This window comes from Providencia sp. UF-224, assembly GCF_058245955.1.
Window position 1 is genome coordinate 1 of the sequence record NZ_JBSICC010000010.1, and the last position, 57,671, is coordinate 57,671.

A 57,671-nucleotide genomic window follows, 5' to 3' on the forward strand; every position below is an offset into this window, starting at 1 on the left:
AAGCCATAGGTTAATCAATGATCCACCTAGCAACTAACTTATCTGTTTATGGCACTGTAGTTGCGTAAGTGAGGCTGATAAAGATTAGCGGGTAATCTAGTTGTGGGCGCTGTCTTTTTAGCGTGGGTAAGGCCTGAAAATGAAGCGATAAAGCCCCTCGCCAGTTAATGATAAGGCAATTAGTAGTCCACTTAGCAATTAACTTATTTATCTAGGGATCTTTTTATCATTGTTAATCAATGATCCACTCAGCAACTAACTTAGCTGTTTATGGCACTGTAGTCATGTAAGTGAAGTTGGTAAAGATTAGTGGGTGGACTCTGTCTTTATGCCACTTCTTGTTATTGTTAATCAATAATCCACTCAGCAACTAACTTAGCTGTTTATGGCACTGTAGTTGCGTAAGTGAGGTTGATAAAGAATAGTGGTGCTTCGCTTGGTTAACTTTGCCTGTTACTTTTTATGGTTGAAAGAGAATGAGACTAAAAAGCGATAAGTTAATCCATAATTCACTCAGCAATTAACTTGTGTATTTATAGTATTTTTGTAATTTAAACGCACTTGAGAACAAAGAGTGGTACTTCGCTAGGTTTGCCTTTTCGTTACTTCTTGTGGTTGAAGTTGAAAGTGAAGAATACAAAAAGCGATTAATGTATCAATAGTTTACTAAGTAACTCGTTTTTGGGTGTTATCACAGCCCTTATCTCATTTATTTATAAAATTGGTAGTACAACTCTTTCAGTAATACATTTTCCTCTAATTCACCATTAACGATTAATTAGTGCTTTAAGGTATTTAATTCATTTGTTTACGACTCCATATTTTTTTCGCTCTTTCATGCAGGAAATTTTGCTTGCATTGTTGCTATCAATTCCGGCTTTATTGCACTTATGCGCCTCATAATGACCTTTTATACAAACTAGGATGATTGTTTAATTAAGAATCATGTAGATGGATTGGAGCGTGAAGATAAAGCTATCAGACAGGATGTCTAGGCTGGCTGGGACTAACGATAATGATGGTCGCCTGATAGATGATATGGCAGAGCGAAAGAAGCCATTTGCTAAATTTGATAAGCCATAACATGGTGTATTTGGTATACTGAATCACAAGTACAAGTCATAAAGCCTAGAATTTATCATTTTATTGTAAATAATGTAGGAAGTTGAATTTGGCGAAGAGAACTTATTCTGTTCGATATATAGCAGGCCAACCCGCTAAACGCATTCAGCCTATGCCTGTTCATATGCTAGGGGAATCACTCCCAATTGGTTTACCTTTGTTTGCTGCTGGTGAAACGCTGGATGTTGTTATATGGAACATTTATAAACAACAGCGGCCAAATTGGAAAGCAGCGTTAAGCGAGTTAGTTAAAGACCGTAAGTTGATCTTATTGCAAGAAGCTCAGATGTCTCCTGAATTGATTTCTTTTGCTGCTTCCCAGCAGCTTATTGCCGATCAAGTTCCAGCTCTTCCTTTTTCTCCTCACCCATCAGGAGTCATGACCCTCGCAACCTCCCACCCTATTTATTGTTGTCCGTTACGAGAAAAAGAGCCTTTGCTTCGACTAGCTAAATCAGCATTGATTACGGTATATCCCTTGCCCAATGGTAAGCAATTAATGGTAGCAAATGTCCATGCTATCAACTTTAGCTTTGGCGTTGACGTTTATACAAGGCAATTGAATAAGCTTGGTGTTCATATTAGTAAGCATGTTGGGCCTGTTATTCTTGCTGGGGATTTTAATGCATGGAGCCGACAGCGAGTGAATGCATTAAAACGGTTTATTCGTAGTGTTGGACTAAAAGAAATCACTTTTGATGAGGATTTACGGACTAAAGCGTTTGGTAGACCATTAGATTATATCTTTTATCGAGGGCTTAAAGCTATTGATAGTAAAGTGTTAATCACGGATGCCTCTGATCATAACCCGATTATGACTCGATTTGATGTGTCCAGATAATTAAGATTTTCATACCTTATTTTTCGCGGTTTTTACTGTAGATTTTATCCATATCTTTATATGGAGAATATTTCTTTGAAAACGACATTGTTAGTTGTTTTATTATTATCCCTTCCTCAAGTCGCAATTAGTGCTAATTTAGCCTTAGCAAAGCATGCCGAGGAGCTACCCCGTTTAGTTATTTATGATCCTGCATATCGGCAAATAGCCTATCCCAATGGAGATGTTCCTACGAATTATGGTGTCTGCTCTGATGTTGTGATACGAAGTTACCGAAAAATAGGTATCGATCTGCAACAATTAGTTCATGAAGATATGAAAGCTAACTTCAGTAAATATCCAAGCCAACGTATTTGGGGATTGCGTAAAACGGATACCAATATTGATCATCGTAGAGTACCTAATTTAGAAGTGTTTTTTTCACGTAAAGGGACGAATAAACCTATCACTAAGGATACAAAAGATTATGTACCTGGCGATATAGTGACATGGCGATTAGACAATGGAAGACCACACATTGGTGTTGTGACTTCAGTAAAAGCGGCAGATAAAAAAAATTACCTAATTATGCATAACATTGGTTATGGCCAAGTTGCGGAAGATATTTTATTTAAATGGAAAATCATAGGCCATTATTCTTATTGATATTTTTTTTGGAAAAAATGGTTACTGTGATGATAGTTTTTACCCTTAATTTATTCATGGGTATTTATACTTGGATGTGATTAATTTTTCTTGTTGTTTATGAAGTTATATTCAATTAATTCTATTGGTAATTATTAAAAACAAACTATATTTATAAGATATTAATTTATAAATTTAATTAATATCTTGCTATCTATTTTAATTATTTAGTTTGGAGATTTTATGATAAATATAGTGATAGTTGGTGGTGGCACCGGGGGGACAATGTTAGCAAATATATTATCCCGAAAATTAAATAAAGAAATTTTCTCCAAAAAAATAAATATCACGCTAATCACTGATAACCCGATACATTATTACAAACCTGCCTTTATGTATGTTGCATTTAATCTCTTTTTTAAAGAGGAGTTGATGAGAGAGCAAGGATCATTATTACGACCTGAAATACAATTAGAGATTGATAAAATTGAATCATTTGATTTTAATAATAAAGAACTACACTCTAGAAGTGGAAAAAAATATAACTATGATTTTTTAGTTGTCGCCACAGGTTGTGTACCGAGACCAGATAGAATTGAAGGTTTGAAAGAGATAGGAAATCATTTTTATGCTTATGATGCCGCGAGAAAATTAGCGGATCAAATTGCTAAGATTGAAAAAGGGCGTATTTTTATTACTGTTTCATTTCCTGAAACGCCAAATGTTCCTCATCAATGTGGAATAGCACCAATGGAAACAACGTTGATGCTTGATGAATTCTTACGTAAACGACGGGTTCGGGACAATATTGAAATTGTTTATACCTATCCAACAGTTTCTCAGTTACTTAGAAATTGTTTGTTTTTGCAACAACCCGTGTGTGAAGCGATACCTGAAATTTTTAATATTAAAAATATCAAAGCGCAACGTGGTTTTACCTTAGATAAGGTTGACCCAGATAAAAAAATTGCTTATTCGAAAGAAGGCGATGAACAACCGTTTGATATTTTAATTAGCACACCGCCAATTACTGCCGTCGAGGCTGTAGTTAATACGAATTTAAGTGAACATAAAAATGGTGAAGGCTGGTTGCCAACCGATCATGAAACGATGCAAGTATATGGTACAGAAGGCGTTTATGTCATTGGTGATACTGTTGATTTGCCAATAAGTAAAGCAGGGGGAAGCTGCCATAATCAGGCTGCGATAATTGCTGATAATATTTGCGGGGAGCTCACTTATGGATACCCTTCAGCAATTTATGATGGGCGTGTCCAAGCTGTTGCACAGATGGGGCTTAATGCAGGAATGCCATTACAGTATGACTATAAACATGATGTGATCCCGACGCCAGCAACGAAAGTGGGTGGACTATTAAGGAATGGTTTTAATCGCGGAATATATTGGGCTGCTATTCGTGGTTTAGTGTAATAGGGGAATAATCATGTCAAATAATGATCAACAAGCAAAACTTCTTGAATTACTAAATAGCGAACCTGCGAATCATTTAGCAGATAAAATAGCCCCATTATTATATTTACAGCGTTTTGACAATATTGTGGATTTATTATCTTTGGTATCTGACCTCGTGGATATTATGGATACAGGCACAGTAGAGAAATTAGCGAATAGTTTTGAGGATACATTAACGCCTGTATGGGAACTAGGCACAGCTTACAATATGGCAAAGATGGAAGCCAAATATTCAGATAAAACACATAATTTTCGTTCAGTTTATAGTTTATTAAAAGATCCCGATACATTACGTGGAATAAGTACCGTTTTACGAACTTTACAAATTGTTGGTTCTCGATTGAATAAGGCCCAGGAGGGGTAATATTTCGGAGGTGGTATGATTTTAGATAAATTGCATTCTTTTGAAACTCGCATAATACATAATTATTATGATCCTGCTAAAAATTTAGGCTCATTAACTGCACCTATTTACCAGACATCAACTTATGTATTTGAGAGCGTAGAAGAAGGTGCAGCTTGCTTTAGTGGTGAATCAGATGGGTATATTTATACCCGGATCAATAACCCAACATTAAGTTTACTAGAAAAACGCATTGCAGATTTAGAGGGCGGGGAAGCTGGGATTGTATTTTCTTCAGGTATGGGAGCGATAACATCAACACTTTGGACATTACTAAGTCCAGGAGATGAGTTATTGGTCGATATGACCGTCTATGGTTGTACTTATGCCTTCTTTCATCATGGCTTGGCCCGCTTTGGTGTAAAGGTTCGTCATATTGATATGAGTTCACCAGAGAATATCGCTCGTGAGTTAACGGATAAAACACGCATTATATTTTTTGAATCACCAGCGAACCCAAATATGCGTTTGGTAGATATTAAGGCTGTGAGTGATATTGTTCATCAATATCAACAAACTCATCAACAGGAAATATTCACGATAGTGGATAATACCTATTGCACGCCCTATATACAAAGACCATTAGAGTTAGGGGCTGATATTGTTATTCATTCATTGACCAAATACATGAATGGTCATGGTGATGTGATGGCAGGCGCTGTGCTCACAACAGAAGCTTTAGCGAAACAAATCAGGCTGGTAGGTCTAAAAGATATGACAGGGGCTTGCTTATCCCCTCATGATGCGAATCTTGTATTACGAGGAATGAAAACGCTACCTGTCAGAATGGAACGCATTGTAGAAAGTACGCAAATAGTGGCTGAATACTTAGAATCACATCCTCATGTTGCTCAAGTTATGTATCCTGGATTGCCCAGTTTTGCTCAATATGAACTGGCTCAAAAGCAAATGAGATTATCGGGGGGAATGATAGCGTTTGAGCTTAAGGGCGGGTTAGACGCCGGTAAGCAATTTTTGAACCGTTTAAATTTGTTTGCTCGAGCAGTTAGCTTGGGGGATTGTGAGTCTTTGGCTCAGCATCCAGCGAGTATGACGCACTCAACGTATACGGCAGAAGAACGCCAACAATACGGTATTAGTGATGGATTAATTCGCTTATCTATCGGGTTAGAAAGCCCAAGAGATTTAATTGAAGACCTTAAACAGGCATTAGCATAATGAAAAAAGCCCAATATCATTAATGGTATTGGGCTTTTGGCTATCTGACCTAGAAACTATTTGGTTTGAAATTTACGCATAATAAAAAATGTTACGCTGAGTATAGCAACCCACGCAAACCCAACCAACAGTGCCACTTGTGTATCTTTAAAGAAGCCCAGTAATGCAATAACGAACACCATAAAGGCGATAGTGATTGCAGGCCCGACAGGCCAAAATGGCACAGGGAATTTCAGCTTTTTAACCTCTTCTTTACTCATTTGGCGGCGCATCGCGACTTGGGAGAGCAAGATCATCAGCCAAACCCAGACCGTTGCAAATGTTGCAATTGAGGCAATGATAACGAAAATTTTCTCAGGTAATAGGTAGTTGAGATAAACGCCAAGTAACATCACCACTGACATCACGAGAACGGTTACCCATGGCACACCATTTTTCGTTAGCTTGGTAAAGACTTGCGGCGCTTGTTTGTCTTGTGCCATGCCGTACATCATGCGGCCCGCACCAAAAATATCGCTGTTAATTGCAGAAATTGCCGCAGTGATGACAACAACGTTTAAGATATTTGCAGCAGATGAAATATTTAAACTGGAGAAAATTTGCACAAATGGGCTACCATTTTGACCAATTTGGTTCCATGGATAGATACACATCAGGATAAATAATGTTAGTCCATAGAATAATAAGATACGAAGAGGCACCGCATTAATCGCTTTCGGTATGGTTTTTTCTGGGTTTTGCGCTTCACTGGCGGTGATCCCAATGACCTCAATCCCACCGAATGCGAACATAACAATGGCAAGGGAGGCAATCACCCCTGAAATACCATTTGGCATAAACCCGCCATGCTCCCATAAGTTTTGGATACCCACTGCATGGTCTGTTTCTTGGCCAAAGCCGTAAAACATCAAGAAGGTTCCGCCAATAATCATCGCAATAATGGCAGACACTTTAATGATGGATAGCCAAAACTCCATTTCGCCGAAGATTTTGACGTGACATAAATTCAGGGCACCGATAAATAGCACGATACTTAACACCCATATCCATTGGTCAACGTCTGGGAACCAAAAGCCCATATACATCCCAAAAGCGGTGATATCTGCTAAGCAAACAACCAGCATTTCAAAGACATAGTTCCAACCCGTTAAAAAGCCTGCTAGGGGACCCATATAATGGCTGGCGTAGTGAGAGAAAGAACCAGGGACAGGATGATGCACGGCCATTTCGCCCAAAGCGCGCATGACCATAAATACGGCAGCACCGCCAACCATATAGGCCAGCAGAACGGCGGGACCCGCAGCTTGAATTGCGGATGCGGAACCATAGAATAAACCAGTCCCAATCGCCGACCCTAAAGCCATAAAGCGAATGTGCCTGACACTCAGTCCCTTTCTGAGTTGGTTTGTTTGACTACTTTGCATGTCTTTTCCTGTCTTTTCTTAGGAGATATCGTTCCGAATGTAGTTTCGGTATTGTTTATTAAGTTGGACGTACATTATTGAACCCAAGGTGGCTACATTATCACAAACTCACTTGTTCGTGAGATAGATATCTGCAATATAATGTCCACTTAGTTAACTAATTTAGGAGTGATATGAAATACCCAATTAATGAAATCTTCCAAACATTGCAGGGAGAGGGGGTTTTTACAGGTGTTCCAGCAGTTTTTATTCGTTTACAAGGCTGCCCAGTAGGGTGTAGCTGGTGCGATACCAAACAAACGTGGGAAAAAGAACAAGACAAACAAACCACCTTAGGCGATATTGCATTAAAGACGCTTGATTCAGATACATGGGCAATGGCCGATAGCGATGCATTGATTCAACTAATGAAAGCAAAGGGATTTACCGCAAAACATATTGTTATTACAGGGGGAGAACCTTGTATTTATGATTTAACACCACTGACGGCGTCATTAGAACAAAGTGGTTATCAATGCCAAATTGAAACCAGCGGGACTTATCCCATTCATTGCTCAGAAAAAACCTGGGTAACAGTTTCACCAAAAGTGGGCATGAAAGGCGGGCTTGAGGTTTTGGCTCAGGCAGTAAACCGAGCAAATGAGGTGAAACATCCGGTTGCCCGGGAAAAAGATATTGAGGCACTCGATGCTATTTTAGCCTTGCGTACATCAGACAACCTACCAATCGTTGCGTTGCAACCGATCAGCCAAAAAGTGGCCGCCACAAAATTGTGTATTGAAACTTGTATTCAACGCAATTGGCGTTTATCAATTCAAACTCATAAGTATTTGAATATTCAATAACTGATACCCCAGTCATAAAAATGAGATGGCTGGGGCAAAATAGACCTAAATAATTATATTATTTAAGCTTCCCCGCGATAAACACAACCTGCAGTACAGGTTTCCTTCACCGTGACCGCGCTGAGTAATGGTAAACGCGGCTTAGTTTGTTGCCAAATCCACTGCGCTAAAACTTCACTGGTTGGGTTCTCTAAGCCTTCAATATCATTCAGATAATGGTGATCTAGCTGTTCCCAAATCGGTTTAAATATCCCTTTGACCTCAGAAAAATCAATGATCCAGCCACTGTGCGCATCGACTTCACCAGTAATTTCCAAACGCACCATGAAAGAATGCCCATGAAGGCGCCCACACTTATGTCCCTCTGGAACATGGGGTAATTTGTGTGCAGCTTCAAAGGTGAAATCTTTATAGATAGTTGTGCTCATTAGTGGCTCCTTAATGTTAATAAACAGCGTATTGTACTGTATTTTTTGAACAGATTGTCGTTATTTGCCAAATTATAGTTAACCTGTTTTATCAATATGATCCATCGGGTAATTCATTTAGGCTTTTTAGTTATGATTTATGGCTATCGTTTCTTATCCCGTTATTGACGGTTGTTATAACCTAATCGTATACCCTGCATATTGGAGGTAACACGGCATTTTTTGCTTTGTTACCTGAATTCTTTAGGGGAACGATTGAGCGATAGGTTGTCGATCTTTTCCGAGTGAGTGGTTGCACTAATTAGCCCACTTCACTCGCTTGTGAGAAAAATTCAAAGATGAGCGACATTGGGGTTACAGGATAATGACAAAAAAACAGCCGCCATTAGCATTGCTGCCAATATCAACTGAGCAATTAACGCGTCTACAAACTGCAGTCGACGACTTTTCATCTCACCAGCTCGCGTGGCTGTCGGGATATTTGTGGGGAATGGTAAACCAAACAGCAACCACAGATGTGTCTGTGAGTGCCCCTGTTGCACCTGAAGAAACCGTGACGATTATTTCTGCATCCCAAACGGGGAATGCCCGCCGTTTATCGGAACAGCTTAGAGAGCGTTTAGTTGGCGAAAAAATTAATGTCAATTTAGTGAATGCAGGCGACTATAAATTTAAGCAAATTAACCAAGAAAAACTGTTGGTTATCGTGGCATCGACCCAAGGTGAAGGGGAACCTGCGGAAGAGGCGGTTGCGCTCTACAAATACCTGTTCTCGAAAAAAGCCCCTGATTTATCACAAACAGAATATGCAGTATTTGCGCTGGGCGATTCTTCCTATGAAAAATTTTGCCAAGCGGGGAAAGACTTTGATTCACAACTTGCCTTATTGGGCGCGAAATCATTATTTGAGCGAATTGATGCGGATGTGGAATACCAATCCATTGCCGATGAATGGGTTGAGAACCTAACGAGCGTTTTGAAAGCGCGCGTACCAGCACAAAGTGACAGCCAGCTGTTGTCCGCACAAACGGGTAGCGTGAACGAAATTCACACATCACCGTACAGTAAAACGGCGCCATTAACGGCATCACTGCTCAGTAACCAGAAAATCACTAGCCGAGATTCACAAAAAGACGTGCGGCACATTGAAATTGATTTAGGGGATTCTGGGCTGCGTTATCAACCGGGGGATGCGCTAGGCGTGTGGTTCGATAATGACCCTGCTTTAGTGGATGAGCTGGTGGCATTACTGTGGCTGAAGGGTGATGAAGACGTCTTTATTGGGACTCAACGCCACGCTTTGCGTGATGCGCTGATTTACCAATTAGAGTTAACACAAAATACCCCTGTGATTGTGGAAAAATACGCTCAGCTTTCTAAGGACGATGCACTGTTATCGCTGATCAGTGATAAGCCCGCCATTTTGCATTACGCACAAAATACGCCAATTGTGGACATGGTACGCCAAGTAGCATCTCAGCCAAGTGCACAAGAGTTTATTGATTTGCTGCGCCCATTAACGCCTCGTTTGTACTCTATTTCATCGTCTCAGTCAGAGGCTGAAGATGAGGTTCACGCCACGGTGGGTGTGGTGCGCTATGACATTGATGGCCGCCCTCGCACTGGTGGCGCATCGGGTTTTTTAGCTGACAGACTCAATGAAGGTAATGAGCTACGTATTTTCATTGAACACAATGATAATTTCCGTTTACCTGCAAACCCAGAAACGCCTGTCATTATGATTGGGCCTGGAACAGGTATCGCTCCATTCCGTGCATTTTTACAGCAGCGGGATAACGACGGTGCAACGGGTAAAAACTGGTTATTTTTCGGTAACCCCCATTTTGTTGATGATTTTCTATATCAAGTGGAATGGCAGCGTTATGTGAAAGATGGCTTATTAACGCAAATTTCTTTGGCTTGGTCGCGTGATCAACAACAAAAAGTCTATGTACAGGACAAGTTGCGCGAGCAAGGGGAAGCGGTGTGGCAATGGCTGCAAGAAGGCGCGCATATTTACGTCTGTGGCGATGCAAACCGAATGGCGAAAGATGTTGAACAGGCTTTATTGGATATCATCGGTCAGTACGGCAACATGGACGCTGAAGCCGCCGATGAATTTTTAAGTGAGCTGCGCGTAATGCGCCGTTATCAGAGGGATGTTTATTAATGAGCAATGAACAACAACAAAAACCCTTAATCGTCGAAGGCAAATTGGCCGATAGCGAACGTATGAAGCAAGACAGTAACTATTTGCGCGGAACCATTAAGGAAGACTTGAAAAATGGTTTAACGGGTGGCTTTGATGGGGACAATTTTTTATTGATCCGCTTCCATGGCATGTACCAACAGGATGACCGCGATATTCGCGCTGAGCGTGCAGAGCAGAAATTAGAGCCTCGCCACGCAATGATGTTACGCTGCCGCTTGCCGGGGGGAATTATCACACCAAAACAATGGCTTGATATTGATAAGTTCGCCTCAGAGCACACGTTATATGGCAGCGTACGCATTACTAATCGGCAAACATTTCAGTTTCACGGCATCCTTAAAGGAGATGTGAAACCTGCCCACCAGATGTTAAGCCATGTCGGATTGGATGCACTCGCCACAGCAAACGATGTTAACCGTAATGTGTTATGTACATCTAACCCTGTGCAATCAGAGCTACATCAGCAAGCTTATGAGTGGGCAAAGAAAATTTCTGAGCATTTATTACCGCGCACCAGTGCTTACGCTGAAATTTGGCTGGATAAAGAAAAAGTGGTGACAACGGATGAAGAGCCAATTTTAGGGCAAACTTACTTACCCCGAAAATTTAAAACCTCGGTGGTGATCCCACCGTTGAATGATGTGGATTTACACGCCAACGACATGAATTTTGTGGCGATTGCCGAACATGGTGAGCTGATTGGCTTCAATGTGTTAGTGGGCGGCGGCTTAGCGATGACTCACGGTGATACCGCAACATTTCCACGCTTAGCCAGCGAGTTTGGTTTTATTCCATTAGATAAAACGCTGGCGGTTGCGGAAGCAATTGTCACCACACAACGTGATTGGGGTAACCGTACTGAACGCAAAAATGCCAAAACTAAGTACACCTTAGAACGTGTTGGCGTCGATACATTTAAAGCGGAAGTTGAAAAGCGCGCAGGTGTGAGTTTTGAGCCGATCCGTCCTTATGAATTTACTGAGCGCGGTGACAAAATTGGGTGGCTCAAAGGGATCGATAATCGTTGGCACTTAACGTTATTTATTGAAAATGGCCGATTGATTGACTTAGAAGATAAACCGCTGAAAACAGGCGTTGCAGAAATTGCGCGTATTCACCAAGGGGATTTTCGCTTAACGGCTAACCAAAATCTTATTGTGGCGGGGGTGCCAGAAAGTGAAAAAGCAACCATAGAAGCTATTGCGAGAGCCCATGGGTTAATGAGCGATGCGATTACACCGCAACGTGAAAACTCCATGGCTTGTGTTTCTTTTCCGACATGCCCTTTGGCGATGGCAGAAGCTGAACGCTTTTTACCTGAGTTTACGACCCATGTTGAAAACATTATGGCGGCACACAATGTAGCGGATGAACATATTGTTTTACGTATCACCGGTTGCCCTAATGGGTGTGGAAGAGCGATGCTAGCGGAAGTTGGGTTAGTCGGTAAAGCGTTAGATAGGTATAACTTACACCTTGGCGGTAATCGCATTGGAACCCGCATTCCTCGCATGTATCGCGAAAATATTAGCAGTGCAGAAATTTTATCCATCCTAGACGAGCTGATTGGTGATTGGGCGAAAAATCGCTTAGCGCAAGAGGGGTTTGGTGATTTCCTGATCCGTACTGCGGTGGTGAAACCGGTACTAAATTCTGCCGTGGATTTCTATGAGGTTAAGGAGGCGGTATGAGCCGACTTCAGCTTTCAGCGTTACAGGGGTTAGATAAAGCGCAGCAAACGACGTATTTATCTGAGTTTAATGCCTTGCTGGAAAATAAGACTGCGCAGCAGCGTATTGAATGGGCGGTAGAACACTTACCGGTGCAATTTGTGTTGTCATCCAGTTTTGGCATTCAAGCGGCGCTCACCTTGCATATGGTGACGCAGGTATTGCCTGACATTCCAGTGATATTGACTGACACGGGGTATCTTTTCCCTGAAACCTATCAATTTATTGAGCAATTGACACAGAGACTCCACCTGAATTTGCAGGTGTATCGCGCTAAACAAACTGCTGCTTGGCAAGAAGCAATCTACGGGCAGCTTTGGAGGCAAGGCCTTGATGGGATTGAACGTTATAACCAATTGAACAAAGTTGAGCCCATGGAAAGAGCCTTAAATGAGTTACAAGCGCAGAGTTGGTTTTCAGGGTTAAGGCGAGAGCAATCCGCAAGCCGTGCAAATTTATCAGTGCTAGGCATCGGCAAAGGGATTTTTAAAATCCTACCTGTAATTGATTGGAATAATAAGCAAGTCTATGAATACCTAACAAAGCATAACTTGCCATACCACCCGCTGTGGGAGCAAGGTTATCTCTCTGTTGGGGATACTCATACCACTCGCAAATGGGAAGCGGGTATGAATGAGGAAGATACGCGTTTTTTTGGCCTGAAGAGGGAGTGTGGGCTTCATGAGAACTAATTACTCGTCATCCTCGTCATAATTCAAGCTGTCGCGTTGTTGGCTACGTGCATTCTCGCTAGTCACATACTTATGTATGCTCCTAGCGACTCATTGACTTGCCGCCTAGCGACAACATGAATTGTTTAGAGTATGGGGTAGTCCTGATTTAAAGCATAGTTTGAGTTTAAAATTTAGATAGTTATAGATTTAATAAAATATTTGTTTAATTACAAAGGGATATTTTTATTTAAAAAATGGATATCTATTATTTTTTATAAATAATTAATAAAAACAAAGTTTAAGTTAAGTTTTGGTCATTTTGCATTTTTTGACCTGATTTCTTGCCTGTTAGTGAAAGTTTGGCTTATTCCTTTCAGTTACAAGTCATATTCTTTTAGCATTTCAAACCTTAACTTTTACGCCATATAGTCAATTTTATGTTTCATATAATTTGTTTGTATAACGATGGGTGAGCAAGATGGATTATTTACCGTTATTTGTCGATGTACGTACGCGCAAAGTGGTGCTAATTGGCGGTGGCGTAGTGGCTGCGCGCAAGGCCGAATTACTCATCAAGGCACAGGCTCTGCTTGTGGTGATCTCCCCGTCGTTATGTCCTCAATTACAAACGCAACACCAGCAAGGTCACTTTGAGTGGTTGACACAAGAGTACCGTTCTTCGTTGCTGGATGATGCTTTTTTAGTGATTGCAGCAACGGATGACGCACTCCTCAATGAAACCGTATTTTACGATGCCAATGAGCGCAAAATTTTTGTCAACGTGGTTGATGACCAGCCGCTGTGCTCGTTTATCGTCCCTTCTATTATCGACCGCTCACCGGTGATTGTGGCGATATCCTCTGGTGGTACGGCCCCAGTGTTGGCGCGCTTACTCAGAGAAAAGCTGGAAACCATGCTGCCATTGTCGTTAGGCAAAATGGCGGAGATTGCAGGGCGCTGGCGTGGGAAAGTCAAAGAGACGCTAAGCAATATGCGAGAAAGAAAGCGTTTTTGGGAAAAAAGTTTCAGTGGGCGTTTTGCTTCCTTAGTGGAAAAAGGGCAGTTAAGCGAAGCAGAACAACAACTTGAGCGTCAACTGTATGAGAAAGATAACCGCGGCGAATTGATTTTAGTTGGTGCAGGTCCTGGTGATGCAGGGCTGCTCACACTTAAAGGGCTACGAGTACTGCAAAGTGCGGAAGTGGTTTTATACGACCATTTGGTGAGCGAGGAGATCCTCGAATTGGTACGCCGTGATGCAGACAAAATTTGCGTAGGTAAGCGGGCGGGGAATCACAGCGTTTCCCAAGAAGAAACTAATGAAATGATCGTGAAATTTGCTCAGCAAGGTAAAAAAGTTGTGCGGCTAAAAGGTGGCGATCCGTTTATTTTTGGGCGTGGCGGCGAAGAGTTGCAAGTTGCTGCAAAAGCGGGGATCCCCTTCCAAGTGGTACCCGGTGTCACCGCTGCAATCGGCGCGACGGCCTATGCAGGTATTCCGCTCACTCATAGAGAGCATTCACAGAGCATCACATTTATTACTGGGCATTGCCGTGAAAATGGTGCGGATCTGGATTGGCAGGCATTGGCGCGTGGTCAGCAAACGCTAGCAATTTACATGGGTACCGTAAAGGCGGCCAATATCAGTGAACAATTGATTAAATTTGGTCGTGCGAGTGACACCCCTGTCGCCGTTGTGGGATGTGGGACACGGCGTGACCAAAAAGTGGTAACGGGCAAATTGCATGATCTCGACGCTCTAGCCAAGCAAGCTCCCGCACCTGCATTGATTGTCATTGGCGAGGTCACTGCATTGCATAACGAACTCGCATGGTTTGGTTCGCAAACAGAAGAAGATATCCGCTGGCGCAGTGCTGTGCTGGAACTGGCTTAATGATGGAGGTTATTGTGAACGAGAAAAAATTGACCCACTTACAGCAATTAGAAGCAGAAAGTATTCATATCATTCGTGAAGTTGCCGCTGAATTTGCGAACCCTGTGATGCTGTATTCCATCGGCAAAGATTCTTCTGTGATGTTGCATTTAGCGCGTAAGGCCTTCTATCCGGGGAAATTACCGTTCCCATTATTGCATGTGGATACCGGGTGGAAATTTCGCGAAATGTATGAGTTTCGCGATGCGACGGCGCAAAAATACGGTTTTGAATTATTGATCCACCGTAACCCTGAAGGGGAAAAGTTGGGGATCAACCCGTTTGTGCATGGTAGTGCAAAGCACACGGATATCATGAAAACCGAAGGCTTGAAGCAAGCGCTCGATAAATACGGTTTTGATGCAGCTTTTGGTGGTGCACGGCGTGACGAAGAAAAATCCCGGGCAAAAGAGCGGATCTACTCATTTAGAGACCGATCTCATCGTTGGGATCCAAAAAACCAACGCCCAGAACTTTGGCACAATTACAACGGGCAGATCAATAAAGGGGAAAGCATTCGTGTATTCCCACTGTCAAATTGGACAGAACTGGATATTTGGCAATATATCTACTTGGAAAATATCGATATTGTTCCGCTATATTTTGCGAAAGAGCGCCCAGTGATCCAGCGAGATGGCACCTTGTTGATGGTAGATGATGACCGCATTGATTTAAAAGTGGGGGAAGTGATCAGCAAGCAGCAAGTGCGTTTTAGAACGTTAGGCTGCTGGCCGTTAACGGGAGCGGTTGAATCCCAAGCTCAGACATTGCCTGAAATCATTGAAGAAATGTTGATTTCGACCACCAGTGAGCGACAAGGTCGGTTGATTGATAGTGACCAGTCAGCATCCATGGAGCTAAAAAAGCGCCAAGGTTATTTTTAATTCGCAAGATTAAGATGGGGAGCAAATGATGGCACAAGTTGTTTATAACGAATCAATCGCGCTGCAAATTGAACAGCAAGGCGGCGTGGAACCTTACTTACTTGCGCAGCAACAAAAAGGGCTTTTACGCTTTCTCACCTGCGGCAATGTGGATGATGGAAAAAGTACATTAATCGGGCGTTTATTGCACGATACCCGCCAAATCTATGAAGATCAGCTCACAACGCTGCAAAGTGATAGTAAGCGACTGGGAACGCAAGGGGAAAAGCTCGATCTCGCCCTGCTGGTGGATGGCCTTGCGGCAGAACGTGAGCAAGGGATCACCATCGATGTGGCGTATCGCTATTTTTCGACAGAGAAACGCAAATTTATTATCGCAGATACCCCCGGACATGAGCAATATACTCGCAATATGGCGACAGGTGCATCAACTTGCTCACTTTCTATTTTGTTGATCGATGCTCGAAAAGGCGTGCAAGAGCAAACGCGTCGCCACAGCTTTATTAGTACATTGCTGGGGATCCGCCATTTGATTGTTGCAGTGAATAAAATGGATCTGGTGGAATACAGTGAAACTGTATTCGACAAAATTAAGCAGGATTACCAACAGTTTGCTACTGAATTACCTGTTGAATTAAATGTATGGTTTGTGCCGATTTCAGCGCTTGATGGCGACAATATCGTTAACCCGAGTGAGCAATTACCTTGGTACCAAGGGGAAACATTACTGTCTATTTTAGAGAATGTGCAGGTTGAGCAAAAGGCCTCCGAGCAAGCGCTGCGTTTCCCTGTGCAGTATGTGAATCGACCCAATTTAGATTTTCGTGGTTATAGCGGCACATTATCGTCAGGGATTGCCCAAGTTGGGCAGGCAGTGAAAGTGCTGCCATCGGGGGCAACGGCCAAAATTAAAGAGATTGTGACATTTTCAGGCTTGCAGGATTTCGCCATACCCGGTGAGGCCATCACGTTGGTGTTGGATGATGAAATCGACATTAGCCGCGGAGATTTAATCGTCGCAGAAAACGAAAACTTGCAAACCACGCAACATGCGTTGATTGATGTGGTGTGGATGGCGGAACAACCTCTTGTTCAAGGCCAGCAATTAGATATTAAAATTGCGGGAAAACGCAGCCGTGGGAAAGTCGAAAACATTCAATACCAAGTGGATGTGAATAATCTCACCCAAAAAGTCGCTACGGAATTGCCGTTAAATGGTATCGGCTTAGTGGAGTTTTCCTTTGATGAACCTTTGTTGTTGGAAAACTACCAACGTAACGCTGACACAGGTGGCATGATTTTTATCGACAGGCTGACAAATGTGACGGTGGGCGCTGGGCTTGTACGAGAGGCACAAGAGCCAGTTTTTGAGGCAACGGGAGAATTTAGCGAATTTGAAATTGAGCTTAACCAGCTGATCCGTCGACATTTTCCTCATTGGGGTGCTCGGGACGTACTGGGTGGAAAATAAACCAATGACTCAAGATAATAATATTGTGTGGCATCAACACGCGGTGACTCGCCCTTTGCGGGAAAGCAATAATGGTCATAAAGGAGCGGTCCTGTGGTTTACAGGGCTATCTGGGTCGGGTAAATCGACACTGGCAGGGGCGGTTGAACACCAGCTGGCTTCAATTGGCGTGAAAACCTATTTATTGGATGGTGATAATATTCGCCACGGGTTATGCCGCGACCTTGGGTTTAGTGAGGCTGACAGGCAAGAAAATATTCGGCGAGTGGGTGAAGTTGCTAAACTGATGGTGGATGCGGGGTTAGTCGTGGCAACCGCGTTTATTTCGCCTTTCCAATCGGATCGACAAAGTGTTCGTGAATTATTCGAACCAAATCAATTTTTAGAGTTATACGTTGATACGCCAGTCGACGTGTGTGAACAACGTGACCCAAAAGGGTTATATCAACAAGCGCGGGAAGGTAAAATTAAGCAGTTTACAGGGATTGATTCCCCTTATGAAATCCCCTTAAGCCCTGAATTACGACTTGATGGGCAGCTACCTATCTCCGATTCTCTTTCTGATATTATTGCCCTATTACTGCGCAATAATATCATTCAAATGGATTATTAATGCCACTTAGCTATCATCTTAAATCCCAGTTTTTTATTTTTGGTGATAAAATAAGGTGATAGTTAAGGGTTACAAATCCGATTTATTCTGACTTTTTAATATAATTTTTTGTCACAGTAGCGCGATTCGCTGAGTTATGGGATGATTAGCACATCATTTCAGGGGGCAAGATGGGTAAATTAACGCTACTATTAATCGCGATATTAGCATGGTTGCAGTATTCCTTATGGTTAGGCAAGAATGGCATACATGATTATGTCCAAGTCAAAGATGATGTTGCCGCGCAGGAAATTGTTAACTCGCGCCTGAAAATGCGTAATGAACAACTATTTGCTGAAATTAATGACCTTAATGATGGTCAAGATGCAATCGAAGAGCGTGCGCGTAGTGAACTCGGTATGATTAAGCCGGGTGAGTCTTTCTATCGCATGGTAAAAGAAAGTAGCAACCAGAAATCAGCTCAATAATATGAATCCTAAAATAATGCGCCCATTTGCCTGATAATTTCTGATGTAAGAACCAAATAATGACAAATCCAAGTGTTGCCCCACAAATTGTTGCACTGATCCCAGCAGCAGGTATCGGCAGTCGTATGAATGCTGATTGCCCTAAGCAGTATTTACCCGTCGCGGGCAAAACGATTATCGAACATACCATTGATGCATTGTTAGCGAATAACACCGTTAATACGGTGGTTATTGCACTTAGCGCCGATGATGATTATTTTCAGCAACTTGATATTGCTAAAGACCCTAGGGTGACCGTCGTCACGGGGGGAAAAGAGCGTGCCGATTCTGTTTTGGCAGGGCTTAACTACCTTAGCTCACAACCTGATTATCATGATTGTTGGGTACTGGTGCATGATGCGGCGAGGCCTTGTCTCCACCAACACGATCTCAACAACATTATTCAACTAGCAACGGAACAAGGTTGCTGTGGCGGTATTCTTGCCGCCCCTGTGCGTGACACCATGAAACGTAGTGTAAAAACATCCGTATTCATCGACCATACCGTCGAACGTGAGTCACTATGGCATGCATTGACGCCCCAATTTTTTCCGTTGGAACTCTTACGGAACTGTCTAAGTAAAGCCTTGAAGGAAAATGCCACGATCACCGATGAAGCCTCAGCACTTGAGTATTGCGGCTACCAACCTGTTCTCGTGGCAGGCCGTGCGGATAACTTAAAAGTGACGCAGCCTGAAGACCTCGCGTTGGCAGAGTTTTATCTTTCAAGAATGAATAACTAAGGAAAAATAATGAGAATCGGACACGGTTTTGACGTACACAAGTTTGGTGGCGAAGGCCCTATCGTAATTGGCGGCGTGCGTATTCCCTACGAGCAAGGTTTACTGGCCCATTCAGATGGTGATGTGGTGTTACATGCATTAACGGATGCGATTTTAGGTGCTGCGGCACTGGGGGATATCGGTAAATTATTCCCTGATACTGACCCTGCATTTAAAGGGGCGGATAGCCGTGTTTTATTAAGGGAAGCCTTTTGCCACGTGCGTGCTAAAGGTTATCGTATTGGTAATATCGATATTACCATTATGGCGCAAGCCCCGAAAATGCTGCCTCATATTCCCCAAATGCGCGTGAATATTGCAGAAGACTTAGAATGTCATATGGATGATGTGAATGCGAAAGCGACAACAACAGAGCAATTAGGCTTTGTCGGTCGTAAAGAAGGCATTGCGTGTGCCGCCGTTGTCCTTTTAGTGAAAGATAATAGTAATGAAAGCAATGAATGTTCAGTACCTGCATGGTAAACCTCTTTCTTCAGGAACATTAAAAAGTACTCCTGAAGATTTTATCGTGAAAGAAGACCTAGGCTTCGAGTTAGATGGCGAAGGCGAGCACGTGATGGTGCGTGTGGAAAAAACAGGCTGTAATACGCTGTTTGTGGCAGAGCAACTTGCCAAATTTGCTAAAATTTCAGCCCGTGTTGTGAGCTATGCCGGTTTAAAAGATAGACATGCGGTGACGGAACAGTGGTTTTGCTTGCAAATGCCAGGTAAAGACACGCCTGATTTCTCAGCGTGGCAATTAGATGGTTGCCGTGTGCTTGCCGTGACGCGACAAAAGCGTAAATTACGTATTGGTTCTCTGAAAGGAAATCAATTTGAAATCACATTGCGTGATATTTCAGATGCCAATGACGTTGAGCAACGCCTGCAAAAAATCGCCACTTCGGGTGTGCCAAACTATTTTGGTGAGCAGCGTTTTGGCCGTGATGGGCAGAATTTGACCCAAGCTTTACGCTGGGCTAACCAAGAAATTCAAGTTCGTGAACGTAATAAGCGTAGTTTTTATCTATCAGCAGCGCGTAGTGCCATGTTTAATCATGTGGCGAGCGAGCGAATTGCTCAAGGGACCACGCAGCAAGCGCTGTTAGGTGATGCACTGCAATTAACGGGGCGGGGCAGCTGGTTTGTAGCAACACAAGAAGAACTTCCATCATTGCAAAGCCGTTTACACACATCAGAGTTGAGTGTCACAGCACCCTTGCCTGGAGATGGTGAGTTAGGTACGCAAGATGACGCGCTGGCATTCGAAACAGCATGTTTAGCAGAATACCAAGCATTTATGCCACTGATGCAGCGCGAACGTGTTTCGCCAGCTCGTCGTGCAATTATTGCTAAACCGCAAGATTTTACATGGCAATGGTTAGATGATTCAACGGTAAAACTGACGTTCTTCTTGAATTCAGGTTGCTTTGCGACCAGCGTTGTACGAGAAATTATTAATCAAAACGGGCAGGATAATGTCGATGCTAAAGATTTTATTGAGTAATGACGATGGCGTAAATGCGCCAGGAATTCAAACTCTTGCGGCAGCGCTGCGCCAATATTATCATGTTCAAGTGATTGCGCCTGACCGCAATCGCAGCGGCGCATCTAATGCACTGACATTAGATAGACCACTAAAAATTCAAACATTAAGTAACGGTGACCTTTCTGTTCAAGAAGGGACACCAACCGACTGCGTATACATCGGTGTAAATAAAGTTGTTCGCCCGCGTCCGGATATTGTCGTGTCGGGGATCAATTGCGGCCCTAATTTGGGGGATGACGTGATTTATTCAGGCACCGTAGCAGCCGCAACGGAAGGACGCCACTTAGGGTTGCCGTCGATTGCGGTTTCGTTAGATGGTGAAGTCCATTATGAAACGGCGGCAAAAGTGACTTGCGACATTCTTGCTATGCTACAAAAGAACCCGTTACGTGCAGGGAATATCCTGAATATCAATGTGCCAGATATCCCTTATGAAGAACTTAAGGGCATCAAAGTCACGCGCTGTGGTAGTCGCCATGCTGCGTCAGAAGTGTATAACCTTGAAGATCCTAAAGGGAATATGCTTTACTGGTTAGGGCCTGTTGGCGAAATTCGCGATGCAGGGCCGGGGACAGATTTTGAAGCTGTCCAAAATGGTTATGTTTCCATTACGCCATTGCAAGTCGACTTAACTGCGTATAAAGCGCATACATTAGTTGAAGAGTGGCTGGAGAAATCAGGAGTGACAGTAAAATGAAAACAGGGCTCATGAAAGAACTCTTGGCACAATTGCGCCAACAGGGAATTCACGATGAGCGCCTATTGGATGCTATTTCACAAGTTCCGCGTGAACGGTTTGTGGATGAAGCGCTCTCACATAAAGCCTACGATAATATCCCGTTACCAATCGGTCACGGGCAAACTATTTCACAGCCGTATATTGTCGCAAAAATGACGGCGTTGCTGTCGTTAACAGCCAATGATAATGTTCTGGAAATTGGCACAGGTTCGGGGTATCAAACGGCAGTATTAGCGCATCTTGCGCACCATGTTTTTTCAGTTGAACGCGTTAAAAGCCTACAATGGACAGCCAAACGTCGGTTAAAACAGCTTGATTTGCACAATGTGTCCACGCGTCATGGTGATGGCTGGGAAGGGTGGCAGTCTAAAGGCCCATTTGATGCAATTATTGTCACCGCAGCACCGACAGAAATCCCGACACTGTTATTAGGGCAGATGAAAGATGGTGGGCGTATGGTATTACCTGTGGGGGATAAAGAACAGTCGCTGAAGTTAATTACTCGACGAGGTAATGACTATCACGCCAATGTCATTGAAAAAGTGCGTTTTGTGCCACTTATTGCGGGTGAGCTACTTTAATTTATTTGCAATGGTATTTCTGAATTATAAAAGTGAATTGATTTTTTATAATGATGTTAAATAAAATGCCATTGCAAAAGTTTTACTAACTCAAATAGCAGTAAAACTATTCCAAATATGATATTTTACCCATCTAAAATTGAATCAATGGCTTAAACTATTAAGTCATAATCTCAAATTGTTATCTTTTTGATATATTTAACTTGTTCACTATTTTGTATTTCTGCTTTAATAAGTGAAATATTTTATGGTAACTCTATTACTGACATAAAACTGAATTGTCGCGTCAGATTTTTCTTCACGGGAGAAGAAGCATGAAAATTGTTAGCCCTATAAGCAGAATTCAATGGGCAGTCATCTTTTCATTTAGCGGAGCGTTATTGGCAGGTTGTTCTACGCCATATCACCCAGCAGCACCTATTTCGAGTGTGAATGATAGCCAATCGCGTCAGCCAGTGGCTCAAAGGACGACATCTACTGCGCCAAGTAACACAGGGATGAGTACGGCAATGCCGTCATCGCGCCCAAATTTATCAAGTAATACTAATAATCAGCCAGTAAATCGTACATCAGCACCAGTGAACACCAGCACTGATGGACGCATTGTTTACAACCGTGATTATGGCAGTATTCCAAAAGGTAGTTATAGCGGAAATAGCTATACCGTTCAGCGTGGTGACACGTTATTTTACATCGCATATATAACCGGTAATGATTTCCGTGAGTTAGCATCGAAAAACAATATTCCTGAACCATACAGCTTAAATGTTGGTCAGGTAATTAATATTGGTAACACAAATGTGAACTCGAACACGCAATTGGCGTCAAATTCATCAAATAGTCATCAGCAACCGGTTGATCTTCGAACAACTAATGAGTATCCTGCAAATAGTGGTGGTCAAACTTCCGGTAAGATGTTGCCGAATAATAGAAAACCTGCAACGCAAGTTTCTACGACAACAACAACGAACACGGCTACCGCACCAACTGCTTCTACGGCAGCAAGTGGCACAAATAATTCGTCAATTAAATGGCGTTGGCCAGCAGAAGGGAAAATGATTGAAGGTTTCTCTGATGCTCAAGGCGGGAACAAAGGGGTGGATATTGCCGGTTCTCGAGGTCAATCTGTGCTCGCTTCTGCGCCAGGAAAAGTCGTTTATGCAGGCAATGCACTGCGTGGATATGGAAATCTAATAATTATAAAACATAACGATGACTACTTGAGTGCTTATGCACACAACGATACGTTGCTTGTGCGCGATCAACAGGATGTTACTGAAGGTCAAAAAATAGCTACGATGGGTAGTACTGGTACAAGTTCAGTTAGACTACACTTTGAAATTCGTTACAAGGGAAAATCAGTAAACCCGTTGCGTTATTTACCGCAACGATAAACTGGGCAGAGTGCTTTGACATTCTGTCCGCATTATCTAGGGTAGGAGTCACTGATGAGCCAAAGTTCGCTGAAAGTTAACGAGTTATATAATGACCTTGACGAAAGCAATTTAGACGACGCTTTTGATGAGAGTCAGTTTAAAGAAGAAGATCTGGTTTCTGAACAGGAAGAAGAAATGGATTTACTCCAGAACACGAGTCAACGTGTTCTGGATGCTACCCAAATCTATCTAAGTGAAATTGGATTTTCACCACTCCTCACCGCTGAGGAAGAAGTTTTCTATGCTAGACGTGCACTGCGTGGCGATGTCGCTTCGCGTCAGCGCATGATAGAAAGTAATCTTCGCTTAGTTGTGAAAATATCTCGCCGTTATAATAACCGAGGTCTTGCTTTACTCGATCTGATCGAAGAGGGCAATCTTGGGCTGATTCGCGCTGTTGAAAAATTTGATCCAGAAAAAGGATTCCGTTTTTCGACGTATGCGACGTGGTGGATCCGTCAAACGATCGAACGCGCTATTATGAATCAAACCCGAACGATCCGCCTTCCTATTCATATCGTCAAAGAACTCAATATCTACCTTCGTACTGCACGTGAATTAGCCCAGAAGTTGGACCATGAGCCAAGCCCTGAAGAGATCGCTGAGCAGCTAGATAAACCTGTCGAAGACGTCAGCCGCATGTTGCGTTTAAATGAACGCATTACATCTGTTGATACTCCAATTGCAGGGGACTCAGAGAAATCTTTGCTTGAGGTATTGTCTGATGATAATGATTCAGGTCCAGAAAATACAATTCAAGACAACGACTTAAAAGATAATATCGTTAAGTGGTTATATGAATTGAACCCAAAACAAAGGGAGGTTTTAGCACGACGTTTTGGGCTTTTAGGTTATGAAGCAGAAACTCTTGAAGAGGTTGGGCGCGAAATTGGGCTCACTCGTGAACGAGTTCGTCAGATTCAGGTGGAAGGTTTAAGGCGATTAAAAGATATTTTACATGGTGAAGAGCTGACTTTAGAGTCGCTATTCAATATGTAGAGTGTTAATGAGATAAAAGATAAATAAAAATCCCTATAAGTGAAAGTTTATAGGGATTTTTTTATTGGCTAGAAATAGTGTTAATTAATTGGGACACCGCTATGAAATTTAAAATCATCATCAGGCGTTGAAATTAATTCAGCTTCAATAATTCCAAAATAATTAACCCGATCAGTAATATCTTGTTTACTAATTAACTGAGCTAACTGCAAATAGTCTTGGTAGTGGCGAGCTTCAGAGCGTAATAATGAAATATAAAAATTAGCCAGCTGTTCATCTAAATAAGGCGCTAACTTTGCAAACCGTTCACAAGAACGCGCTTCAATATAAGCCCCAATAATCAGTTTATCGACTAACGTTTTAGGATCATGTGGGTCAATATGACTAAATAAGCCTTTTGCATAGCGCCCCGCCGTGATGCCATCATAAGGAATATTGCGCTCGTGCATGATTTCCAATACTTGGTAAAAGTGATGTAGCTCTTCTTTGATTAGCAGCACCATTTTATCAATCAAATCTTGGCTGTAAGGTGATTGCTTACGTGCCAGTATCTGTTTGGATATTTGGTTTTTATTTCTTAAGGTGTGAACATCCCCAATCCTATCGTAAGCAAAGGTCTCATAAGGCTTAAACCACTCAAGTAATGTGGCGGCACTATCTTTATCCACGGCATATTTGCGGATCAAAAACAGGGCACTTTGCGCGGCTTTTAACTCACACAATAAGTGGTCTTTAAGGATAATCGGCAAGTTTTCAGGTTGACTGGCTTTTTGCACCCATTCATCCGGGGTTTCGCACTGTAAAAATTGCCGAATTGGCGCAAGTAGCGCCGCATACTCATCCATGTTAGCTATCCATATCCTTTAAACGATACAGCCAATCAAGGGCTTGGCGTGGCGTTAGTTTGTCGGGATCAATGCCTTCTAATGCGACCAATACTGGGGATGGCTCAGCTTCTTCAGCCGTTAAGAAGCTCAGTTGTGCGCTATCTACATGGCTGGAGTTAGCATTGTTGGAGATAACCTCTAACTCTTTTAGCTTTTGCTTTGCACGCTTAATCACGTCTTTTGGCACACCGGCTAATGAGGCAACCGCAAGACCATAACTCTTGCTTGCTGCACCTTCTTGAACATTGTGCATAAAGGCGATGGTATCACCATGCTCAATGGCATCGAGATGGATATTCACAGCACCTTCCAGTTTTTCAGGTAAGGTTGTCAATTCAAAATAATGGGTCGCGAACAATGTCATTGCTTTGATTTTATTGACTAAATTTTCAGCGCACGCCCATGCAAGGGAAAGCCCATCATATGTTGAGGTGCCGCGACCGATTTCATCCATTAACACTAAGCTATGTTCGGTCGCATTGTGTAGAATGTTAGCCGTTTCAGTCATTTCCACCATGAATGTTGAACGACCAGAAGCAAGGTCATCCGAGGCACCGACACGGGTAAAAATACGGTCAATCGGGCCAATAACTGCTTTGCTAGCAGGCACAAAGCTACCGATGTAGGCAAGTAGCGTGATCAGCGCAGTTTGCCGCATGTAGGTACTTTTACCGCCCATATTTGGCCCCGTGATGATCAACAAACGACGCTGTGGGGATAATGAAAGTGGGTTGGAGATAAATGGCTCACTGAGCACTTGCTCAACTACTGGGTGGCGGCCTTCGGTAATTTGAATACCTGCTTTTTCAGTGAGTTGCGGGCAAGCATAGCCTAGTGTTTCTGCACGCTCAGCAAGGTTGGTTAAGACATCAAGCTCTGATAATGCCTCTGCACTGGTTTGCAGTGCAGCAAGATGTGGAAGCAGCATATCAAACAGTTCGTCATACAATGCTTTTTCGATGGCTAATGCTTTTCCTTTAGAGGTCAGAACTTTATCTTCATACTCTTTGAGCTCAGGGATGATATAGCGCTCAGCATTTTTTAAGGTTTGGCGACGTACATAGTGGATTGGTGTTAAGTGGCTTTGGCCACGGCTGACTTGAATGTAATAACCATGAACCGCGTTATAACCCACTTTTAGGGTATCGATACCCAGCTTTTCACGCTCACGAATTTCTAAGCGATCAAGGTAATCTGTAGCGCCATCAGCCAATGCACGCCACTCATCAAGCTCACTATTGTAGCCTGGCGCAATTACACCGCCATCACGCACTAATACGGGGGGCGCATCAATAATCGCGGTTTCCAGCAAACTTTGTAGCTCATCGAATTGGCCAATTCGACTTTGCAGTTCTGCTAAATAAGGGCTGCTGGACTGGCTAAGGATCTGATGAATGTCGCTATATTGTTGAAATGCATGGCGCATGCGAGTTAAGTCACGTGGTCGGGCAGAGCGCAGTGCAAGGCGGGCAAGAACCCGCTCTAAGTCACCAATTTGGCGCAGAAATGGTTGTAATTCAAAACCTTGTTCCTGCAAAGCGCTGATTGCTTGCTGGCGGTTATTCAATACTTGAATATTGCGCAGTGGGGTATGCAACCAGCGCTTTAACATGCGGCTGCCCATTGGCGTTACGCACATGTCTAAAATAGATGCGAGGGTATTTTCAGTGCCACCTGCGAGGTTTTGGGTGATTTCTAGATTACGACGCGTTGCCGCATCCAAAATAACATTATCATTTTGTTTTTCCATCACAATACTGCGAATATGCGGCAATGAGGTGCGTTGGGTATCTTTGACATATTGCAGTAAACAGCCCGCGGCACGCAGGGCTTTATGGGCATTCTCTACACCAAAACCGATTAAATCTTTAGTGCCAAATTGCAAGCCAAGCTGTTGTTTTGCCGTGTCCAGTTCATATTCCCACAGTGGACGGCGGCGTAAGCCTTTATTGTGCTCAATCAGTGACATACTGGCGAAATCTTCAGGGTACAGAAGCTCCGCAGGGCGGGTACGCTGTAATTCAGCTTGTAGGGCTTCCTCATCAGAAATTTCGCTGATAATAAAGCGGCCAGATGTGATGTCTAATGTGGCAAAACCATAGCCTTGAGCATCTTGCCAGACTGCGGCAAGTAGGTTGTCTTGGCGTTCGTTTAATAATGCTTCATCAGTGATGGTGCCTGGAGTGACAATACGTACCACTTGGCGCTCAACGGGGCCTTTGCTGGTCGCAGGGTCACCAATTTGTTCGCAGATTGCGACAGATTCGCCCATTTGCACGAGTTTAGCAAGGTAGCCCTCGGCCGCATGGTGCGGCACACCCGCCATTGGAATAGGCTGACCCGCTGATTGCCCGCGTTTTGTTAGGGAGATATCCAGTAATTGTGAGGCTTTTTTAGCATCATCAAAGAAGAGTTCGTAAAAATCCCCCATACGGTAAAACAGCAGTATGTCTGAATGTTGTGCTTTTAGTTTTAAATACTGCTGCATCATGGGTGTGTGGGATTCGAAGCTTTGCGTATCAGTCATAGTGTTGTCTGTTCTAACGTATTGAGTTAACGAAGTTCTGTGAGCGAGTTGAACGTTCACGAAAGGGTATAAAATACCACAGATCCCATCAAATGAGAGTAGGCAAACGTGTTACGCATGGATTTCCCTATGGTATTACGCCAAGGTGATAGAGGGCAACTTGAGTTTGGTGATAAAGTGTCTGAAATATTTATGAGAAGAGAAAGAAAAGTCGATGACTAAGAACGAAATCTATGTGGAAATGTTATTTTGGGTGTTACCTCATCTCAGAAATATACAAACTCAAGATAGACAGTTAAGACTAAAAGATATGTCCTGCTATTATGAATCTGAATTGGTTCATAATCTGCCAAATAAATTATTGAATAATGCGTTTACCATGAATGATATTTCATTTTTAAACAATCAAGCTAAGTATTACCACGATAAATGCAATGCGAATATCAGCATTCTTTATAACAGCAATTTATCCTTGATTAAAAAGCTGTTTGAGCTTGTTCCAAACGAATTAAAACCACAACTTGAATGGGCGGAACCATTGTGAGTAAAACCGAGAGGTGAGTAATATGGCGTTTATCGATCTCCCTGATGAAATTGATTTTTTAAGCTTTTTTGAAAGTGAGCCTATTTATCGGGATATTGAAGATGCGGTGACATTTGGCTATGAATTCAAACAGGGGAATATTCGTCTATTATTCTACTTTACGGCCTATGAAGGCTGTGTTTCCTTGATATTAAAGCAAGAAGATAAGGACTTGCTTTCATTATATTTGAGTGAAATAACAAGAATTTCAATTACTGAAGATGAACGCGCATTGATCATTTGGCCAAAAGCAAATAGTGCCGAAAATAATTATTATGTGCAAGTTAGGCCAACAATCCTAATTAACAATAAAGGATATGCTGGATAATAATGTCTGTATTGTTGATTTTGTGAAAAAACGCCCCTTAATTTAAGAGGCGTTTTTGAGTTATTGCATCGATTTTTTCAGCTTTTCAACTTGTTCGGCGGTAACGGGCTTGCCTTGACCACCCCATTCAGCACGTGCCCATGAAAGCAAATCGGCGATTTCTTGAGGGTCCAAATCGTCGGCAAAACTTGGCATGGCGTACATGCGTTGCCCATTAGGGAATGTGGTGGTAGGAATACCCGTTAATACTACGCTAATAAAAGTTTCAGGGCTGTCCATCGCTAAAATGGCATTGCCTTTGAGGGCGGGAATACCATTCGGTACGCCTTCACCCGTAATGCCGTGGCAACCTGCGCAAGTGGACATATACATCAAGCGACCCGTTTCCATTGTTGCGCCAATATCCGCGGTAGGTTGAGGATTGGCTTCAGGTAATGGCGCGGGTGGTGCTTTGGCGCCTAACACCTTTCCTTGTTTATCCGTCATCAAATAAATCGCCATGTCGTCGACATCGCTTTTCTTCATTTGGCTGGTGGAAAAATGTGTCACGGTGCTCATATCGGCAAACGCTGAGCCTTGAGGGGCATTACCTGTCAGTAAAAACTGGCTCAAAGACGCAGTGTCATAGCCATGTTTAGATAACGCTTGTGCAGTGATATCTGGAATTGCCAGACCCGCTTCTTCTCCCCCTTGTAATGAGCGAGAAAATTCGACGCCCATCATCAGGTTGCGTGGTGAATGGCAGGCACCGCAGTGGGCAAGACCCTCCACGATATATGCACCTCGGTTCCATTGCTCAGAGCGCTGTGGGTCATGTGGCGCATTTTGTTTCGGGAAATTAAGCAGCGTCCAAAAGTTCATAAACGGGCGAACAGGTAAAACAAATACGCCTGTATTCTCTTTGTTGGGTACGGCCATTGGCGGCAAGGTCATCACATAGGCATACAACGCATCAATATCTTCTGAAGTCGTCATATGCGTGAAAACAAACGGCATGGCAGGGTAGAGGTTACCCCTCTCTTTGCCAATGCCATCTTTAAGCGCACGATGAAAATCGGCACGGGTATAGTTACCAATACCAAATTGTTTATCAGGAGTGATATTGGTGGAATAAATGGTACCAAAAGGTGTCCCGATAGCACGTCCGCCCGCAGCAAGTGGCCCTTCGGGTAATGAGTGGCAGCCAAAGCAATCTCCTGCCGTTGCGAGCTCTTGCCCACGAGGTATTAACCTTGCCACTTCTTCTGAGGTAAGCGGTTTATCTAAGCCAGGGCCAATACTGGAAGTACGAAATGCACCAAACAGGATTGCCAGCATCAGCACAAGAAAGAGCCCGATGATGATATAGAGCATTTTACGTATGGAGCGAGATTTAGCCATCGTCGTTCTCCCTAATCAATCACGCAGCCGGGAGTGTCGAGGGCGACTTTTCTCACAGCTTCGTAGTAACGCACATACCCAGTGCAGCGGCAAATATGTTCATTTAGCGCCTCTTCAATGGCCTGTTCAAGGTCAGCCCGTTTAACTGGATTTTTCTTGAGCTTATCGAGGAACACGGTAGCGCCTGTCACAAAACCTGGGGCACAGTAGCCGCATTGGAACGAAAAGTTTTCGATAAAGGCTTGTTGGATCGGGGTTAATTCAACCACTTTACCTTGCTCATCCAGCTTTGCTTGTCCTTCGATAGTGACAATGTTTTTGTTATTAAAATAGTGCGCGCCAAAAATACAGGTACGGCTTTCAACGGTGGTGCCATCGGGCTGAATTTCCATGATGGTGCAAGCGTGGCAAATACCTTGCCCACAACCAAAGTGAGTCCCTGTCAGGTCGAGGTATTCATGAAGGAACTCAATCATTGGCATCCCAACAGGGACGTCAATAGGGCCAATTTTTTGACCATTGATAGTCAGAGTTAATGGCTTGCGCTCAATAATCGGAACGGCATTGGTGATATTCATGAGAGGGCCTTTTTAATTTTATCTACCGTAATTGGGAATTCATAAAAACGTTTCCCCGTCGCGTGGGTGAGTGCGTTGCTGGTGGCAGGCAGGATAGGGATCATCCCCAGTTCTGCCATGCCTTTTGGCGGCGAAGTTTCAGACAGTGGTGGCAAATAATCGATAGTTTGCTGCCAAACTGCCACATCTTTTGCACGAGGTAAAACATAACGGTTAAAGTTCCACGTTCCGTTACCTGGGCCATCTTCATACAGCGGTAATTCTTCCATCAATGCATGTCCGATACCCATTGCCGTACCACCTTGAATTTGCCCAGAAACCAGCTCAGGGACGATCATGGTACCGGGGTCCATAATCATATGATGGCGCATTACATCCACTTCCCCCGTCATGGTGTTGACGTTGAGCTCAACCAAGCAACACGCAGGAGTGACCGTTGTTGGGTCTGCTTTCGCCCGCTGAGTTGGTGGGTAGTACGCCATTTTACGTTTAATAAAGTGGTAGCCGCCCGTTGTCATTTGTTTCTTCAATGCATCAGGTGCGCCATCACCATAGCGAATGGATATGGCATCAAGAGGCAGGTTTTTTAACCCTACGGTTGGAATATCAAAATCTGCGCGAGCCCATTGCCAACTAGAATAACCATGTACCGCAACCCCTGTAATTAGCCCCATTTCATGGGCGCGTTTAGCTAAAATATTGAAGGGAATGGGTTTCATACCACCGCCGCCAATACCCTCGGGGCCAACACGAATATCTGAAAACTCAACATTTAGGCCATTAAATGCACCGCCGCCTGGGCCCTCGCTCCAAATGCTTTTTGCCGCAGGCCATAAGGTATTTTCCAGTAAAAAATGACCCGCTTGGCGCGTTCCGAAACCGATGTAGTAGACGCCACTGGAGGAGCTCATGTCTGGGATCAGGGCGGGGGTCCAATACGGGTCACTTTTGGCGAGTTCATCTTGTTTTTTCTGATCAGCCCAGCTGGTTTTTAACGGTAATTCTGCAAACTCGGTGACGCCAAATTCCACCACATCAGGGGCTTTGCTGAGGGCTTGCCACACCATCACTTGCTGAGCGGTGGTTCCCCCTGTACCGATTTCTTGCATGCAGTGGCGCATGGTCAGTTTGCCATCTGCGTCAAATTCAAGGGAAAGAATAGTGGGAACGCCACTGGAGCCATACACTTGTTGAACTTGTGCAAAGCCAACGCCATACAGTTTTCCGGGATTTTTGGCGTCGTATTCCGCTTTATTTTTCTCACGCTCGACCCAAATTGGGTGTTTTTCGGCGAGGTTTAGCATTTCCACATTGCGTGGGTCTCCGGCAATCACGCCCCCTTGGGTATTTGGGTAACCTTCTAAAATAGCGTTACGGCGACGTAACTCTATTGGGTCGATATTCAGGTTATGAGCGATTTCGTCCACCATCAACTCAGTCACCGCCATGGACTGTAACGAACCAAAGCCCCGCATTGAACCTGCTTCAACCGCAGGTGTTGCCATGGCGAGTGCGGTTAAATCTGATTTAGGGAAATAATAAATCGACTGTGCGCCACGCACCGCAACGTGAGAAACCGCAACGGATAAGTTTTCACGCCCACCGCCATTGCAGTTATACGTGCCTTTTAATACATCGAATTTACCTGTTTTTTTATCGCCAATGATGGTCACATTCATGTCAATAGAATGGCGCTTCATACCCATTTGGAACTGTTCATAACGGTCATTCGCCATACGCACAGGCAGGCCATCTGCATAGAAACTGGCGACTAAGGCATAGAATGGAAAAACCGAATAATCCTTTGAACCATAACCCACCGTTGAGCCTGTTAATAAAACAATGTTTTCAACAGTAAAGTGTTTATTATTTTTGGATAATTCTGCCGCAGCATTGACCACGCCAGCTGGGGATTGTGTTGCTGTCAAAATATGCAGGGTTTTAGTTTCGGCATCATACCATGTGTTGCAGTTATCCGGCTCCATGGCGCAAGGGTCGATGGATTGGGAAAAGCCGTGACGCTCAAGCACAAATTTGTCTGGATTTTGGCGTGCGGCGGCAATTTCTTGTTCAATTTCCCGTGCATAATCCATGGCTCTTTCTTGTTTATCAGGTCGTTGCTCTGCTTGGTGAAGGGCTTGAATAAAGCCACCGCCACGATCTTTGCGGATAACAGGGGGAACCGTGATGGCATGTTTGGGGTCATAAGGGGGCCAAACAGGTGTATTGCCATCAAAACCCCCTTTGATCCCAGAATCTTGGTAAGGGGAGAAAATTGACGGGGAAAGCGGGGTTTCTCCCCCAATTCGCACATAGCGAGCTGCACCATAGTTTGCTGGCGGTTTAGGGCCTGTGACTGCGCCATATTTCACCGTATTTGTCGCAAAGCGCAACATACGCTGTGCCGCACTGTATTTATCAAAGTCTTGGTAAATCAAAATGGCGACAGGGTGGCCAATAATAGGGGCAGTTTCCCCTAACGGAACAAGCACATTGGTACCATAAAACCCTTTGCCCATTCCTGTATCTTGCGGGATATTTAGGCCGTCACGGATCAAGTCTTCTTGCAAGACAACTCTGTCAGGCTGTAGATTTGGCCCTAACATAGAAATATCAATGCCTTCGAACGTTTTCTCTGCATCCGTCGCTTTTAACATAAAGGCATAGCTTTGCTTTTTCGGCCAGCCGGGAATGTCTTTGGCACGGTAGTCGCGGGCGAAATTTTTTCTACCCGTGACTTTTTCGACGCCATCCCAGCGAAAGCGCGCTTTACCATTTTGCCCAATCCAGTCGGTTTTCGGTGAGTCAGAGTCTAACTCAACGGCAAGGGCAAAAGGGAGTTTACCTACCATGACGGTAATGCCTGCGATGGTGCCCAATTTAATAAAATTACGTCTAGAAATATGTCCCGTCATTATGTACTCCCAAATTTTATTATTAGGGGGATTTGCATTAGAGGTAGCAATAAATAATGTATTTGCATCATTAAATGTAAGATTATTTTACTACAAATAAAATAAGTCATATTTAGATGATTAATGTGCGATTACTCAATAAGTTACATAAATAGTATGGGTATCTATAAAGGGTTATGGGAAGTGAGTAAAGGGTTTTATACAAGAAAGTGAATAATCTTGGTAGAGTCATCTTTATTAGATAATTTTAACGAAAACCACTACCTAAAATGATTGTTTTAATTAATGGGATGAAATGATTTTAATTATTTAAAAATAAATCCAATATGTAATTAAATATATAACGATTCTATTTTAGATTTATTATTAATTAATTTAAATGGCAAACCAGACTAATATTATTAGTCTGGTTTTGTGGGAGGTTATTGACGTAATGCTTTAACGTGTTCTGGTGTGATATCGGCAGGTTGCCCACCCCATTCAACACGTAAGAAGTTGACTAACTCGCTGATTTGTTGGTCATTCAGTTTATTTGCAAACCCCGGCATGCTCTGTAGGCTTTGGTTATTCGGAAATGGTTGTTCCGGTAAACCATCCAAAATAGTATTAATCAGATTGGTACTGTCTACATCGCGTAATGTTGAATTGCCTTTCATCGCAACGGCAACATTTGGTTTGCCACTACCATCGTAAGAGTGGCAGCCTGAACAGGTTTCTAAATACACTTGTCGACCTTGTGAGTTACCTTCTCCCATTTTTAATGGCAATGTCGCGGGTGGGTTGTCGCCCATTAGGTAAGTGGCGATTGCGCTATTATCCTCAGGGGTTAAATGCTGCGAACTCAGGTAAATCACAGGGTGCATATCACTATAAGCTGAGCCCTGAGGGGCAATGCCTGTCATGAAAAACTGCTGTAAATCCTGTTTTGTCCAACCTCTTGCGGCGAGTGCTTCTGGCGTAATATCTGGGGCGATAAAGCGGCCTAAAGCACCGCCTTTCATAAAGTTATCCAACTCCATTTCACCCAATGCACCTCTTGGGGTGTGGCACTCGGAGCAGTGTTCCAATACGTTAACTAAATATTTCCCACGTTGCCATTCAGGAGAGCTACCTTGGGAGCTATCTGGAAGCGGCTTGTCATTAAAAAACAGCAGGTTCCAACCAATCATTGCCATGCGCTGGTTGAGTGGGAAAGGTAACGAATTTTCGGGTGGTGCGACATCCACCGCTGGGCGGCTCATCAAATAACTGTAAATTGCATCGGAATCTTCCCGTGTCATGCCCTTATAAGAGGTATATGGCATCGCAGGGTAGAGGTGTTTGCTGGGTGGTGAAATCCCTTGGGTTAGTGCTTTATAAAACTCATCTTTTGTCCAGCGACCAATCCCAAAGTCCGCAGAAGGGGTTAAGTTACTGCTATAGATGGTACCAAAAGGCGTATCAAGGGGAAAGCCGCCCGCAAGTGGTGCGCCGTTAGCGCTGGTATGGCACGCTGCGCAGTCACTGGCAAGCGCTAGGTAACGGCCTCGTTCAATTTCTTGGGGTGTCGAAGTCACCTTTTGCACAGGACCATCTAATGTTCGGCTTTCATACCAGTAAAGCACCGCCCAAACGACAATGACAATCGCCACAAGCCATAAAATGATTTTTTTGATCATTTGATTGCCTCCTTAATAAGCCCAGGAGTAGCGAGAACAACTTCACGCACCGCTTCATAGTAACGAACATAGCCTGTGCAGCGACAAATATGGTTGTTCAGCGCCTGCTTAATGGCTTCTTCTAAGTCTTCCTCTTTGATTGGGTTACGTTGAAGTTCTTCAATAAAAATGGTGGCTGCATTGACAAAACCCGGGGTGCAATAGCCACATTGAAAACTAAAGTTTTCGATAAAGGCTTGTTGTACAGGGGATAATTTTACATCCCCATTTTCTTCTTTTGTCGCCGCGCCCTCGATGGTACGAATGCTTTTGTTGTTAAAGAAGTGAGCGCCGGTGATGCAGGTACGAACTTCTTCACTGGTGCCAGATGGGTGGTCTAAGATCACCACGCAGGCGTGGCAGATGCCTTGACCGCAGCCTAAACGTGAACCCGTTAAATCGACGTATTCGTGAAGGAAATCAATCATCATGAGGCCTTCAGGTACATCCATTGGTCCATAAGATTGGCCGTTAATGGTTAAGGTCAGTGGAAGGAAATTTAAACTCATGATAATACCTCTTGAATATCTGTAGCACGCACAGGGAGGTGCAAGAAATGGTGGCCAGTTGCATCGGCGATAGCATTGACGATAGATGAAACCACTGGGATCATCACTACCTCAGCAACCCCTTTTGGAGGATCGGTGTCTGAGAGTCCCGGTAGGATTTCACTGGTCTGCTGCCAAACTGCAACGTCACTGGCGAGCGGAAGATGGTAACGGTTGAAGTTCCATGTTCCATTGCCGGGTCCGTCTTCATACAGAGGTAAATATTCATGAAGGGCATGGCCGATACCCATAGCGAGCCCGCCTTGGATTTGCCCTGAAACCAATTGTGGAACGATTAAATTACCGCATTCCACAACGGTGTGGTGGTCAAGTAATTCAACCTGCCCAGTGGCTTTATTAATGGACAATTCTGTGACAGTCGCCACCGCACTGTAGTAGGTTACACCTGCGTTATTTCTTTGTGTATCAGGGTAATAGGCTTTTTCACGATGGCAGACTTGGTAATCCTTTTCAGCAAAACGCAACGCGAGCCCATCGACGGGTAAGCGGCGCATTTCGCCTTGAATGCTAAAATCGGCTTCAGCCCATTGCCAGCGATTAAATACGTGGCTAACCACACCAGTCACACCACCCATTTCAAAGGTGCGATCGATTAATCGCTGTAAGCTCAGCACTTCTAGCCCATCGGCCGTTAGCCCCTCGGCAACCCAACGTGCATCTTCGCGGCGCACAACTAATGGTGCCGCTTGTCCTCCGCCAATGCCTTCTTGCCAAATTGACATTGCGGCAGGCCACAACCCATGTTCGAATACGAGTCGTGCCGCTTCTTCGGTACTGTGGGTAAAGTAGTATGCGGAGTTACTGGCACTTGACGGTGAGCAATAATTTGGCGTCCAGAGTGGGTTTTGCGCTAAGCGGTCTTGTTCTTCCTGTGCCATGGCAAACGGGTTACCCGTTGATACCATAGGTAAAATCGACCAATCAGCTACAGAAAAGTGAGCAAGTTCAGCGGGTTTTCCAAGCCATTTTGCGCACACAACGGCTTGAGAGGTTGACATGCCCGTCCCCATTTCAGCCCCACTGTGGTAGATGGCAATTTTGCCTTCTCGCGTTAGCTCTACACGAGCAAATGACGATTCCGCGCCTGTCCCAAAGTCTTTTTGCACACAGGAAATCCCTGTACCAAAAAATTTCCCACTATTTTTGGCTTCGTAATCGGCTTTGCGTTTGGCCCTTTCGGTCCACATCGGGTGAGCTGCGCAGCGCGTTAATACTTCATCGGCACGAATAGCGCCGCCCGGGATTGCCCCTTGGGTATTTTTCATCCCTGATTTGATTAGATTGTTTAGGCGAAATTCAATGGGGTCAGCCTTGAGCAGCTTCGCCGCTTCTTCCATTAACATATCGGTAGCAGCCATGGCTTGCAGCGTGCCATAGCCTCGTGCCGAGCCTGCATCGACTGCCCGTGATGCAATACCAACCGCAGATAGGTCACTACGAGGGATATAATAAATGGCCTGCGCACCTGTGGCACCCACCATGACAACGGATGGCGTAAAGTTACAGCGCCCACCACCATCACCAATAAATGAGGCATTGAGCGCTTCAATTTTATGGGTTTTCTTGTTGACGGCTAATGTGTAATCCATGTCGAAGGCATGGCGTTTGATACTGGATTGGAATTGCTCATAGCGGTCATTGGCCAGACGAATAGGTACGCCATCGCCATATAGTGTTGCCATGGCGCCATAATAAGGGAATGGGGCATGGTCTTTTGAACCATAACCCACTGTAAAACAAGGATGTAGGAATATTTGCTTAATTGGGAACGTTGATTTAGCCAGCATTTCAGGCAACGATGCCGCCACTTCTTGTGGTGACTGAGTTGGGATCACAAGGTGGAATGATTGCGTTTTTGCATCATACCAGCCATTGGCATTGTCGGGCTCTAGAGCCGCGGTATCAATGGATTGGGTCGTATATTTACGTTTAATCACCAACCAATCTTCTGGTGGGTTTTCCAGCTGTTTTGCCAGCTCGTCAGCAAACAACATGCCTTCTTCATCCAGTTTTCCACCTTCACGGCCTTCAGGCCATACAGGGAGGTGTTTTTTCATCCCAATCGGTGAGATAGGCATGTCTTTCATACTGGAATAAATATCTGGGTCGTAAGGATTTTCACTTCCAATACGTACCCCACGGTAGGTGCCCCAAGGGTCGCGCTCTAATGGCCCAGTAAATGCGCCATATTGAATAATATCATCGTGGAATTTAAGTGTTTCTTTGGCAAAACGGAATTTGGCAAAGTCATGGTAAATGAGCAGTGCCACAGCTTGGCCTAAATAGGCAGGGGTTTTTCCTTCGGGAAGAAGCAAGTCTTCTCCGTAAAACTCAGGGAAAGCCACACCGTCTTTTTCTAAGTCACTTGCCGTCACAATACGGTCTGGCATCAAGCCATCGCTGAGCCTATCGAGGTTAAAACCTTGGTAAATTTTGTCCGCTTGCGTCACTCTGAGTAAAAATGCGTGACCTTGTTGTTTTGGCCAGTGAGGGATATCTCGTGCTCGGATGTCTCTGGCGAAAACTTTTTCACCTTGCACTTTAGAAAAGGCATCAATGCGAAATTTGATTCGCTTATCAACGGGGTTCCAGTCTGGGGACTGGAGAATTTTTTCCTCAAATAGCACATCAAAAGCGCGGCTATATAAAGGGGCGAGATACACTGAAATTCCAGCAACAACGGCACATTTAAGAAAGTGTCTGCGGGAGAGTCCAACATTGCTTTTGCTCATAATAAACCCTTACACTTATTATATTATATCTATATTGTTGTATTTATCATTACTCTGAAAAGTATTACATACTGATTCAAATATTGTCTAAATGTGAATGGATTTCAAGCAAGGATAAATAAAAGCTTGTTATCTTATTGAATATCCTTTATTTATTAGAACATAAATAAATATACTGATGAATAATAAAAATTATGAATATTGGCATATTAATATTAGCAGCTGGTCATAGTCGGCGTTTTAAAAATGCGGGTGGAAAAGGGAGTAAGTTAAACTACTCTTTAGGAAATCAAACTGTATTTGAAAAAACACTATTAAATTCAATAGGAAGTGGGCTTCCTGTTCATGTGGTAACACGTTTTGATAATGAAATTGTTATTCACAATTGCTTACAATTTAACGTCTCTTTTTCATTGTTGAATAGTGATGGGTTAGGTGAATCTATTGCGTTGGGTATTAAAAATACATCTTATTTGGATGGTTGGTTAATTCAGTTGGCGGATATGCCCTATATAAGTAGCGAGCTATTTATGAGTGTCGCAAATAATTTAAATCAATATTCATTAGTTAGGCCTGTATATAACGGGCAGCCTGGTCACCCTGTGGGAATATCTGCAAAGTATTATTCGGAGTTAATTCAATTAACCGGTGATGAAGGGGCAAAATCAATATTACGTCACCATTTTGTTTATGAATTAGAGATAAATGATAAAAGTGTTATTAAAGATATTGATTATCCAATAGTTGATAATGAATAGGAGCAAGTATGTTGCGTGAAGATGTTTTTGTTATCTCTCAAGCCCTTTCTTGGATAAAAGAAGAGCCAATTTGGTTATGCACAGTATTGAGTACGTACGGTTCTTCACCTCGTAGTCCAGGCTCGCTCCTTGTTGCAAAGGCTGATGGCCAATATGTTGGGTCATTATCGGGCGGTTGTATTGAAGAGGATTTCATTCAACGAGTCCAAGATGCGAAATACCTACAGGGTAGCCAAGTTGTTCGCTATGGTCGTGGCGGGTTAGAGGCCAAAGTGAATTTACCTTGTGATGGTAGTTTAGATGTTTTAATTGAATATTTACCTAAGAGTGATGAAAGTATTAGCTATCTCACTGAAATACATCAAGCACTATTGGGATATACTGCAATTAATAAAAAAATCACCTTACCCCAACGCGGTGAAATTAGCACAGTCAAGAATCAACAAATTCCAACCCAAATAGAGCGCACTGGTGATGATATCCAATTTTTTATTGCTGCACCGCCACGGTTAATTATTGCAGGGATCTCGAATGTGGGGATTTATTGTGCAAGTTTTGCAGCAACATTAGGGTTTGAAGTGATCATTTGTGAACACCGTGAAGATGAATTAATGCGTTTTGCTGGGCAGCTTTCTGACCAGTTTGACGTCATTAAATTATTTCCAGCCCGTTATCTAGAGTCGCGAAGTTGTACACCCAATACGGCGATTGTCTCTTTAACACATGACCCTCGCATTGATGACTTAACATTAATGGAGGCTGTGAATACTCCAGCATTTTATATTGGCGCTATGGGGTCAAGCCGTACGAGTGCACGCCGCCGTGAACGGTTATTGGGCACGGGGGGAATGTCACTGACGGAAATCGACCGCATTCACGCCCCCATTGGTATTCCCATCGGGAGTAAAACACCGCCTGAAATAGCGTTAGCGATAATGGCGGATATTGTTGCATACAAAAATGGCGTCAAAGGCCAACAAGATAAACAAGATAAATGCCATTTATCGGCAGTAAATCAGTGAGTTATCAGTCGAAATAGGGCGGTAATTTTGTCGCCCTTTACTCAATAATATTCGGCGTTATCGTTGAACTGCCGTCACCATAATTTCTACCAGAACTTGCTCTCGCGCCATATTCGCCTCAACGGCTGCACGTGCAGGGCTATGCTCAACAGGCATCCAGCTTTCCCAAACTGCGTTAAATGCAGCAAAGTCGCGTGGCATATTTTTAATCCATACTTGAGCAGATAAAATGCAGGTTTTATCGCTTTGGCTTGCTGCTAATAATGCATCAATTTTATCAAGAACCTCTTGAGTTTGCTGGGTAATATCGCCTGTTAAATCACTCGGAACTTGGCCAGATAAGTACACAAGGCCACCAAACTCAACACTGTCTGCTAGGCGCGGTTTTGGGTTATTACGTTTAATACTCATGTTTACCTCGTTAATCCTGTAAGAGAAATAGGGGATGTTTGTGCGGTGATCAATTGGCTTAATATCTCGGCACTGCCCGCCGCTAAAGTAAACCCTAAACTCCCATGACCAATATTTAGCCAAAGGTTTTTGTATGCAGTTTTTCCTAATAACGGGGGGCCTTTTGGCGTTGAAGGTCGTAACCCATACCAAGCGGGTGCATCATCCACTTTAGGTAAATGCGGGAATGTTTTTTTTACGATCTCTTTTAAGGCATTCACACGGTTAATACGCAGCCCTGAATCATCATAACCAATATCAACCATAGCTGCGATACGCAGTTGGTCGTTTAATTTGGCATAAACAATTTTATTACCATAATCTGTCACATTAATTTTGGGCACACAATGCTCAGCTTGTGGATATTCAACACTAAGGCTATACCCTTTTAAACCTAACATAGGAACATTAATTCCCAGTGGTTTCAGTAATTCTCGGCTGCCGTTGCCCGCACAAACAATAACCTCATCCGCTTGAATATTTCCCTGGTGAGTGACGATTCCGGTAATGCAATTATCGTGTTGAATAAATGACTTAACACTGTGCTGCAAGCAGAGGGTAAACTGTGGCTGCGTGTGTAAATATTGCAGCAGGTTTTTACAAAACAAATAACAATCTGCACTTTCATCATCGGGGGCATAAATTGCACCAACGAGTTGGGACTGAATATGCTTTAAGGATGGCTCTAACTCAATCACTTCTGCGGAAGTTAAGATTTTTTGAAATTGACTATCAACCGTTTCGCAGGCTTTTTGAAAGCTTTTTTTATCGCGGTGAATAATGAGTTTCCCTGATTTTTCCCAAGCAAAATCAGCGATATCACCTGTTTCTCGCCACATATTCATGATTTTTTGGCTTAATAGTGATAAACGCAAAAGATGTGCGCCATTCACTTTATTGGTTTTGCGGTTACAGGCTAAGGTAAATTGCGCTAGCCATGACCATTGTTGAATTGATGGGGTTATTTTTAGATTAAGTGGGGAGTTATTTTTTCCCATCCAGCGTAGCCCTTGTAAAGGAACTCCCGCATCAGCAAGTGGCGAAACATAGCGGTAACTCAGTTGCCCGCCGTTAGCAAAACTGGTTTGCATACCGACATCTGAATCAGATTCAAGCAATGTGACGGTTTGACCCGCTTTAATTAGCGCGTATGCGGTGCTTAACCCAATCACACCCGCTCCAATAATCACCACATGTTTAGCCATAATATTCCGTAACCCATAATAACGTAGGAATGAATATTTAACGGCGAATAGGTTAACTAAACAATTGAGTTTTCATTACTAGAGTATAACTTTTGGTTAACGACTTTATTCCTTTTTTCTAGAGTTAACGCTAATGTGTTGACGTAATTTTGTGCGGCTTTAGTTAATGGCCTATCAGCACGGTGGAAAACAGAAACGGCTAATCGCAACCCTTCTTTTAACGGATAAATCATCGACTCAGGCAACGTGTGTTCTGCTGAAAAAATATCCGTAATACTGCAACCTAAGCCTGCTTGAACAAACTCGGCAGCCATATGGTAAGTGTGTACGCTGATATTTGATTCAGTAAATTGATGGCGCTTTTGTAGCAGTTGCGATAACGAATCAGAGCCTGGATGGATCCAACGTTCTTGGTCGATATCAACTAAGGAAACGGGTGAGTGTAATGGCGGCTTACTGTCGACGTAGACCAAGGGAATATCGGCAATTGGTAGTACAGTAATACCCCCTTCGATTTCAAGATTAAAGCCGATACCAATGTCTAAATCTTGCTGGGTTAATAATTGCAGAATATCTGTGGTGTGATGTGTCCCAATCGTAAGTTTGATATTGGGGTGTTTTTTAATAAACAGGGCAGTGACTTCAGGCACTAAGTTTAGACCTAGGCTTGGTAAGCAACCTATTGCTAACTTACCTTGCGGATTACGGGATAAATTTTGTGCTAAAATTCTGAGTTTATCTAAATTTTGATAAACTTCTTTTGCCTCTTCAAACAATAAATTCGCTTCATCCGTTGGAATGAGTTTCCCTCTAATTCGTTGAAATAACACCAATCCAAGTTGCTGCTCTGCATGCTTTAACGCTTTACTCGCCGCTGGCTGTGAAATATGAAGAACCTCTGCGGCTCGTGTTAAAGACCCACAAGTCATGACTGCGTAAAAAATATCAAGATGCCGTAATTTCATTCTATGAAACCTACCCTTTTGCCTATCAAAGTATTTTACCGAATTAATCCTATTTAACCCGATGAGGTTGTCATTTTGTGATGAGATGCGAGAAAAGAAGTTTTTAAATGAAGGGAATATTGACGAGAAAGGAAAATGCCAGCTCATATCTTTTGGTTATAAGCTGACACTTTATAAAATAGATTAGGTAAAATAAGTACCTATCTCGATGAATATTTTAATTAAGATACTGTTTGAGATATCCACAATAAATGCACCCACCATTGGCACAACTAAGAACGCTTTATGGGAAGGGCTAAATGCTTTTGTGACGGTTTGCATATTCGCAATTGCAGTCGGCGTTGCTCCCATACCAAACCCACAATGCCCTGCGCTGATAACGACAGCATCATAATCTTTACCCATCATCTTAAAGGTGACAAAGCAGGCGAACAGCACCATAACCACCGTTTGTACGGCAATAATTAATAAAACAGGGCCTGCCATACTGGCTAGCTGGCCGAATTTTAAAGACATTAATGCCATGGCTAAGAATAACGATAGCGCCACACTACCAAGAACATCAACGGTCGGCTCGAACACTTCGTGTTTAAATACATGGGTTAATACATTACGGATGATAATGCCGACAAATAAACACCAAACGAAGGTTGGTAATTGCAGGACGGTATCTTTGAATAAGGCACTAATATAGCCACCAACCACAATACAGATAATCAGCATTGAGATAGTTTCAATGACATTGTTGGCATTGATTTTACGTTTAACACTGGGTTGTTCAAAGGCTTCAACGATAGTTTCTTTTTCTAATTCAGTCGCTTTCGGGATTGTCACTTTTTTCAATAAATGGCGTGCTACTGGGCCACCAATTAACCCGCCTAAGACTAAACCTAATGTGGCACATGCCATTGCTAATTCAACGGCGCCTGTAACACCATACTTGTCGGCTAATATTGGCCCCCAAGCACCTGCGTTGCCATGGCCACCTGTTAAGGTAATTGAACCTGCAATTAAGCCAATAAATGGACTTTCATTAAGCATCACAGCCATACCCATACCGACAGTATTTTGAATAGCAATTAAAATGGTGACGGCAATAGTTAATAATACCAGCGGTTTACCGCCTTTGATTAATCGCGAAAAATCTGAGCTCAACCCAATTGACGAGAAGAAGGTGATCATCAAGATGCTTTGTAAGGATGCATCGAAAGTAAAGGAATACCCTGCCGTTTTATCGACAATCAATAAGATAATCGCCACAATAAAACCACCAACAACAGCTTCAGGAATATGGTTTTTTTGTAAAAAAGGCGTGTATTTAACAACAAACATTCCAATCAATAGCGCTAAACAAGCGACTAATAATGTGTAGCTGGCATCTAAAATCATTATTTTACCTCAAATAAGCTTACCTGAGCTTTTTCTATCGTTATTTAACATTAATGATAAAATAAGCTACTTTGTGCAACCTTTGTTTAACAATGAGTTTTGTTTGGGTATCTATAACCTTTAGTTAACTCTGCGTGGATTGTTAGAATAGAAAGTAATGCGCTTTTGTATGTGCATTTCTTAATAGGAAATAGCGAGAGGTAGCGTGAATAGCAGACTTGCAGAAAAAGCGCTTATTTGAAGGTAGCGATACAACAATAAAATCGTTTTTTTTTCGAGCAAATAGGATGACGCACTATGAAACCAAGTAATTATAAGAAATGTGATGTACAACATAAAAGAAAATGTGCTGTTAAGCGTTGAAAATGAGGTCAATAATCTATTTTTGTTGATTTACCTAAATTTTACTTAGCTTATCGTCAACAGCCCCTTAGTTGAACATATATGATTATCCGATTTTTTAGATGGTAATTTATTGATAGTTAATTTTAAATGGAATAAGTACAAATATAATGACCAAAATTTATTTAATAATTTTGTTTCATGTTCATATTTGGTTTTTTTTACCATCTTATTCAGGCTATCGAATTTGGCTAATTTATTAATGGCTTGTTTTAATACGCTTATTGTTATTAAAAATATTTAAAACACATATAAAAGTAAAATTTACGCGAATATATCGTGAGTCAATTGTTTGCTATGATGGCCATAATTACAATGGGTTAGGTCGTATTCTGACTGTTTTATAATGATGTAATGTACAACTTTAAACAGCTTTTAAACTTAAACTTTCTTTTTTATTAGATAATTTTAATATTGTTTTATGGAGTGTTTTAAATGCAAAAAACGATCCGCCAAGTTACTTTCGATTTATTACGTAAGCTGGATATTACCACCGTTTTTGGGAACCCTGGTTCAACAGAAGAAACATTCTTAAAAGATTTTCCGAGTGATTTTCGATATATCCAAACCTTACAAGAAGCCTCAGCCGTTGCTGCCGCCGATGGCTACGCACAGGGAATGCGTAAAGTTGCCATGGTGAATGTGCATACCTCTGCAGGTTTAAGCAATGCGATGAGTAATATTTTGACCGCATATATGAACCGCACGCCATTAATCATCACTGCGGGAAACCAAACGCGGGAAATGTTATTGATGGAGCCTTGGCTAACGAATATAGAACCTGAAACTTTACCAAAACCATGGGTAAAATGGAGCTACCAGCCTGTGCGCGCAGAAGATGTCCCAGCGGCCTTTATGCGCGCTTATGCTATGGCACTACAACCGCCAGCGGGCCCCGTATTTTTGTCAATCCCACTGGATGATTGGGATAAGCCTGCATTGGCACAAGAAGCGGTTGTTCGGTCAGTCCCACAGCGTATCGGTTATGACCCTGCTCGATTACAAGAGTTTGCTACTGAGTTATCCAACGCAAAGAACCCAGTGCTGATTTATGGCTCCGCGATTGCTCGGGGTGAAGGGTGGGATATAGGCATTAAACTTGCTGAAAAATTAAATGCCCCTGTGTGGGCAGCGCCTGCTTCTGAGCGTCCGCCATTCCCTGAGACGCACCCTTTATATGCTGGTGGGCTGCCGTTTGCGACCAAGCCATTATCTGAAAAACTTGAAGGACATGACTTAGCCATTGTTATTGGTGCCCCAGTATTTAGATATTATCCTTATGTTGCAGGGAGTTATATTCCAGAAGGGTTACGGTTATTGCATATTACGGATGACCCAATCGAAGTCGGTAGAGCCCCGGTTGGTGATAGCTTATTAAGTGATGCGGTGCTTGCGCTTGAAGGGTTAATCAACTTAGTTGCACCGCGTGTCGCATCAAAAAATGTGGTGAAACAACCCCATGGTATGGCGCCACACCCTGCGGCACCAGAACAAACGATCCAGAGCTCAACATTGAGCGCAACACAGTTATTTCGCGCGTTAAGGGAAGTTTCACCTAAAGAAACTGTCTTAGTGGAAGAGTCCCCATCAAACCTTGGAGAACTTCACCGTGAGTGGCCGATTGAATTCCCTGACTCATTTTATACATTTGCAAGTGGTTCATTAGGTTGGAATTTACCGGCAAGTGTAGGGATTGCATTGGCTGAGAGGGACAGTGGGCGTCATCGCCCAGTGATGGCCATTATTGGTGATGGCTCCATGCAGTATTCGATTCAAGGTTTATGGAGTGCGGCGCAGCAGAATTTACCAATTGTATTTATTATTCCAAAGAACAATGAATATGCCATTTTAAAATCCTTTGCGGTATTGGAAGAAACTCCGGGTGTGCCGGGGCTTGATATTCCAAATTTAGATATTGTGGCTTTAGGTAAAGGATACGGTTGTGCTGCGGTAAGAGCAGAAACAGTGGATGACGTGAAAAAAGCGTGTGAAGAGGCGTTTAAGCGTAATGGGCCAACGGTAATTGAAGTTCCTATTTTACCCTCAATTCCACCACTGATTTAATATTAGTGATTTTATTAAATAGCTCCTCGTTAGGGGCTATTTTTTTGCACGTTATTGTGTGTTTTGATGCTCTTTAAGTGCCATTAAAACGCCGTTTGCTCGATGTTTAAAGAATTAAAGACGAAATTATTTATACTGCATCACTGTTTGATTAATGAGGGAATAAAAATATGGAAAAAAAATCAATTAACCCTGCAACTGTCTTTAATTCTTTGCAGTATGGCTTTAGCCAAGCAATAGAAACAACCGGAACTCGCCAATTATTTTTATCGGGCCAAGTGGGCGTAAATGCTAATCAAGAAACGGTGTCTGGGGGAATTTATGAGCAAACGGTTCAGTCACTGGTGAATATCGAACATGTACTGCGTGAGGCAGGGGGCGATTTATCCAATGTGGTTGTTTTGCGTATTTACATCAAGGATGGGGCGAATAGCCACGAAGAACAATTAGACATCGCTAAGGCATTAAAAGAAAAATTTGGTGATGCGCCACCCGCTTCTTCATGGATTATCGTTACGGGGCTTTCACTGCCGGAGTGGTTAATCGAAATTGAAGCCCACGCAGTTTTAAATTAACTCAAATAAAATAGAAAAAGCCGATAATTAAATCGGCTTTTATATCTCAAGGTTTATTAGTGTTTAACGAGCGTCGAGAAGTAATAAACTAACGGAACCGCGAGGATCCACAAACTAATTGGAATTTCTTTCCACTGGCCTGCAACTGCTTTAATTAAAATATAAAATAACAGCCCGCCTGCGATACCTGTCCCGAAACTATTGGCAATTAACGTAATCATCACCATCATTAATACAGGCAATCCGTCAGTAAAATTAGCTAAATCGACTTTACGTAACCCACTGAACATATTTAAACCAATTAAAATCAATGCAGGTGCTGTCGCTTGCGCGGGGATCATTAACGCAATTGGGGTAAATAACAGCATCAATAAAAACATAATAGCAGCTGCTAAGGCTGTCATTCCTGTTTTACCGCCTGCTTCTGCGGCAGCAGATGACTCAATTAATGCCGTCGCAGCGGGGATCCCCACCCATGGTCCTAATGCCGCAGCAATGGAGTCGACAATAAACGGGCGGTTAATATTAGGCATGTTACCTTCTTCATCTAATAAACCCGCCTCACCGCCAACGGCCAATGTGGTACCCATTGTGGAAAAGAATTCGGCGGCAAAAAAGACAAATAAGAACGGTAAAAAGGCAATATTCAAGGCACCAATTAAATCCACTTGGCCTAATACTGGGGAAACGGAATGGGGCACGCCAATAAAGCTTTCAGGTAATTTTGTGACACCAAAAGGAATACCTAAAAGGGTGGCAAATAGGATAGCCCACAAAATACCACCGGGGATTTTGCGTGCTTGTAAGGCAATAGCGACAAAAAAGCCTGCCAGTGCGACGAGGGCGCCGGGAGATAAAAAATCCCCTAACATCAACGCATTTGTTTTTGGATTAGCAAGGACTAAGCCTGCATTGCGAAAGCCTAATATCGCGACAAATAAGCCGATTGATGCAGTTAATCCGAGTTTAATTGATTGCGGTACGGAGCGTGTCACAACCTCACGCAAGCCAAACTTAGTGAGCAGGAAAAATAAAATACCGGACCAACAAGCGATACCTAAACCGATTTGCCAATCAATGCCTTCACTGCCTGCAAGGGTGATACCCACTAAGACCGAACCGCCAATTCCCGGGCCGACAATAAAAGGTAAATTGGCATAGAAAGCCATTAATAAGCTCGCGATAACGAAGACAATAATCGTGCCCGTGGTTGCAGCGCCTTTATCCATTCCGCCCGCAGCAAGTAAGCCGGGGATGACGACTAAAAGGTAAGCGGCAGCCAAGAACCCCGTGATCCCCGCTAAACATTCAGTTTTGACTGAACTGCCGCGTTCACGCAAAGCAAAACGTTTTTCAAGCCAATTCCCTGATACTGGCTTATTCATTGAATTGTCAGCCATGAGTTGGCTCTCCTTTTATTATTTTAATTAAGTTATGCATGTTCATTACGGTGGATAACAGCATCAACAATTTGACGCGTTGTGCCATCAGTGAGCCCTAAATCGGTTAAATGCGGCCCTGCATTGCATGCAAGACAAGTGCCTTCAATTGCTTTAAATACACGGTAAGGTGGTTCCCAATCCGCAATTTCGCTGCTCAACTCACGGAGTTGGCGAAATTGTGCAGCAAGCTCGGGGGCTGGGAGGTCAGAGAGCATTCCCGCAATTGGCATCGCAACGTGAGCTAAGACTTTGCCATTTTGCACTAATGCCATACCGCCACCGCTTTCAATTAATAAATTGCATGCGATGGCCATATCTTGCGGGTCACGCCCTAATACAACAAGGTTATGAGAATCATGGGAGTAACTTGTTGCGATGGCACCACGAAGTTCCCCCCAACCTGCAAGGAGCGCGATTTGTGGCTCTGCTTCATGGCGTGCATGGCGGTGTTGGACACGAATAAAACTAAAGTTATCAGGAAGCTGGACAACACCATCATTAATTTTTACGTCAACTTCTCCCCATTGCGTAAAACGGGCGCCTTGAATATGGCGTAAACGTGCTGTACCGTTATTGATGCCATCAATTCTAAGCTTGCAATCATCAGCAGTGATCGGGGAAAGGCGCATTGTTTCACGAGGCGGCAAAACATCACTCGGTGAACTGATCGCGGTGAGTAACTTACCCTTTTCAGCAATTTTTTGGCCAGCGACATACACAGAATGGGCTTTTAATGATTGTAATGAATCAAAAGTCACCAAGTTGGCTTTTCGACCTGCGGCAATTAAACCTAAGTCATTACGTTGTAAACGGATTGCTCCATTCAATGTTGCAAAGCGCAGTGCGTCAGTCGCAGGCATACCGTGTTCAATCAATAAGTTAAGTAGCGCAATAATGCCGCCTTTTTCCAGTAGCATATCAGGTGGAACATCATCCGTGCACACGGTAATCTGTGAAGATAAATGAGGCAGTGATTTTAATGCAGTAACAATGTCGGGTAATAGGTAAGGGTGTGAACCACGAATTTCGAGAGTGAGCCCTGCACGTAATTTTTCGAGGGCATCTTCTGATGAGGTCAGCTCGTGATCGGATGTGACACCCGCTGCAAGGTAAGCTTGTAAATCCGCTCCTTTTAGTCCGCGTGCATGCCCTTCAATCAACTTCCCTGAGCGTAGCCCAGCTTCTAAAATCTCTTCCATCCGTTCACTGCCATGAAGAACACCAAACATGTCCATGACTTCAGCGACGCCATGGACTTCTGGCCAGCTCAACATTGTCGACATCTCCTCACCTTCGAAATCGGCACCTGACATTTCTAATCCGGGAGTGGAAGGCACAGAGGAGGGCGCGGCGACCATCACGTCCAGCGGTAAATTTCGACTGGCACCAATGGCATAGCGCACACCTTCAAGGCCTAATACATTCGCAAGCTCATGGGGATCCCAAAAGACAGTTGTTGTGCCTTGCGTTAAGACAATTTCGGCATAGCGTATCGGTGGTAAATGGGAGCTCTCTAAGTGTACGTGTGTATCAATCAGTCCCGGGGAGATAAAGTAGCCTGATAAATCATGGGTTTCCTTTGCATCTGTGCGTGTTCCCGTTGGGTGAACGCTAGCAATAAGGTTACCCGTGATGCCAATATCCGCAGGGCGAATTTCACCCGTGACCATATCAATGATATTGGCATTGGTGAGTAAAAGGTCAAAAGGAATATCCCCTTTTGCAGATTGAACGACGTGACGTCGGCTTTGCTCTTTTTTGCACATAAGACACCATCTCTACAAGTTATGACAGTTACTTTATGAGCAACGCAAACGTTTGCCAAGATGATAAAATTTATCAGATCATAAGAACAGGTTATAATGTGGTGAATACTTCAGGAATATTTAATCAATTTAATAATAGGCCGCTATGACTGAACCTTGGCAACGCTTGCCTGCGCTCACGCTTAAGCAACTTCAATATTTTGTCACTTTGGCAAAATTACGTCATTTCACGGAAACGGCAAGCCGTTTAGCGGTCAGTCAGCCTGCATTAAGTAGCGCGATACGGCAAATCGAGTCTGTTTTAGGTGGAAAGCTGATTAACCGAACGGCCTCATCCGTTTCTTTAACAGAATTAGGGGCGGCTATTTTGCCCCATGCTCAACAGATATTGAGTGTTTCACATCGTGCATTTAGTGAAATTCAAAAAATTATCGAAGAGGGGGGCGATGGCACATTGCGAATTGGCCTTGTCCCTTCGGTGAGCTCATTGTTGTTTCCTGCGGTGCCTGAATTATTAAGCCAACACTTTCCAAGGCTAAAGATTGAATTTTATGATCAAACCAATGATTCGTTAGTCAATAAATTGGTTAATCATGAAATTGACTTTGGGGTCGGTGTTATTGATAGCTTTGTGCCTCAAGACTTACGTATTTTCCCTCTGCAAGATGACCCATTTGTGGCGGTTATTCATTGTGATGATGCATTGGCTAATAATGAGTTTCACCTACCTTGGAAATTACTTAACGGTCGCGATATTGCCGTTTTTTCAAAAGGAAATATTCAGCGATTGGTGACGGCAACCATTGAAAGTCATCGATTAAAACTGAACCCACGTTACCAAGTGGATTACATTGAAACACTGTACGGTTTAGTACGATCAAAATTAGCAATTGCGATTTTACCCCAACTGTATACAGCTCATTTATGCGATCCTGAACTAAAAGTATTGCAACTTCAACAACCTGAGCTTGCTCGAACTGTCGCTTTAATTCGTAATAATTCAGCGTCAACACCGATGATAGAGTCTATTTTTCAGATACTTTTGACTGCACTTAAGGGCAAAAAAGGGTAACGAAATCGTTATGCTTTTTTATCGAGTGTAACTCTATTGATTATTATAAAAATATGGCTAAGTACTTACCTAAGATTAAAGCATTTATCGTAAAGTATTTTTTATTCATTTAGATTTAAATTATTTAGATAAATAATTTTAAAATGCACTCTAGTAAATACTTACCTGTATAAAAATAACCAATTGATTTTAAATACATTACTAGAATGCTCAGTCTATTGAGAGTATTCAATGAAAACACTATTGAGATCCATCTGCTTAATGGCCACGTTGTTATTTCTTTCGGCATGTGATGACTTAGGGGTTAGTGGAAGTAAAGGTAAATTTCACTACAGCAACCCAAGTACGAGTAATATTTCATTTAAGGTTGATGGGAAAAAATATGAAGTGTTACCCAATGGAAATGGCGTGGTTATACTTTCGAGTGGGGTGCACCATTTAGAAAATGCTCAAGGTGAAATAACGGAGTTTATGGTTTTTGAAAATAACTCTGGAGGGATCCTTAATCCAAATCATTTTGTCTATTACACCTTATCTGAAGTCTATGCTGTAGATGGGAAAGCAGAGCGTTTTAAGCCTGCAAGTTACCCAATCACGATTAATGGCCATGATTTAGAATTGCCTATTCGCAGTACAAATGCTGTAATCATCGATACCAATTTATTTCGCTGTAGTTACCCAATTGGGGAGGACTTTCCTGATTCGATAACACTTTATGATGACAAGTCAGATGGCAATATTAAATCAAAATGTTTTGATCAACTTGAATTAATTAAGTATATGGCGAATGAATATGATCAAAACTTAATGCCTGCAACGTTAGATGATGAAGGTGTTAACTCCATCAATATGATATTTAATTATAATTTACCTAAAGCTGAATTTAATGATAACAATGTACAATTAAAGGCCCAGCAGCTTGTTGAGCTTACCGCACAACTGCAAAATACAGATAATGTAGATATCCATAAAGAACTAAATAAAGCGTTTCATCAGGCAACCATTGAGCTGGTTCATGAGCATGCTTCAAGTGCAGTAAATAATACGGTTGCAGAAAATGTGAAATATAATGATTTTATTCAGGAAGTGAATTTACTTAGGGGTAATGGCATCTGGATAAAAAAGGTGAATTAGATTCTATTGAAGTGTTTTTCTAATTACCTTAAATACTCAAAATTGAGGTAATTAAATTTGTGTGTTTTTAATTCAGAATATGCTTATTCAGTAAGCAGAGTAATCTTATGTGAAATAATGCCGTAAAACGAGACATTGGTAATGGCGATACTTATATTAACTTCACCAAGGAACTCGGCGATGAACCTTACTAAACAGTCTATTTTCACCGTCATATCAGCAGCATTTCTATTGTTTTTTTCTTCGATTTCAACAAGTAAAACGATCGTTGAAACCAAGGCAGATCCTGAAGTGCTAGATTTGGTCTTTATTTTAGATAAAAGCGGCTCAATGTCTGGCTTCGAGTCAGACACTATTGGTGGGTACAATAGTGTACTTGCCGAAAATAAAGATAAAAAATCACAAACATTTATTACAACTATTTTGTTTAATGACAAAACGAGCTTGCTGCATAATCGTGAACCGATTAGCAAAGTGTCTAACTTAACATTGAATGATTACCCTGTAGGTGGTTATACCGCATTATTAGATGCCATTGGCGAGGGTATCGAAAAAATGCGCGAAAATAGAAAAATCACCAAAAATAATAATGTGCTTTTTGTGATTATTACCGATGGTCAAGAAAATAGCAGTCGCAAATATTCATCATCTAAGATTAAAGCCATGATTAAGTCGGCAGAAACAGAAGACCAATGGGACTTTATTTTCTTAGGTGCCAATATTGATGCGATTTCAGAAGCTGAAAATATTGGTATTAAAAGTTCAAACGCAACAGGATATGTACAAGATGGCGAGGGGTACGATAAAGCGTATCGCGCTGTAAATAAAGCAGTCGAAGCGAAGCAAAAAGCTGCACCAATATCAGAGGATTGGAAACAGGAAGTTGAAGCAGATGTGAAGGAACGCAAAAAATAATAAGGTAACCAAGCCTAAAGGGAGCTCGTCAAGGATGAAGTTTCAGGGATGAGTTAGCTAAAGGAAGTAGGCTAACAGAAGATTGGATCAGTAAATGAAAGTGAAGTTGTAGACTAAAATGCCCTTAAGAACAGTTAATGTCTTGAGGGCATTTTTATTGAATAATCAATTAGTTTGCTTGTTTTAATGCATCAAACATTTTATTTGCAATGTTATCTTGTGGAGATTGCATGCCCGGTAAGACAAAATAATATCCCCCGCCAAATGGCTTGATATAGCGCTCAAGAGGTTCGCCATTTAAGCGTTTTTGAGTGTCGATAAAACCTGTTTTCAAGTTACTTTGGTAAGAAACAAAAATTAACCCCATATCCAAAGCACCAGCATCTGTTAGCCCTAAAGAATAACTGTAACTTCGGCGCCTTAATTTAGCAGTATGGCGCTCAGGATTACGAGGCTCGGCACGGCGCATGTGGGAGTCAAATAACACGCGATCACCATGAGGGTCTTTATCAAATGCAGGGTCGTCATGCTCTTGTTTCATACCCATTGGTGCACCTGTAGTTTTATGGCGACCAAAATCATTTTCTTGGTCTTCGAGTGGCGTCCTATCCCAAAACTCAAGGTTAAAACGTATCAAGCGTACGGCCTGATAAGTGCCACCATCACACCATGCAGGTTCTTTACTGCCTGAAACCCAAATTAATTCATTCATCAGCGCGGCATCATCGGCGGAGGCATTCCCTGTACCATCTTTGAAACCAAACAGGTTAATGGGGGTGCTGCGATTATCAATGTCACGAGAGGGCAAGAAGCCATCAATTTTCCAGAGTGGAAAGCTGTAAGGTGAAATATGACGCAAAATGTCTCTTAAGGCATAAATAACACTTTCTTGGCTGTTTGCGCAGATTTGCAACATGATATCGCCACCGCACCACTTTGCTTCTAAGCGATCATTCGGAAAACTGGTCATTTCTACGAGTTGTTTTGGCTTGATTTTGCCCAATCCAAAACGTGAATCAAATAAGCTATCCCCTAAAGCTACAGTGATAGTGAGTGAGTCAGGCTGTAGGTGAGTGCCAAGAATACCGGACTCAGCGGGAGGCATTTTATCATTTTCAGTTGATGGTGCCTGTTGAGGTTGAGTGAGGTAGGCGATGCGCTGTGATAAAAGCGAAAAAACAGTTTGTAGCTCATCTAACTTGGTTGTGGTGATATTGAAAGCAATAAAAGAGGCATTTTTTTGCTCAGGGGTTAATACCCCTGCTTGGTGCTGACCAAGGAAATTTATCGCTTTGTCATAATTTAATTGGCAGTTAGCGATTTGCTCTTTCGCTTTTAACGCCGGGGCTGCGAAAATGGCACTGCCAATTGCCAGTGCTTTTAACGCGGAACGGCGAGATAACCCGTTGGTGGGGTGTTGGCTTCTAAGTTTAGCTTGCATAAATTTATGCCTTAATATTTATAGTAAACATCAACATCTAGCTGGGCTCTTAATGTCGCTAAGATCTCAGCTTGTTGAGTTAATAAGGAATAGAGTGCCATTTTGTCTTTTTGTTGTAATTGGCTGTAAGGTTGATACAGGCCATTTGAAACTTGATAGGCCTGCACAATCTTATTCATTTTTTGGTCATTTTCTTTTATTTGGTCTAAGGTTTTAGGCTCAATAAAGGGGCTGATGACTTCAATGATTTCTTGAGAACCTTTCAGGTTCGCTGCAATATCAGTTAAATCCGACAAACTATAGATATTTTCTTTGCCGTCTAACTTTGTTTCAATGACCATTTCTACAAAATCAGCAGAGGCTTGAACTAATTTAGGAATTTCAATGGTTTCAGTCAAAACACGCTTTTGTAAGTCACGCCCTTTCAATAATAACTCTTCAGCAGGGACAAGCGCTTGCTGGACAGACTTTTGGTCAAATAATTGATATTCAACGAGATGGAAGCCTGTAAAACGGTAATCTTTTTCTTTGTCGAGAAAATAGTCAGCGCGTGGATTAATGGTTCTATCGGTATTACCGAATAACACAATAATCGGGCGGATTGTCTCATAATGCTGGTGGGCCGCAATATAGGCGGTTTGCGCTTTGGCTAAATCACCTTTCTTCAGGGACTGTTGTAACAGGTCTAACTCTGTAACCATTTCAGCCAATTCAGCATTAGCAAAATTCAGATAAGTTTGGATACTCGTTTGGTATTTTTCAGGGGTAGGAATATCCCCTTTAGCGACAATAATTTCATCCCCTGTTTGCACAGGGGAACGTAGCGCCTTACCTTGAACCGTGGTAGGTACAGTAATGGCAAGTATTAAACTAAAAAAAATCCATCTTGTATTATGCCTTAGCGAGCTGTGCATGTTTTTTGCTCCGTGCAAATAGTGGAATAACGATTAGCCAATAAAGGACAAAAGTGATTACACTTAACCAAATAGGCTGAGACCGATATGCGAAGAAGGATGAAATAAAGTTCCCTGCAATGCCTGAATCATCAAGTAAGGCCGTGGTATCCCATGCTGGATAGATTAAAAATTCAGGGATTGAATAATCATATTCAATTAATAAATTTGCGCTTTCCTCGACACCTTTAAGTAGCAAGGATAGAGCCAAAAATAACAGAATAACACCGGTCACTCGGAAGAATATTGCCCATGAAATAAGGCGGTTGGTGAGGAGGAATATATATAATGTTAAGCCTGCGATGGCTATACCCCCGCCTACCTCGATAAAAAATTCAGACGCATTTGCCGATGTTAGCGACATAATGAAGCTGGAGAGGAACACCACGATTTCGCTTCCTTCGCGAGCGATAGCAATGGCGATGATCAGTGCGGCTCCCCACCAATTATGGTGTGCAGCATTGCGGTTAATACCCGACTCTATTTCTGATTTCATCGAGCTGCCGTGTTTGTTCATCCAATATACCATTTGGACGATTAATATACAGGCAAGCAATTCCATGAAAATCATGAATAATGATTGGCCTGTATCATCAAGAACATTAAACACGCCATAGATAAGCAGGGCGAGTAAGATAGAGGTGATAACACCAAGCGCAACACCACCCCATAGAAATTTCATGCCATTACGCGCATCTGGGTGGCGTTTTATCCACGCATAGATAATCCCGATAACCAGTAGTGCCTCAAAACTTTCTCGCCAGACAACAAATAGAACTTGTCCCATATTTAACTCTTCTATTTAGCTACAATTTCGCCTTTAGGGCTAGAAAGATGGAAATCATCAAAGAAGGTATAGGTACCTGGTTTGAGAGGTGCAATGACAACTACAGAGCTGGCTCCCGGCGCTAACACTTTTTCTTTACGCAGTTGGATGCTTTCAAATTCGGCGGGTTCAGTCCCTGTATTGGTAATTTTAATTCTAATGATTGTTTTAGCGGGAACTTCAAGTACTCGCGGAATTAAATCGCCATTTTTCATTTCTAATTCAACGGTGTATTTTTCCGCCGCAAAAACAGATTGAGGTAAGAAAGCACAGGTGAAAACCAATAAAAAGCTCAGTAATATTTTCATTTTGGCTCAAGTCGTCCATTTATCAGCGCAAACAGAAAAGGGGCTTGTAGTGGGTTAGTATTGCCACAAAGCCCTTAACTCACATTAGATAAAACTAGTAGCTTCCTTTACGCCCTACACCTGCGTAGTCAAAGTCCCAAGAAACTTCAAACGGTTGGAACCAAGGTGCAACACCCGTTTCTTTATCAATGTGACGACCAAAGGCAACATCTTTATTATGTGAAGGTGGGTAAATTTTATAGGTCACACGATATTTACCATTACCATCTAACTTGATGTTTTCCCCATAATGAGGACCATCACTAGCTACCATAGGCATGAAAGTGCCTGTTTGAGTTTG

51 protein-coding genes (1 of these 51 running past the window's edge) are annotated in these 57,671 nt (G+C 42.8%); 30 read left to right on the forward strand and 21 right to left on the reverse strand.

Going from position 1 to position 57,671, the window contains the following annotated elements:
* Positions 1–1,171: 1,171 nt before the first annotated feature.
* From AC4IFO_RS11280 to megL, 5 genes are all read left to right on the forward strand, one after another.
* A complete protein-coding gene (locus AC4IFO_RS11280) occupies positions 1,172–1,963 on the forward strand; it encodes an endonuclease/exonuclease/phosphatase family protein (protein ID WP_490734400.1) in 792 nt (263 codons plus the stop codon).
* 60 nt (positions 1,964–2,023) lie between these two features.
* Complete coding sequence (locus AC4IFO_RS11285) at positions 2,024–2,608, forward strand: DUF1287 domain-containing protein (RefSeq protein WP_490734402.1); 585 nt, start codon at positions 2,024–2,026, stop codon at positions 2,606–2,608.
* A 222-nt stretch (positions 2,609–2,830) separates the two neighbouring features.
* On the forward strand, positions 2,831–4,018 hold the full coding sequence (locus AC4IFO_RS11290; RefSeq protein ID WP_490734404.1) for an NAD(P)/FAD-dependent oxidoreductase: 1,188 nt from the start codon (positions 2,831–2,833) through the stop codon (positions 4,016–4,018).
* A 13-nt stretch (positions 4,019–4,031) separates the two neighbouring features.
* Positions 4,032–4,424, forward strand: coding sequence for a helical membrane plugin domain-containing protein (locus tag AC4IFO_RS11295; protein WP_490734406.1), 393 nt, complete (start codon positions 4,032–4,034; stop codon positions 4,422–4,424).
* Between the two features lie 15 nt (positions 4,425–4,439).
* On the forward strand, positions 4,440–5,642 hold the full coding sequence (megL, locus tag AC4IFO_RS11300) for a methionine gamma-lyase (protein WP_490734408.1): 1,203 nt from the start codon (positions 4,440–4,442) through the stop codon (positions 5,640–5,642).
* Between the two features lie 56 nt (positions 5,643–5,698).
* Here the strand turns inward: megL and AC4IFO_RS11305 are convergent, their stop codons facing one another.
* Complete coding sequence (locus tag AC4IFO_RS11305) at positions 5,699–7,066, reverse strand: amino acid permease (RefSeq protein WP_219245965.1); 1,368 nt, start codon at positions 7,064–7,066, stop codon at positions 5,699–5,701.
* A 173-nt stretch (positions 7,067–7,239) separates the two neighbouring features.
* Between AC4IFO_RS11305 and queE the strand changes: the two genes are divergently transcribed.
* Positions 7,240–7,911 (forward strand): 7-carboxy-7-deazaguanine synthase QueE, encoded by a 672-nt coding sequence (gene queE / locus AC4IFO_RS11310; RefSeq protein ID WP_490734411.1) that lies wholly within the window; start codon positions 7,240–7,242, stop codon positions 7,909–7,911.
* Positions 7,912–7,973: 62 nt separating this feature from the next.
* Here the strand turns inward: queE and queD are convergent, their stop codons facing one another.
* The gene (queD, locus tag AC4IFO_RS11315) at positions 7,974–8,339 is read right to left on the reverse strand and encodes a 6-carboxytetrahydropterin synthase QueD (RefSeq protein WP_273840452.1); all 366 of its coding nucleotides are present in this window, start codon (positions 8,337–8,339) and stop codon (positions 7,974–7,976) included.
* 364 nt (positions 8,340–8,703) lie between these two features.
* On the opposite strand from queD, the gene cysJ reads away from it, so the two are divergent.
* The 15 genes from cysJ (at position 8,704) to rpoS (ending at position 24,448) form a co-directional block, all read left to right on the forward strand.
* Entirely contained in the window at positions 8,704–10,509 is a 1,806-nt protein-coding gene (gene cysJ / locus AC4IFO_RS11320) for an NADPH-dependent assimilatory sulfite reductase flavoprotein subunit (protein ID WP_490734413.1), read from the forward strand.
* Complete coding sequence (cysI, locus tag AC4IFO_RS11325; protein ID WP_490734415.1) at positions 10,509–12,242, forward strand: assimilatory sulfite reductase (NADPH) hemoprotein subunit; 1,734 nt, start codon at positions 10,509–10,511, stop codon at positions 12,240–12,242. Before cysJ ends, cysI begins: the two co-directional genes overlap by 1 nt.
* Positions 12,239–12,973 carry a phosphoadenosine phosphosulfate reductase gene (gene cysH, locus AC4IFO_RS11330; protein ID WP_490734417.1) on the forward strand — a complete coding sequence of 245 codons (735 nt, stop codon included), beginning with the start codon at positions 12,239–12,241 and terminating at the stop codon, positions 12,971–12,973. The genes cysI and cysH overlap by 4 nt, the downstream gene beginning before the upstream one ends.
* Before the next feature lie 460 nt (positions 12,974–13,433).
* Positions 13,434–14,849, forward strand: coding sequence for a siroheme synthase CysG (gene cysG, locus AC4IFO_RS11335; RefSeq protein ID WP_490734419.1), 1,416 nt, complete (start codon positions 13,434–13,436; stop codon positions 14,847–14,849).
* Between the two features lie 14 nt (positions 14,850–14,863).
* Positions 14,864–15,772 (forward strand): sulfate adenylyltransferase subunit CysD, encoded by a 909-nt coding sequence (gene cysD, locus AC4IFO_RS11340; protein ID WP_490734421.1) that lies wholly within the window; start codon positions 14,864–14,866, stop codon positions 15,770–15,772.
* A gap of 25 nt (positions 15,773–15,797) precedes the next feature.
* On the forward strand, positions 15,798–17,243 hold the full coding sequence (cysN, locus tag AC4IFO_RS11345) for a sulfate adenylyltransferase subunit CysN (RefSeq protein ID WP_490734423.1): 1,446 nt from the start codon (positions 15,798–15,800) through the stop codon (positions 17,241–17,243).
* Between the two features lie 4 nt (positions 17,244–17,247).
* A complete protein-coding gene (gene cysC, locus AC4IFO_RS11350) occupies positions 17,248–17,856 on the forward strand; it encodes an adenylyl-sulfate kinase (RefSeq protein WP_490734425.1) in 609 nt (202 codons plus the stop codon).
* A gap of 170 nt (positions 17,857–18,026) precedes the next feature.
* Positions 18,027–18,323 carry a cell division protein FtsB gene (ftsB, locus tag AC4IFO_RS11355; protein ID WP_047757167.1) on the forward strand — a complete coding sequence of 99 codons (297 nt, stop codon included), beginning with the start codon at positions 18,027–18,029 and terminating at the stop codon, positions 18,321–18,323.
* A 59-nt stretch (positions 18,324–18,382) separates the two neighbouring features.
* Complete coding sequence (gene ispD / locus AC4IFO_RS11360) at positions 18,383–19,105, forward strand: 2-C-methyl-D-erythritol 4-phosphate cytidylyltransferase (RefSeq protein ID WP_490734428.1); 723 nt, start codon at positions 18,383–18,385, stop codon at positions 19,103–19,105.
* Between the two features lie 9 nt (positions 19,106–19,114).
* Positions 19,115–19,627: a 2-C-methyl-D-erythritol 2,4-cyclodiphosphate synthase gene (ispF, locus tag AC4IFO_RS11365; RefSeq protein WP_206086862.1), complete on the forward strand. Its 513-nt coding sequence runs from the start codon at positions 19,115–19,117 to the stop codon at positions 19,625–19,627.
* A complete protein-coding gene (truD, locus tag AC4IFO_RS11370) occupies positions 19,593–20,651 on the forward strand; it encodes a tRNA pseudouridine(13) synthase TruD (RefSeq protein WP_490734430.1) in 1,059 nt (352 codons plus the stop codon). Before ispF ends, truD begins: the two co-directional genes overlap by 35 nt.
* Entirely contained in the window at positions 20,629–21,390 is a 762-nt protein-coding gene (gene surE / locus AC4IFO_RS11375) for a 5'/3'-nucleotidase SurE (RefSeq protein WP_219246040.1), read from the forward strand. Before truD ends, surE begins: the two co-directional genes overlap by 23 nt.
* Positions 21,387–22,013, forward strand: a complete 627-nt coding sequence (locus tag AC4IFO_RS11380; RefSeq protein ID WP_490734433.1) for a protein-L-isoaspartate(D-aspartate) O-methyltransferase — start codon at positions 21,387–21,389, stop codon at positions 22,011–22,013. The genes surE and AC4IFO_RS11380 overlap by 4 nt, the downstream gene beginning before the upstream one ends.
* A gap of 314 nt (positions 22,014–22,327) precedes the next feature.
* On the forward strand, positions 22,328–23,407 hold the full coding sequence (gene nlpD / locus AC4IFO_RS11385) for a murein hydrolase activator NlpD (protein WP_490734434.1): 1,080 nt from the start codon (positions 22,328–22,330) through the stop codon (positions 23,405–23,407).
* A gap of 54 nt (positions 23,408–23,461) precedes the next feature.
* A complete protein-coding gene (rpoS, locus tag AC4IFO_RS11390) occupies positions 23,462–24,448 on the forward strand; it encodes an RNA polymerase sigma factor RpoS (protein ID WP_273805090.1) in 987 nt (328 codons plus the stop codon).
* Positions 24,449–24,528: 80 nt separating this feature from the next.
* Here the strand turns inward: rpoS and miaE are convergent, their stop codons facing one another.
* Positions 24,529–25,293 carry a tRNA isopentenyl-2-thiomethyl-A-37 hydroxylase MiaE gene (gene miaE / locus AC4IFO_RS11395; protein WP_490734435.1) on the reverse strand — a complete coding sequence of 255 codons (765 nt, stop codon included), beginning with the start codon at positions 25,291–25,293 and terminating at the stop codon, positions 24,529–24,531.
* 1 nt (position 25,294) lies between these two features.
* Positions 25,295–27,862, reverse strand: coding sequence for a DNA mismatch repair protein MutS (gene mutS / locus AC4IFO_RS11400; protein ID WP_490734436.1), 2,568 nt, complete (start codon positions 27,860–27,862; stop codon positions 25,295–25,297).
* A gap of 214 nt (positions 27,863–28,076) precedes the next feature.
* Between mutS and AC4IFO_RS11405 the strand changes: the two genes are divergently transcribed.
* Both AC4IFO_RS11405 and AC4IFO_RS11410 read left to right on the forward strand, forming a co-directional pair.
* Positions 28,077–28,406, forward strand: coding sequence for a zinc ABC transporter substrate-binding protein (locus tag AC4IFO_RS11405; RefSeq protein WP_490734438.1), 330 nt, complete (start codon positions 28,077–28,079; stop codon positions 28,404–28,406).
* Between the two features lie 22 nt (positions 28,407–28,428).
* On the forward strand, positions 28,429–28,773 hold the full coding sequence (locus tag AC4IFO_RS11410; protein WP_490734440.1) for a hypothetical protein: 345 nt from the start codon (positions 28,429–28,431) through the stop codon (positions 28,771–28,773).
* Positions 28,774–28,833: 60 nt separating this feature from the next.
* Here the strand turns inward: AC4IFO_RS11410 and AC4IFO_RS11415 are convergent, their stop codons facing one another.
* The 6 genes from AC4IFO_RS11415 to AC4IFO_RS11440 all read right to left on the reverse strand — a co-directional run bounded on the left by AC4IFO_RS11415 (position 28,834) and on the right by AC4IFO_RS11440 (position 38,644).
* Entirely contained in the window at positions 28,834–30,153 is a 1,320-nt protein-coding gene (locus AC4IFO_RS11415; RefSeq protein ID WP_490734442.1) for a cytochrome c, read from the reverse strand.
* Between the two features lie 11 nt (positions 30,154–30,164).
* A complete protein-coding gene (locus tag AC4IFO_RS11420) occupies positions 30,165–30,731 on the reverse strand; it encodes a (2Fe-2S)-binding protein (protein ID WP_375084058.1) in 567 nt (188 codons plus the stop codon).
* Positions 30,728–33,646: a xanthine dehydrogenase family protein molybdopterin-binding subunit gene (locus AC4IFO_RS11425; RefSeq protein ID WP_490734445.1), complete on the reverse strand. Its 2,919-nt coding sequence runs from the start codon at positions 33,644–33,646 to the stop codon at positions 30,728–30,730. Before AC4IFO_RS11425 ends, AC4IFO_RS11420 begins: the two co-directional genes overlap by 4 nt.
* 422 nt (positions 33,647–34,068) lie before the next feature.
* Complete coding sequence (locus AC4IFO_RS11430; protein WP_490734447.1) at positions 34,069–35,304, reverse strand: c-type cytochrome; 1,236 nt, start codon at positions 35,302–35,304, stop codon at positions 34,069–34,071.
* Positions 35,301–35,852: a (2Fe-2S)-binding protein gene (locus AC4IFO_RS11435; protein WP_353241920.1), complete on the reverse strand. Its 552-nt coding sequence runs from the start codon at positions 35,850–35,852 to the stop codon at positions 35,301–35,303. Before AC4IFO_RS11435 ends, AC4IFO_RS11430 begins: the two co-directional genes overlap by 4 nt.
* On the reverse strand, positions 35,849–38,644 hold the full coding sequence (locus AC4IFO_RS11440; protein ID WP_490734449.1) for a xanthine dehydrogenase family protein molybdopterin-binding subunit: 2,796 nt from the start codon (positions 38,642–38,644) through the stop codon (positions 35,849–35,851). Before AC4IFO_RS11440 ends, AC4IFO_RS11435 begins: the two co-directional genes overlap by 4 nt.
* A gap of 194 nt (positions 38,645–38,838) precedes the next feature.
* On the opposite strand from AC4IFO_RS11440, the gene AC4IFO_RS11445 reads away from it, so the two are divergent.
* Together AC4IFO_RS11445 and AC4IFO_RS11450 are read left to right on the forward strand one after the other, a co-directional pair.
* Entirely contained in the window at positions 38,839–39,402 is a 564-nt protein-coding gene (locus AC4IFO_RS11445; protein WP_490734451.1) for a nucleotidyltransferase family protein, read from the forward strand.
* 8 nt (positions 39,403–39,410) lie between these two features.
* Entirely contained in the window at positions 39,411–40,424 is a 1,014-nt protein-coding gene (locus AC4IFO_RS11450) for an XdhC family protein (RefSeq protein ID WP_490734453.1), read from the forward strand.
* 57 nt (positions 40,425–40,481) lie between these two features.
* On the opposite strand, the gene AC4IFO_RS11455 is transcribed toward AC4IFO_RS11450, so the two are convergent.
* The 4 genes from AC4IFO_RS11455 to gltS form a co-directional block, all read right to left on the reverse strand.
* Positions 40,482–40,835, reverse strand: a complete 354-nt coding sequence (locus AC4IFO_RS11455; protein WP_219246053.1) for a RidA family protein — start codon at positions 40,833–40,835, stop codon at positions 40,482–40,484.
* Between the two features lie 2 nt (positions 40,836–40,837).
* A complete protein-coding gene (locus tag AC4IFO_RS11460) occupies positions 40,838–42,079 on the reverse strand; it encodes a D-amino acid dehydrogenase (protein ID WP_490734455.1) in 1,242 nt (413 codons plus the stop codon).
* A 56-nt stretch (positions 42,080–42,135) separates the two neighbouring features.
* Positions 42,136–43,044, reverse strand: coding sequence for a LysR family transcriptional regulator (locus tag AC4IFO_RS11465; protein ID WP_490734457.1), 909 nt, complete (start codon positions 43,042–43,044; stop codon positions 42,136–42,138).
* A gap of 183 nt (positions 43,045–43,227) precedes the next feature.
* Complete coding sequence (gene gltS, locus AC4IFO_RS11470; protein WP_490734459.1) at positions 43,228–44,433, reverse strand: sodium/glutamate symporter; 1,206 nt, start codon at positions 44,431–44,433, stop codon at positions 43,228–43,230.
* An 837-nt stretch (positions 44,434–45,270) separates the two neighbouring features.
* Between gltS and mdlC the strand changes: the two genes are divergently transcribed.
* Both mdlC and AC4IFO_RS11480 read left to right on the forward strand, forming a co-directional pair.
* Positions 45,271–46,899 (forward strand): benzoylformate decarboxylase, encoded by a 1,629-nt coding sequence (gene mdlC, locus AC4IFO_RS11475; protein WP_490734461.1) that lies wholly within the window; start codon positions 45,271–45,273, stop codon positions 46,897–46,899.
* Positions 46,900–47,069: 170 nt separating this feature from the next.
* A complete protein-coding gene (locus AC4IFO_RS11480; protein WP_490734463.1) occupies positions 47,070–47,474 on the forward strand; it encodes a RidA family protein in 405 nt (134 codons plus the stop codon).
* A gap of 56 nt (positions 47,475–47,530) precedes the next feature.
* Here the strand turns inward: AC4IFO_RS11480 and AC4IFO_RS11485 are convergent, their stop codons facing one another.
* Both AC4IFO_RS11485 and AC4IFO_RS11490 read right to left on the reverse strand, forming a co-directional pair.
* Entirely contained in the window at positions 47,531–48,874 is a 1,344-nt protein-coding gene (locus tag AC4IFO_RS11485) for an NCS2 family permease (protein WP_490734465.1), read from the reverse strand.
* A 32-nt stretch (positions 48,875–48,906) separates the two neighbouring features.
* Positions 48,907–50,682 (reverse strand): adenine deaminase, encoded by a 1,776-nt coding sequence (locus AC4IFO_RS11490; protein WP_490734467.1) that lies wholly within the window; start codon positions 50,680–50,682, stop codon positions 48,907–48,909.
* Between the two features lie 145 nt (positions 50,683–50,827).
* Here AC4IFO_RS11490 and AC4IFO_RS11495 point away from each other — a divergent pair, with 145 nt between their 5' ends.
* The 3 genes from AC4IFO_RS11495 to AC4IFO_RS11505 all read left to right on the forward strand — a co-directional run bounded on the left by AC4IFO_RS11495 (position 50,828) and on the right by AC4IFO_RS11505 (position 53,803).
* Positions 50,828–51,754 carry a LysR family transcriptional regulator gene (locus AC4IFO_RS11495; protein WP_490734469.1) on the forward strand — a complete coding sequence of 309 codons (927 nt, stop codon included), beginning with the start codon at positions 50,828–50,830 and terminating at the stop codon, positions 51,752–51,754.
* Between the two features lie 231 nt (positions 51,755–51,985).
* Complete coding sequence (locus AC4IFO_RS11500; protein WP_490734471.1) at positions 51,986–52,888, forward strand: hypothetical protein; 903 nt, start codon at positions 51,986–51,988, stop codon at positions 52,886–52,888.
* Positions 52,889–53,068: 180 nt separating this feature from the next.
* Complete coding sequence (locus AC4IFO_RS11505; RefSeq protein ID WP_490734474.1) at positions 53,069–53,803, forward strand: vWA domain-containing protein; 735 nt, start codon at positions 53,069–53,071, stop codon at positions 53,801–53,803.
* Between the two features lie 169 nt (positions 53,804–53,972).
* Here the strand turns inward: AC4IFO_RS11505 and efeB are convergent, their stop codons facing one another.
* The 5 genes from efeB to AC4IFO_RS11530 all read right to left on the reverse strand — a co-directional run.
* Positions 53,973–55,244: an iron uptake transporter deferrochelatase/peroxidase subunit gene (gene efeB, locus AC4IFO_RS11510; protein WP_490734476.1), complete on the reverse strand. Its 1,272-nt coding sequence runs from the start codon at positions 55,242–55,244 to the stop codon at positions 53,973–53,975.
* A gap of 11 nt (positions 55,245–55,255) precedes the next feature.
* Positions 55,256–56,158, reverse strand: a complete 903-nt coding sequence (locus tag AC4IFO_RS11515; RefSeq protein ID WP_490734478.1) for an EfeM/EfeO family lipoprotein — start codon at positions 56,156–56,158, stop codon at positions 55,256–55,258.
* Positions 56,136–56,984: an FTR1 family iron permease gene (locus tag AC4IFO_RS11520; protein WP_490734480.1), complete on the reverse strand. Its 849-nt coding sequence runs from the start codon at positions 56,982–56,984 to the stop codon at positions 56,136–56,138. Before AC4IFO_RS11520 ends, AC4IFO_RS11515 begins: the two co-directional genes overlap by 23 nt.
* An 11-nt stretch (positions 56,985–56,995) precedes the next feature.
* Positions 56,996–57,331 (reverse strand): cupredoxin domain-containing protein, encoded by a 336-nt coding sequence (locus AC4IFO_RS11525; RefSeq protein ID WP_490734482.1) that lies wholly within the window; start codon positions 57,329–57,331, stop codon positions 56,996–56,998.
* A 94-nt stretch (positions 57,332–57,425) separates the two neighbouring features.
* A protein-coding gene (locus tag AC4IFO_RS11530; RefSeq protein ID WP_490734484.1) for an iron transporter crosses the window boundary here: on the reverse strand, positions 57,426–57,671 show its 3' end. It continues 312 nt past the right edge of the window; only the last 246 of its 558 coding nucleotides appear in the window; the start codon falls outside the window, past its right edge; it ends in the stop codon at positions 57,426–57,428.

What these genes read in the sequence shown, in the direction of transcription:
- AC4IFO_RS11285 (WP_490734402.1), top strand. Translation starts at nt 2,024, where the DNA reads ATGGAGAATATTTCTTTGAAAACGACATTGTTAGTTGTTTTATTATTA.
- AC4IFO_RS11290 (WP_490734404.1), top strand. Translation starts at nt 2,831, where the DNA reads ATGATAAATATAGTGATAGTTGGTGGTGGCACCGGGGGGACAATGTTA.
- AC4IFO_RS11295 (WP_490734406.1), top strand. Translation starts at nt 4,032, where the DNA reads ATGTCAAATAATGATCAACAAGCAAAACTTCTTGAATTACTAAATAGC.
- megL (WP_490734408.1), top strand. Translation starts at nt 4,440, where the DNA reads ATGATTTTAGATAAATTGCATTCTTTTGAAACTCGCATAATACATAAT.
- AC4IFO_RS11305 (WP_219245965.1), bottom strand. Translation starts at nt 7,066, where the DNA reads ATGCAAAGTAGTCAAACAAACCAACTCAGAAAGGGACTGAGTGTCAGG.
- queE (WP_490734411.1), top strand. Translation starts at nt 7,240, where the DNA reads ATGAAATACCCAATTAATGAAATCTTCCAAACATTGCAGGGAGAGGGG.
- queD (WP_273840452.1), bottom strand. Translation starts at nt 8,339, where the DNA reads ATGAGCACAACTATCTATAAAGATTTCACCTTTGAAGCTGCACACAAA.
- cysJ (WP_490734413.1), top strand. Translation starts at nt 8,704, where the DNA reads ATGACAAAAAAACAGCCGCCATTAGCATTGCTGCCAATATCAACTGAG.
- cysI (WP_490734415.1), top strand. Translation starts at nt 10,509, where the DNA reads ATGAGCAATGAACAACAACAAAAACCCTTAATCGTCGAAGGCAAATTG.
- cysH (WP_490734417.1), top strand. Translation starts at nt 12,239, where the DNA reads ATGAGCCGACTTCAGCTTTCAGCGTTACAGGGGTTAGATAAAGCGCAG.
- cysG (WP_490734419.1), top strand. Translation starts at nt 13,434, where the DNA reads ATGGATTATTTACCGTTATTTGTCGATGTACGTACGCGCAAAGTGGTG.
- cysN (WP_490734423.1), top strand. Translation starts at nt 15,798, where the DNA reads ATGATGGCACAAGTTGTTTATAACGAATCAATCGCGCTGCAAATTGAA.
- cysC (WP_490734425.1), top strand. Translation starts at nt 17,248, where the DNA reads ATGACTCAAGATAATAATATTGTGTGGCATCAACACGCGGTGACTCGC.
- ftsB (WP_047757167.1), top strand. Translation starts at nt 18,027, where the DNA reads ATGGGTAAATTAACGCTACTATTAATCGCGATATTAGCATGGTTGCAG.
- ispD (WP_490734428.1), top strand. Translation starts at nt 18,383, where the DNA reads ATGACAAATCCAAGTGTTGCCCCACAAATTGTTGCACTGATCCCAGCA.
- ispF (WP_206086862.1), top strand. Translation starts at nt 19,115, where the DNA reads ATGAGAATCGGACACGGTTTTGACGTACACAAGTTTGGTGGCGAAGGC.
- truD (WP_490734430.1), top strand. Translation starts at nt 19,593, where the DNA reads ATGAAAGCAATGAATGTTCAGTACCTGCATGGTAAACCTCTTTCTTCA.
- surE (WP_219246040.1), top strand. Translation starts at nt 20,629, where the DNA reads ATGCTAAAGATTTTATTGAGTAATGACGATGGCGTAAATGCGCCAGGA.
- AC4IFO_RS11380 (WP_490734433.1), top strand. Translation starts at nt 21,387, where the DNA reads ATGAAAACAGGGCTCATGAAAGAACTCTTGGCACAATTGCGCCAACAG.
- nlpD (WP_490734434.1), top strand. Translation starts at nt 22,328, where the DNA reads ATGAAAATTGTTAGCCCTATAAGCAGAATTCAATGGGCAGTCATCTTT.
- rpoS (WP_273805090.1), top strand. Translation starts at nt 23,462, where the DNA reads ATGAGCCAAAGTTCGCTGAAAGTTAACGAGTTATATAATGACCTTGAC.
- miaE (WP_490734435.1), bottom strand. Translation starts at nt 25,293, where the DNA reads ATGGATGAGTATGCGGCGCTACTTGCGCCAATTCGGCAATTTTTACAG.
- mutS (WP_490734436.1), bottom strand. Translation starts at nt 27,862, where the DNA reads ATGACTGATACGCAAAGCTTCGAATCCCACACACCCATGATGCAGCAG.
- AC4IFO_RS11405 (WP_490734438.1), top strand. Translation starts at nt 28,077, where the DNA reads ATGACTAAGAACGAAATCTATGTGGAAATGTTATTTTGGGTGTTACCT.
- AC4IFO_RS11410 (WP_490734440.1), top strand. Translation starts at nt 28,429, where the DNA reads ATGGCGTTTATCGATCTCCCTGATGAAATTGATTTTTTAAGCTTTTTT.
- AC4IFO_RS11415 (WP_490734442.1), bottom strand. Translation starts at nt 30,153, where the DNA reads ATGGCTAAATCTCGCTCCATACGTAAAATGCTCTATATCATCATCGGG.
- AC4IFO_RS11420 (WP_375084058.1), bottom strand. Translation starts at nt 30,731, where the DNA reads ATGAATATCACCAATGCCGTTCCGATTATTGAGCGCAAGCCATTAACT.
- AC4IFO_RS11425 (WP_490734445.1), bottom strand. Translation starts at nt 33,646, where the DNA reads ATGACGGGACATATTTCTAGACGTAATTTTATTAAATTGGGCACCATC.
- AC4IFO_RS11430 (WP_490734447.1), bottom strand. Translation starts at nt 35,304, where the DNA reads ATGATCAAAAAAATCATTTTATGGCTTGTGGCGATTGTCATTGTCGTT.
- AC4IFO_RS11435 (WP_353241920.1), bottom strand. Translation starts at nt 35,852, where the DNA reads ATGAGTTTAAATTTCCTTCCACTGACCTTAACCATTAACGGCCAATCT.
- AC4IFO_RS11440 (WP_490734449.1), bottom strand. Translation starts at nt 38,644, where the DNA reads ATGAGCAAAAGCAATGTTGGACTCTCCCGCAGACACTTTCTTAAATGT.
- AC4IFO_RS11445 (WP_490734451.1), top strand. Translation starts at nt 38,839, where the DNA reads ATGAATATTGGCATATTAATATTAGCAGCTGGTCATAGTCGGCGTTTT.
- AC4IFO_RS11450 (WP_490734453.1), top strand. Translation starts at nt 39,411, where the DNA reads ATGTTGCGTGAAGATGTTTTTGTTATCTCTCAAGCCCTTTCTTGGATA.
- AC4IFO_RS11455 (WP_219246053.1), bottom strand. Translation starts at nt 40,835, where the DNA reads ATGAGTATTAAACGTAATAACCCAAAACCGCGCCTAGCAGACAGTGTT.
- AC4IFO_RS11460 (WP_490734455.1), bottom strand. Translation starts at nt 42,079, where the DNA reads ATGGCTAAACATGTGGTGATTATTGGAGCGGGTGTGATTGGGTTAAGC.
- AC4IFO_RS11465 (WP_490734457.1), bottom strand. Translation starts at nt 43,044, where the DNA reads ATGAAATTACGGCATCTTGATATTTTTTACGCAGTCATGACTTGTGGG.
- gltS (WP_490734459.1), bottom strand. Translation starts at nt 44,433, where the DNA reads ATGATTTTAGATGCCAGCTACACATTATTAGTCGCTTGTTTAGCGCTA.
- mdlC (WP_490734461.1), top strand. Translation starts at nt 45,271, where the DNA reads ATGCAAAAAACGATCCGCCAAGTTACTTTCGATTTATTACGTAAGCTG.
- AC4IFO_RS11480 (WP_490734463.1), top strand. Translation starts at nt 47,070, where the DNA reads ATGGAAAAAAAATCAATTAACCCTGCAACTGTCTTTAATTCTTTGCAG.
- AC4IFO_RS11485 (WP_490734465.1), bottom strand. Translation starts at nt 48,874, where the DNA reads ATGGCTGACAATTCAATGAATAAGCCAGTATCAGGGAATTGGCTTGAA.
- AC4IFO_RS11490 (WP_490734467.1), bottom strand. Translation starts at nt 50,682, where the DNA reads ATGTGCAAAAAAGAGCAAAGCCGACGTCACGTCGTTCAATCTGCAAAA.
- AC4IFO_RS11495 (WP_490734469.1), top strand. Translation starts at nt 50,828, where the DNA reads ATGACTGAACCTTGGCAACGCTTGCCTGCGCTCACGCTTAAGCAACTT.
- AC4IFO_RS11500 (WP_490734471.1), top strand. Translation starts at nt 51,986, where the DNA reads ATGAAAACACTATTGAGATCCATCTGCTTAATGGCCACGTTGTTATTT.
- AC4IFO_RS11505 (WP_490734474.1), top strand. Translation starts at nt 53,069, where the DNA reads ATGAACCTTACTAAACAGTCTATTTTCACCGTCATATCAGCAGCATTT.
- efeB (WP_490734476.1), bottom strand. Translation starts at nt 55,244, where the DNA reads ATGCAAGCTAAACTTAGAAGCCAACACCCCACCAACGGGTTATCTCGC.
- AC4IFO_RS11515 (WP_490734478.1), bottom strand. Translation starts at nt 56,158, where the DNA reads ATGCACAGCTCGCTAAGGCATAATACAAGATGGATTTTTTTTAGTTTA.
- AC4IFO_RS11520 (WP_490734480.1), bottom strand. Translation starts at nt 56,984, where the DNA reads ATGGGACAAGTTCTATTTGTTGTCTGGCGAGAAAGTTTTGAGGCACTA.
- AC4IFO_RS11525 (WP_490734482.1), bottom strand. Translation starts at nt 57,331, where the DNA reads ATGAAAATATTACTGAGCTTTTTATTGGTTTTCACCTGTGCTTTCTTA.